At 43.7% G+C, this 57,671-nt stretch carries 33 protein-coding genes and 1 riboswitch; of the genes, 15 read left to right on the forward strand and 18 right to left on the reverse strand.

The annotated features are described in order from the left end of the window. Nucleotides 1–161: 161 nt before the first annotated feature. The 5 genes from Q0C11_RS01875 to epsL form a co-directional block, all read right to left on the reverse strand. Entirely contained in the window at nucleotides 162–3,647 is a 3,486-nt protein-coding gene (locus Q0C11_RS01875; RefSeq protein WP_293005239.1) for a UvrD-helicase domain-containing protein, read from the reverse strand. Next, a complete protein-coding gene (locus tag Q0C11_RS01880; RefSeq protein ID WP_293005241.1) occupies nucleotides 3,640–6,408 on the reverse strand; it encodes a PD-(D/E)XK nuclease family protein in 2,769 nt (922 codons plus the stop codon). Before Q0C11_RS01880 ends, Q0C11_RS01875 begins: the two co-directional genes overlap by 8 nt. A gap of 28 nt (nucleotides 6,409–6,436) precedes the next feature. Beyond that, complete coding sequence (gene fdxA / locus Q0C11_RS01885) at nucleotides 6,437–6,760, reverse strand: ferredoxin FdxA (protein WP_293005243.1); 324 nt, start codon at nucleotides 6,758–6,760, stop codon at nucleotides 6,437–6,439. Nucleotides 6,761–6,982: 222 nt separating this feature from the next. After that, nucleotides 6,983–8,404, reverse strand: a complete 1,422-nt coding sequence (locus Q0C11_RS01890) for an undecaprenyl-phosphate glucose phosphotransferase (RefSeq protein WP_293005245.1) — start codon at nucleotides 8,402–8,404, stop codon at nucleotides 6,983–6,985. Then, nucleotides 8,401–9,642, reverse strand: a complete 1,242-nt coding sequence (gene epsL, locus Q0C11_RS01895) for an XrtB/PEP-CTERM-associated polysaccharide biosynthesis outer membrane protein EpsL (RefSeq protein ID WP_293005247.1) — start codon at nucleotides 9,640–9,642, stop codon at nucleotides 8,401–8,403. The genes Q0C11_RS01890 and epsL overlap by 4 nt, the downstream gene beginning before the upstream one ends. Nucleotides 9,643–10,201: 559 nt before the next feature. On the opposite strand from epsL, the gene Q0C11_RS01900 reads away from it, so the two are divergent. The 3 genes from Q0C11_RS01900 (at nucleotide 10,202) to Q0C11_RS01910 (ending at nucleotide 16,012) form a co-directional block, all read left to right on the forward strand. Next, complete coding sequence (locus Q0C11_RS01900; protein ID WP_293005249.1) at nucleotides 10,202–13,915, forward strand: ATP-binding protein; 3,714 nt, start codon at nucleotides 10,202–10,204, stop codon at nucleotides 13,913–13,915. A 186-nt stretch (nucleotides 13,916–14,101) separates the two neighbouring features. Beyond that, nucleotides 14,102–15,826: a dihydroxyacetone kinase family protein gene (locus Q0C11_RS01905; RefSeq protein WP_293005250.1), complete on the forward strand. Its 1,725-nt coding sequence runs from the start codon at nucleotides 14,102–14,104 to the stop codon at nucleotides 15,824–15,826. A gap of 57 nt (nucleotides 15,827–15,883) precedes the next feature. After that, nucleotides 15,884–16,012 carry a hypothetical protein gene (locus Q0C11_RS01910; RefSeq protein WP_293005252.1) on the forward strand — a complete coding sequence of 43 codons (129 nt, stop codon included), beginning with the start codon at nucleotides 15,884–15,886 and terminating at the stop codon, nucleotides 16,010–16,012. A 122-nt stretch (nucleotides 16,013–16,134) separates the two neighbouring features. Here the strand turns inward: Q0C11_RS01910 and Q0C11_RS01915 are convergent, their stop codons facing one another. Together Q0C11_RS01915 and Q0C11_RS01920 are read right to left on the reverse strand one after the other, a co-directional pair. Further along, a complete protein-coding gene (locus Q0C11_RS01915; RefSeq protein ID WP_293005254.1) occupies nucleotides 16,135–24,807 on the reverse strand; it encodes a glucoamylase family protein in 8,673 nt (2,890 codons plus the stop codon). Between the two features lie 739 nt (nucleotides 24,808–25,546). Next, the gene (locus Q0C11_RS01920; protein ID WP_293005256.1) at nucleotides 25,547–25,756 is read right to left on the reverse strand and encodes a hypothetical protein; all 210 of its coding nucleotides are present in this window, start codon (nucleotides 25,754–25,756) and stop codon (nucleotides 25,547–25,549) included. 322 nt (nucleotides 25,757–26,078) lie between these two features. On the opposite strand from Q0C11_RS01920, the gene Q0C11_RS01925 reads away from it, so the two are divergent. The 4 genes from Q0C11_RS01925 to Q0C11_RS01940 all read left to right on the forward strand — a co-directional run bounded on the left by Q0C11_RS01925 (nucleotide 26,079) and on the right by Q0C11_RS01940 (nucleotide 33,349). Further along, complete coding sequence (locus tag Q0C11_RS01925) at nucleotides 26,079–26,990, forward strand: LysR family transcriptional regulator (protein ID WP_293005258.1); 912 nt, start codon at nucleotides 26,079–26,081, stop codon at nucleotides 26,988–26,990. Nucleotides 26,991–27,042: 52 nt separating this feature from the next. Next, on the forward strand, nucleotides 27,043–27,354 hold the full coding sequence (locus tag Q0C11_RS01930) for a BolA/IbaG family iron-sulfur metabolism protein (protein WP_293005260.1): 312 nt from the start codon (nucleotides 27,043–27,045) through the stop codon (nucleotides 27,352–27,354). 902 nt (nucleotides 27,355–28,256) lie between these two features. Beyond that, complete coding sequence (locus tag Q0C11_RS01935) at nucleotides 28,257–30,398, forward strand: hypothetical protein (RefSeq protein ID WP_293005261.1); 2,142 nt, start codon at nucleotides 28,257–28,259, stop codon at nucleotides 30,396–30,398. Between the two features lie 806 nt (nucleotides 30,399–31,204). Next, nucleotides 31,205–33,349, forward strand: a complete 2,145-nt coding sequence (locus tag Q0C11_RS01940; RefSeq protein ID WP_293005263.1) for a hypothetical protein — start codon at nucleotides 31,205–31,207, stop codon at nucleotides 33,347–33,349. A 102-nt stretch (nucleotides 33,350–33,451) separates the two neighbouring features. On the opposite strand, the gene Q0C11_RS01945 is transcribed toward Q0C11_RS01940, so the two are convergent. Both Q0C11_RS01945 and Q0C11_RS01950 read right to left on the reverse strand, forming a co-directional pair. Beyond that, a complete protein-coding gene (locus Q0C11_RS01945) occupies nucleotides 33,452–35,653 on the reverse strand; it encodes a UvrD-helicase domain-containing protein (RefSeq protein ID WP_293005265.1) in 2,202 nt (733 codons plus the stop codon). Between the two features lie 147 nt (nucleotides 35,654–35,800). After that, on the reverse strand, nucleotides 35,801–36,670 hold the full coding sequence (locus Q0C11_RS01950) for a phosphoribulokinase (RefSeq protein WP_293005267.1): 870 nt from the start codon (nucleotides 36,668–36,670) through the stop codon (nucleotides 35,801–35,803). Between the two features lie 548 nt (nucleotides 36,671–37,218). Between Q0C11_RS01950 and Q0C11_RS01955 the strand changes: the two genes are divergently transcribed. Together Q0C11_RS01955 and Q0C11_RS01960 are read left to right on the forward strand one after the other, a co-directional pair. Beyond that, a complete protein-coding gene (locus Q0C11_RS01955; RefSeq protein ID WP_293005268.1) occupies nucleotides 37,219–37,743 on the forward strand; it encodes a hypothetical protein in 525 nt (174 codons plus the stop codon). A gap of 64 nt (nucleotides 37,744–37,807) precedes the next feature. After that, on the forward strand, nucleotides 37,808–38,170 hold the full coding sequence (locus tag Q0C11_RS01960) for an exosortase system-associated protein, TIGR04073 family (RefSeq protein ID WP_293005270.1): 363 nt from the start codon (nucleotides 37,808–37,810) through the stop codon (nucleotides 38,168–38,170). 313 nt (nucleotides 38,171–38,483) lie between these two features. On the opposite strand, the gene Q0C11_RS01965 is transcribed toward Q0C11_RS01960, so the two are convergent. Together Q0C11_RS01965 and Q0C11_RS01970 are read right to left on the reverse strand one after the other, a co-directional pair. After that, the gene (locus Q0C11_RS01965; protein ID WP_293005272.1) at nucleotides 38,484–38,933 is read right to left on the reverse strand and encodes a hypothetical protein; all 450 of its coding nucleotides are present in this window, start codon (nucleotides 38,931–38,933) and stop codon (nucleotides 38,484–38,486) included. 288 nt (nucleotides 38,934–39,221) lie between these two features. Beyond that, a complete protein-coding gene (locus tag Q0C11_RS01970) occupies nucleotides 39,222–39,656 on the reverse strand; it encodes a protein YgfX (RefSeq protein ID WP_367273722.1) in 435 nt (144 codons plus the stop codon). A gap of 117 nt (nucleotides 39,657–39,773) precedes the next feature. On the opposite strand from Q0C11_RS01970, the gene Q0C11_RS01975 reads away from it, so the two are divergent. Continuing rightward, nucleotides 39,774–40,814, forward strand: a complete 1,041-nt coding sequence (locus tag Q0C11_RS01975) for a folate-binding protein (protein WP_293005275.1) — start codon at nucleotides 39,774–39,776, stop codon at nucleotides 40,812–40,814. Between the two features lie 30 nt (nucleotides 40,815–40,844). Here Q0C11_RS01975 and Q0C11_RS01980 read toward each other — a convergent pair whose 3' ends face one another. Continuing rightward, complete coding sequence (locus Q0C11_RS01980) at nucleotides 40,845–41,543, reverse strand: DUF502 domain-containing protein (RefSeq protein ID WP_293005277.1); 699 nt, start codon at nucleotides 41,541–41,543, stop codon at nucleotides 40,845–40,847. A gap of 494 nt (nucleotides 41,544–42,037) precedes the next feature. On the opposite strand from Q0C11_RS01980, the gene Q0C11_RS01985 reads away from it, so the two are divergent. From Q0C11_RS01985 to pnp, 3 genes are all read left to right on the forward strand, one after another. Next, nucleotides 42,038–43,501, forward strand: coding sequence for a dynamin family protein (locus tag Q0C11_RS01985; protein ID WP_293005279.1), 1,464 nt, complete (start codon nucleotides 42,038–42,040; stop codon nucleotides 43,499–43,501). Between the two features lie 398 nt (nucleotides 43,502–43,899). Continuing rightward, nucleotides 43,900–44,169 (forward strand): 30S ribosomal protein S15, encoded by a 270-nt coding sequence (gene rpsO, locus Q0C11_RS01990; RefSeq protein WP_293005281.1) that lies wholly within the window; start codon nucleotides 43,900–43,902, stop codon nucleotides 44,167–44,169. A gap of 134 nt (nucleotides 44,170–44,303) precedes the next feature. Next, entirely contained in the window at nucleotides 44,304–46,433 is a 2,130-nt protein-coding gene (gene pnp, locus Q0C11_RS01995) for a polyribonucleotide nucleotidyltransferase (protein ID WP_293005283.1), read from the forward strand. A 97-nt stretch (nucleotides 46,434–46,530) separates the two neighbouring features. Here pnp and dksA read toward each other — a convergent pair whose 3' ends face one another. The 5 genes from dksA to purB all read right to left on the reverse strand — a co-directional run bounded on the left by dksA (nucleotide 46,531) and on the right by purB (nucleotide 52,554). Then, a complete protein-coding gene (dksA, locus tag Q0C11_RS02000) occupies nucleotides 46,531–46,956 on the reverse strand; it encodes an RNA polymerase-binding protein DksA (RefSeq protein ID WP_293005285.1) in 426 nt (141 codons plus the stop codon). Nucleotides 46,957–47,181: 225 nt separating this feature from the next. Then, on the reverse strand, nucleotides 47,182–48,291 hold the full coding sequence (gene dnaJ / locus Q0C11_RS02005) for a molecular chaperone DnaJ (RefSeq protein ID WP_293005287.1): 1,110 nt from the start codon (nucleotides 48,289–48,291) through the stop codon (nucleotides 47,182–47,184). A 148-nt stretch (nucleotides 48,292–48,439) separates the two neighbouring features. Further along, entirely contained in the window at nucleotides 48,440–50,374 is a 1,935-nt protein-coding gene (gene dnaK / locus Q0C11_RS02010; RefSeq protein ID WP_293005288.1) for a molecular chaperone DnaK, read from the reverse strand. A gap of 69 nt (nucleotides 50,375–50,443) precedes the next feature. Next, nucleotides 50,444–51,037 carry a nucleotide exchange factor GrpE gene (gene grpE / locus Q0C11_RS02015; RefSeq protein ID WP_293005290.1) on the reverse strand — a complete coding sequence of 198 codons (594 nt, stop codon included), beginning with the start codon at nucleotides 51,035–51,037 and terminating at the stop codon, nucleotides 50,444–50,446. 140 nt (nucleotides 51,038–51,177) lie between these two features. Beyond that, nucleotides 51,178–52,554, reverse strand: a complete 1,377-nt coding sequence (gene purB, locus Q0C11_RS02020) for an adenylosuccinate lyase (RefSeq protein WP_293005292.1) — start codon at nucleotides 52,552–52,554, stop codon at nucleotides 51,178–51,180. Nucleotides 52,555–52,734: 180 nt separating this feature from the next. Beyond that, nucleotides 52,735–52,814, forward strand: a riboswitch (cyclic di-GMP riboswitch). Between the two features lie 142 nt (nucleotides 52,815–52,956). Between purB and Q0C11_RS02025 the strand changes: the two genes are divergently transcribed. Together Q0C11_RS02025 and Q0C11_RS02030 are read left to right on the forward strand one after the other, a co-directional pair. After that, nucleotides 52,957–53,796, forward strand: coding sequence for an FxDxF family PEP-CTERM protein (locus Q0C11_RS02025; RefSeq protein ID WP_293005294.1), 840 nt, complete (start codon nucleotides 52,957–52,959; stop codon nucleotides 53,794–53,796). Nucleotides 53,797–54,016: 220 nt separating this feature from the next. After that, complete coding sequence (locus Q0C11_RS02030) at nucleotides 54,017–56,218, forward strand: cytochrome c peroxidase (RefSeq protein ID WP_293005296.1); 2,202 nt, start codon at nucleotides 54,017–54,019, stop codon at nucleotides 56,216–56,218. Between the two features lie 23 nt (nucleotides 56,219–56,241). On the opposite strand, the gene Q0C11_RS02035 is transcribed toward Q0C11_RS02030, so the two are convergent. Then, nucleotides 56,242–57,576, reverse strand: a complete 1,335-nt coding sequence (locus Q0C11_RS02035; RefSeq protein ID WP_293005298.1) for a DUF3422 family protein — start codon at nucleotides 57,574–57,576, stop codon at nucleotides 56,242–56,244. Nucleotides 57,577–57,671: the final 95 nt, after the last annotated feature.

Genomic DNA, 57,671 nt, shown 5'->3' on the forward strand with positions numbered 1-57,671 from the left:
TCGACCTTGGGGTTCAAAGTCAAGTCATTTGTCATAAAATTACCTTCCAAAACCCATGGCCTCTCCTCCCCTTTTCACCCTTTTCCCCTTTACTCACAATAGCTAAAGGGGTAATCAATGCTTCTCCAAATTTCTTGGAAATATTTCTGAACTCCACACAATTACTCCCACTCACGCCAACCTTTAATAAGCGGAAGATAAATTCCTAATTTAATTGGTCGCGAATCAATTTGTCGCATCATTTTTGCATAACAATTCAATTGTTCCTGATAACGAATCTGTTCACAATTTAGAAAATTTTGAATATCTGATCCCTCATGACTACTAGTTTTGTAATCAATTATCCACCTAATTCCCGTAGAATCATTGAACGTTCTGTCAATCACGCAACTCATGAGCTTATTATCAACAATTCCAACAATCTTCAATTCATTTTTTGCATCCTGCTGATCCCTCAAAATCCACTGTCCTCGTTCATCACTGATTGCATTGATTAATGCTAGAATCACGCGATCGATCGCGTTTTCCACTTCCTTATCGTCTCCGCTCATACCATCAGCAAGCAAATTTTGTTTAAAACAACTGCGCATCATCTGTATGCGAACAGCATCCCAGCCACGCAACTCATCTTCAGCAATTTTCCTTAACCAACGATGCACTACATTACCAACGTGACGAGCCATTTCTCCCGCCCATGAAAATTCAATCGCTTCCAGAATTTTTTTAGCTTCGTATACTTCCTTCCAAACCATCGATTTTGGAGCATCTGGTAGCGTCCATCCTTCCTTCAGCCTATATATGCCTTGATTGTTTATATCACCGACAATTACTTCAAAATCTTTGTTTTCAAGCTTAAGGTTATCATTTATCGAATTTTTTTCAGCTGCTTCATAATAAATTGATTGCACAGTAGGCCATAGCTTATTTAACAATGAACTCGCCGCTGGCTTTTTAGGTATATATTCCCTTTCTTCATTCTCGACTAAGCACACATCACCTAACAAATGCAAAAATTTCCTGGCACGTGTCGCAGCCACATATAGCAAACGATCCGCTTCATGCTGCTCTTTATCACACTCAATTTTCTCCATCCACCTATAAATCGGATCAGAACTTAATCCTGTTTCCTGGATGGGCGCGAGTAATAACTCTGGATTAACTAACTTGTGTCCGACTCCAATACAATCAAGTGGTTGCTCCATCCATCTCAACAATTGCTTATCACTTCTGCGCTGTTCCCGACCAAGCCCAGGTATAATGACTGTATCAAACTCAAGCCCTTTAGCTTTATGAATCGTCATAATCTGCAAGGAATCATCTACTATTAGATCGTGTGATGCATAGAGAGTATTTAATCCTTTCTCAAAGCTTGCCAGATCCCGAATCGTACCGACTTCTTCCTGTCTCTCTAGATAATTCAGAAAGATCATGGCATCGCCCCAGATTGTTGCAATTTCACTCTTATTTTTTCCAACGGGATTAATACACCCTGGTCCGCCCAAAACTTGCCAGACTGCTTCAACCGTCATACGTAGCGACTGACGTTGCCGATGAAATATACAAGGTATTAGAGTTTCGCGTAGTCTTTCTAATCGCATCTTTGCATCAGCTGAAATGTACCGCCAACAATTTTTGTCATAAATTAACTTCCATATGATTGTTTCTTTGGCAGTTGTATCACAATTTTTTCCTTTCTGTTCGTTGCCGGCTTTAAATAAAGCATCAATGTCTTTAAGCAAAAGCCCACACCACGGCGCACGTAATAACGCAGACCAAGCTATCTGATCCATCAAATTTATCAAGGCACGGGTAAGTATAAGCAAATCTTGAACTACTGGCTTGTAATGCAGCAACTCAATATCAATGGCACGGAACCGCAAGTCAGATTCTTTTAACTTCGGAACAATCGCTTGCAGATGACTGCGGTTACGCACCAAAATTGCGATGGTTCCTGACGGATAATCAAGGCGAGTTTGCTTAATAATTTCTACAATCTGTCTGGCCTCAGCAACCTGATTTCTATCAAACAGAGGATATACCCGTACTGCAGCCTCAGTAAGTTTAGGGTGTACCGCAGCTGAAGGTGTAAAAACCACTGCGCCGGATTGAATCTCTTCACAATCAGGCATAATTTGCGCAAAGGTTTCATTAACCCAATCAATAATGCCTTGTTGCGAACGGAAATTAGCACTGAGGGTGATCGGTTGCAGAATCAGTTGACCAATCCCAGAATTTCTAGCTTGTAAAAAAAGCCCTACTTCCGCTTCCCGAAAACGATAGATGGATTGCATCGGATCTCCCACAACGAATAGGCTACGTCCATCTCCTACTTCCCAGCCGGCAATAAGTTTTTCAATTAGCTTAAACTGACTGATCGAAGTATCCTGGAATTCATCGATTAGCAAATGTTGAATACGATAATCCAATGCCAACGCCAGGTCCGTAGGGAATTCGGAATCCCCCAATGCAAGCAATGCGCGCTGCGTAACCTCCGAGAAATCCACAAAACCACTGGCTTGAAAAATAATCTTAAGTTGTGCGACGGCATACGGTAATAATCTTGTTATTGCACCAAGAATCCTCCATTGTTGATCCGTATAGTTTACTGGTGGCAGTAGGCGTATATCTTGCAGCGCTTGTCGGAAAATTTCCTCTGAGCCAAGCGTAGTGATCAAAGTACTCCAACGGTTTTTCCAAACTCTTGCTACACTTTTCTCAATCTTGCTGTCGCCAGACGGAAAACCTTCGTTAACAGAGATTTTTTTTCTCCAAGAACCTTCTCGAGTAAGTAGCAATTCTGCAACTCCATGCCAATATTCAATATCAGCCGGAGTAATGTTATCCATTTGATTAAAAAATATTATGGGTGATTCTCTGTCATCAGAAATCAGATTTGCAGCAGCATAATGCAACAAATCCAGTAGCTCGTTTTCTAATAAGTTTGGAAATTGCAATGAAACATATTGCAATGCACGATAGCGCAATTTTTGTAAAGATTTTTCTAGCTCTTGTCGGGTTCTACCATGTATATGGCGTAGCCAGTGATCACGACGTGCCAGCATCTCGGTAAGTAAAGATTCGAGACGCCCCACGTCGTTATCCAAATGCTCAAGCAACTGCTCCACATCATCAGCAATTGCATGGTCTTGCTGCATCGATTCTAGGGTAGCTCGTACCGCTTTCAAATAAAAATTGGTAGCGTCCTCAATCGTCTCAGGCTGCGCCCCGAATTCTGACAGCAAAGGCATCTGTCGTGTCAAGGAAGCGCACAATGAATCAATTGTCTGTATCTGCAATCGCTCGGGGTGCTCAGAAAGATGCCAACCAGCCTGCTGATCACGCAATAAAACAGCCGCTGCCAACTCCTGATTCAGTTTTTCATAAGAAGTTCGAACTTCTTTAGTTGGATTGCATGCAATTTCAAACTCGGCTAGAACCCGAGTACGCATTTCTGCTGCAGCTTTGCGCGTAAAGGTAATAGCCACAACCTCTTCAGGCATATCGACACAAGCAAGTAATTTGAGATAGCGCTGGATAAGTAGCGCCGTTTTGCCCGACCCGGCCGGTGCCTGAACGATGAATGACTGAGCTGGGTCAAGTGCTTGATAGCGTTGCTCTGCATCAGGAGTCAACTTAAAATCAGTCACTTTCCTTGCTCAGCTCGGTAATACCATCATCAATCCGCTCACGAATTCGACAAAATAACTGCATGTCACAATACTTACACGTTACAGGAAAATTTTTGGGATTTACTTTGGCATCGCCATTGCAAAAACCTGTTGCAAGATTTGTCAAATGCTGTCGCCAGGCTTCAATCAAATCCTCCCACGTATCAAACCGCTTGCATCTATCTAATTGCGAAAAAGCTTTTATGCCTGGCAATAGATCCGACTCCCGCAAAATCGCAGCAAACCCCATTTCACCTCGCTTTATAACAGCAAATGCGGCACCTGCAGCTTGTTGTCCAATTTCAGTCATTACCAGATATAAAGGTAGTTGCGGCTCATCTAGACGCTCTCCTATCATCGATTGAATAGAATTTTTACTTGTTTTGTAATCAATAACAATACGTTGCCCACCCTCCAACTCATCGACTCGATCTAAGCGTGCGCTCAAGATCAAATCGCCTACTTGGATGGTTCGCTTTTGTTCAACAGCAATTACCTTAAAATAACCACGCTTTTTCTCTTCCATCAGCCATTCAAGCGCCAAACGAAATAAACGTCGTTGTTCAATTTGTGCAAAACGCCCCGAAAGTACTGTAGATCTAAATTGCTGTATTTCTGAAATGGCGCTGTTTATAATATCTTTCAACATACGGCCAAGATTGTGATCATCGATGCCATCAAGCGCCTCCTTGGTTTTCAATTGTTGCCATAACTGGGCTAATACCTGATGCACCAACGAGCCTCTTTCTACTGCATTTAGGCCTGTATGCGGCACATCCAAACTTGTGATAGACAATCGATGCTTAGCCCAAGCACGAAATGGGCATGCAGCATAATCCTTGATTACCGATGTGCCTCCCTTTATGCCTTGCTTGACGATTTCTTTATCCAGTGGTGGCGATTCACAATCTACTATGTATTCCATTTTGCACGATTGAATAATCCGGTCATGATGCTGTTCCATATCGGGAAATACCGGCGGTCTACTGAGTGGTATCGATTGAATCAATGGGCTGGGCTTTAATTCATGCCCATCACGATCATCACTATATTGAGGATGACTTAAAACAATATCTCTGGCACTAGAAAACCACTTCTGCGTCAGTCGTTGGCAGTAGGCAGATGACTCCAGTGTTGATCCCAAGGGCAATTTTGCTTTGCGTTGCATCTCTAACGGCAAAAAAGGATTCGGACGGGATCGCAAAGGCCATTGCTCATCAGATAACCCCATGATCCATAGGTGATCAAACTCCATTCCGATCGCTTCGAATACACCGATAATTTGCACAGGCACATTAGGTGTTTCAGGCTGAAACAACGTATTGTCAGCCATTTGACTCAGCCGATTGATGGCTCCATGGTAACTGGTATTTGCATTGACTTGATCGAACGCTGCAAAATTTGCGACAAGTGTCTGCCACTTTTTAAGTGTCTGATACTCATTGGAATCCAAAGTACGCTCTCCAGGGAAACCCAAAATTTGCAATACCTCGGACATAATTCTGGCGTATACAGTATGACTGGTCGATTCCGGAAGCTTAGTTTGACGAAATATCCTTAACACTGACAAACACTGCAGCAAAATTGGGCATTTTTTTTGCCCACCTGCTTGCAATACGAGTGCGAGTAATCGCTCTAAAGAGATCTCAGGTTCAGTATAACGGCGTATTTGTGCATCTAGAAGCGCGCGTTGATCCATTTCAGTTTCGCTTCCTGCAAGAAACGGCGAACACAACCAATGACTAATACGATTAAATTCCATTTTTTGATCCAGTAATGCCAAGCTTACAAAAGCTGCATCAATCAATGGGTAAGTTGTTAGTGCCAAACCCAACGAAACATTAAACGGGACAATACTATTTTTTGCTCCCGGTAGCGCAAATCGGATATCTGGTTCCATCACCTCATTAAAAACACGAATCAGCTCATTGCGATAGTTGGGCAGCGCCGGCACCACGATACCCACACGCACACCATAACTTGCTGTTTCAATTCTGGACCGCGCCCATATTGCCGCTTGACGAATTTCCTCTTGACTATTCACATATTCAAACCGCTGAATGTTCGCCAGCGATTGCTGGTATTGTGTAGCTGGATTAGCCATCACCACTTCACAACCGCAATCGCTCATTTTCTTTAAGAAGGTGATTTGCTGTGGTGTAATAACATCGAAGCCATAACAAACCATTAAAGATGGTTTATCTATACCAAGAAATTCATATTGTTCTGTAATCAGATCACAAATACGCGCTTGATCTGTTTGCCGGTTAAATGCCGTTATATCTTGATAAGTTTTTGCCCAACCTAGAAACACTTTAACATCTTCGTTTGGTACAAAATCGCCTAAACCATGGATCAATCGCCAAGCGTGTGCGAGATGCCATGCTTCACTGACTGAACGTGCTGTTTGTGAAACTCTCAATAATACTTTTCCATCTTTTGAGGATAGAATAATTGATTCCCAAAGCATTTGCTCCTGATACACCGACAATAGCGAAGGTAATATAGCTGCTGCTTTAGCATATAATGATTCGAGATGAATTCGCTCAATTAGCGATGAAAATGGCAGGATATCTGCCGGATACCACGCAGCTTTTTTCTGGTTGATTTGTTCTTGATTAAATTTTTCATTAAGCGCCAATGCAAGCCTCCGGTTAGGTGTAACCACCAAACTGCTAGCATTTATGCGCTTAGAAATTTCATCAAAGGGAATCTGTGGGAATTGTGAAGAATCAAGCATGCGGTATCTGAATTACCGCCATTTCAACTTAGCGTTGCAGTTGATCCAACTTGCCTTTAACACTAGCCCAGTCATCTGCATCAGGCAATGCATCTTTTTTCTCAATAATCGGACGCCATGTTTTAGATAATTCGGCATTCAGCGGAATAAAGTCCGCCTGGTCATCGGGTACATCATCCTCAGCGTAAATAGCCTCCACCGGACATTCTGCAACACATAATGTACAATCAATACACTCATCCGGATCTATCACTAAAAAATTAGGGCCTTCACGAAAACAATCTACCGGACACACATCCACACAATCCGTATACTTACATTTAATACAATTTTCAGTTACAACATAAGTCATGACAACTTCCTTGCTTAACACTTTTATAGAATAGTATATTTTAGCAGAATTCCAAACAGTAACGCCATCATCAAAACTACTAGAAACTCATATTTTAGTAGTGATACGCGAATAAACCTTTTCTTTTGCTTGATAGATTAAGAAACTAAGAAACTGTCAAACTACCCCGGCGTTCATCTTGATTACCTATTGGCTATCGCTTGCGCACCCAAATCCACGTAATCAATATGCATTATCTTTACGCAAGACGATCAAGACGGTCTTAAGAATGATCCAAAGGTCGAGCCAGATGGACCAGTGCTTGAGGTAATATAAATCGTGTTCAATACGCGCTTGCATTTTTTCCAACACTTCGGTCTCGCCACGCCACCCATTAACCTGAGCCCACCCGGTAATACCGGGTTTGGCTTTATGTCGTAGCATATAGCCTTTGATTAATTTGCGATAGAGCTCATTATGTGCAACTGCATGAGGTCGCGGGCCTACGATGCTCATGCGTCCTTGCAACACATTAAAAAACTGAGGCAACTCATCCAATGATGTGCGACGCAGGAATCCACCAATTTTTGTGAAACGTTGATCGTTTTCTTGTGCCTGTTGAATATTTACGCCGTCTTCAATAACCGTCATGGAGCGGAATTTATAAACAGTGATTTCTTCACCGTTAAGACCGTAACGTCGCTGTTTAAAGATAATTGGGCCTGGTGAAGTAAATTTAACTGCTAATGCAATACATGCCATCAAAGGAAACAGCAAAATAAGGATGAGAAACGCAAGCACAAAATCGCTGATAGATTTAACTACACCATCGATACCGGTAAAGGGTGATTCATTCATGGCGACTACGGGAATATCACCAATATATTCAAACCGCGCCTGCATCAAATCAAAGATATAAATATCCGGAAGAAAATATATAGAAGTTGTTGTATCCGGCAATTCATCCATCAATTTCTGAATTCGTGGCTGTGATGACATTGGCAAGCTGATAAAAACCATATCAATGCTATGCTTTTGAACATAAGGCACGACACCCTCCAATCCTCCCAAACGCGAGCCAAAGTTGACTGGTTGGGTAACCGAATCCATTGCATGAGATTGAAAGTTATCCGGGATTCGTGTGCTACCACGTTCATCGAAAAAACCTTGAAAATTGATTAGAAAAAAAGGATGCTCCGCAATATGTTTGATGAAGTGTAAACTGTTCTCGTTGATACCAATAACTATCGCCGAACGCAACTTGCCTTTGTGATACAGATTGGCGACGATGCGATGCACAGTAAAATGACTTGCTATCAGCATCAAAGGCGTGACAATAAACCAAGTCAGCAACACTTCCCCAGAAAATTGGTTATGAAATTTAGTGGCATAACCCAGAAATATCAGGATAGTGACAATAATTAGCCAACCCATCACGGTATCTCGCATATAAGCAAGCAAGCGGCCCTTGCGCCAGTTGCGGTAAACGAGGATACGCTCAAAAATGTAAGAAGAAATAAAAAAAGTAATAATGACTAGTATCAAATAGTAACTGGTGAAATCTTCTTGATAGAACCAGGTTGTCAGTATCAGCATGCTCCATATAATGAATGGATCAAGCAGATGCTTGAAAAAGGCTACTATGGGCAAATCATTAACTGTCATCGCTGTCCGTAAGTATATTGCAGATTGACATTGGCGCCATTGGCGTTAAAGCCACCAAAAAAAGCATCTGATTTTAAATCAGCATGATAAGCTGAGGCACTAAGCTCGAGACCAAGATAAGGGTTATATACGAATCTGACAGTAGCATTGCGGATTCTATTGTGCACACCTATAGCATTGGATAAATCAGGATCAGTAAGGAATGGGTTTATACGGTTACCAAAATTGCGTGTTTCATATGAGAAATCTCCCTCCATGCGTACTTTTTCTGTGATATTCCAGAAGGGAATTAAGCTTACGCCAGTATTTAGACTGAAGCTTGCGGTCAGATTTTGCCTAGCCGAGGTTTCGCGCCAGCCACTAACAGTCAATCCCGTTTTATCTGTAGGGCGCCATTGAAAGATGCCACGCGCATTGAATCCGCTAAAGTCGCGCTGTGCAAAGCTGGCATTTTGGCGATCTACCCACCCTCCACGCACTTGGAAACTGGTTTTACTGGTTACATCCCAGTTAATTCTGGCCATAACCTCTTTTTGATTGTAATCATTATTGACAAATGCTGATGAAGGCTCAAAAGGAAAATTACCATCTATGTAGCGAAAAAGCACGCCGATCGTATTTCTACCAACTGTTCCGCGCGAAGAAACATAGTCAACTCCCCCTTCAAACTGATTTTCAGTACGTTCAAGGAATCTTAAACGCGGAACATCAGGGGGAGCTTTAATACCAAGATCATAGCGCGTAAATTCACCATTCAATCGCCACCTTGGATGAAATCGCCAAGCCCCGTTAATATATTCTATCAACTCGGTGCGAATAGATTTAATACCCGGCTGAAACAAGAAAGGCGCCAGCGATTGTGTATAACTGGCACCCATATTACCTTCCAACTGATTGCCTAATAACCAGTTCCAGTTGCCGCTGAAGTTTTTCAGATTGTTGTCCATTATACTAAATCTGTCGAACTGGACGCGACTATAGTTAAAGTTAGCGCTTAACCGCTGCCGACTGATTTCCTTCTGAAAAATAACACCGCCAGTAAATCGATGTGACATATCAAAAAGATCTCTCTGAACAATTGCATTACGAATAGTTCCATCAGGGAGGTTGTCGGTCGGCTGCTTGTCCCTAATGCGCAATATATTGTCATCAGCGGTATAAGAATAGCTTCCGAAAGGCTGTATCACTTTGCCAAAGGTCTGCTGTGCATGAGTAGATGAGTTAAAAAAAACCAACATCACACATCCTGAAAAAAAAGACCCGAACCGAATGGATCGTAACAAGCCAATCACGCTGGACATATGACGACACTGACACATGTACGTAACGGTACTTTCACTAAACAGATATTTCATCAACTTCCAATTCTCAGAGTTCGCATTATCATTACCTGAATATCGCAGATATTTGACAGAATCGCCTTTCCTTTCCCATAGCATATTCTCATAAAATTATTTTTAACAACAATTTTTCTATAAGAAAAGTTGCCTTTTTGATCCATTCTTACCTAAGTGTCGCTATTTTTAACAATTAGGTTTAAATTAATGATACAAAATGTTCTATATGTGTTACAGAAATTTAAAGCAATAGAATTACGACACAATCTCCAATAACATTAGAACAGAATGAATAGATGTCAATCACAACAGAGAGGGGCGACAAATATAATGATGATGTCGAGGGAAGTGAAAATTTAATTTGAGTCTTGCAGACTTGATTATTGAATTGACTTCTCTGCTTGTTTGGTTGAAAAATCAGTTGGGTAACTCGACTGGCAATGATCACTAGGAGAAACTGATGAAATTCACTTCACTTACACAGCGTTTTGCTGTCTGGTTTACATTGGTTTCTTTACTACCAATATTGTTCATTGGCAACAGCTTACTGCATACATTTGAAGCCGAGATAAAGAAATCAGCTATTCAGAATGTCTCTGCTATCGCTGACAAGAAGGCCGAGCAAATCGACTATTACCTTCAAGAACGTTTGCTTGATGCTTATTTGGCAAGTGGCACAAGTACAACCCATGAGGCAATTGTTAAATTCTCCACAACTTTTGAACAACATGGAGTCGACTCCGATGAATATCACCAGCTGGATAAGATATATCGTGAAAGCTACAAACGCTTTTTGGACAATGCCAAATATTACGATCTATTTTTGATTTCAACTCAAGGGACAATCGTTTATTCTCAGGCACATGAATCTGACTTTGCAACTAATCTTCAGACTGGCCCCTATCGTAACACCGGTTTAGGTAAAGTCGCCCGACATGCGCTGGACAACTTAGAAAGTAGTATTTCAGACTTTGAATATTACGAACCATCCAAAGGCGCTATAGCCGCGTTCGTTGCGACACCTATTATTATTGAGGGTAAAATTAAAGGAGTGCTAGCGTTACAAATCTATAGTCAACTTGTGTTTTCAGTAATTTCAAATAACGTGGGTCTTAGAAATAGCGGAGAAACAGTCGTTGCACGACTTGAAGATGATCAAACCGCTTTAGTAATGGCTCCAATGAAATATGATCCTGATGCTGCATTAAAACGAAAAATACCTCTTGATAATCCACCATTGTCCACAGCAATCCAATATGCCCTAGATGGCGATTCTGGTGGCGCATTAACTGTTAATTACCGTGGCAAGGAAGTTGTGGCGGCATGGCGTTATTTGCCGCGCTTGAAGTGGGGTATGGTGGTAAATATTGACGCTGATGAGGCATTCGCTTCTGTTTATCATGTACATTTTATTGGTGTAGTGATTGTTATCCTAACCTTTCTTGCCGCTTTATTCGGGGCCTTTTTATTTAATCGCCGTGTTGTCGATCCTTTGAAGCACTTGAACCAGAGTGCACTGGAAATTTCGGCAGGTAACTTACATCAGCGTGCCGCGATTGAAGGCTGGGATGAAATGAGGCAACTTGCGCAAACATTTAATCTTATGGTGGAACGGCTAAACGCTAGTAACCTCGAGCTTGAAAATAGAGTTGCCGCACGCACAGACGATTTGCAACGGGCAAATTCTGCTTTAGCGATTAAAGAAGAAGAAATGCGTTCTATTGTTGAACACATGGTTGATTGCGTGGTAACCACCGATGAGATAGGCACAATTCTTTCCGTCAATCCAGTAATGGAAAAGCTATTCGGTTATAGCCATGATGAAATGATTGGGCAAAATGTATCGATCATCGTGCCTGAGCCTGATCGTAGCCGACATATCAGTTATATGGAAAATTATTGCCGCACTGGGCATGGCCAAGAATATGTCGGTCGCCCTTATTTGTCTGGATCGCATGGCATTGGGCGCGGACGTGAAGTAGAAGGCATTCGAAAGAATGGCGAACGAATTGAATTATATTTGGCGGTCAGTGAATATTTTGTGGGCGAAGAGCGACACTTTACCGGTGTGCTGCGGGATATCCGTGAGCATGTGCGCATTATGAATGACTTACGGCAAGCACGGACTGAGGCAGAGCAAGCTAATAAAGCTAAATCGGCTTTCTTAGCCGCTATGAGCCATGAAATCCGCACACCGATGAATGGTGTAATTGGCATGATTGACGTACTTAGGCAAACCAGTTTGACTGGTTATCAAATGGAAATGGCTAACTTGATACGCGATTCTGCTTATTCGCTGCTTTCCATCATTGAAGATATTCTTGATTTTTCTAAAATTGAGGCCGGTAAGCTGGAAATAGAAAAGATCCCAATGTCATTAGCAAGCATTGTAGAAAACGCTTGCGGTATGTTGGCACACGTCGCTCTCAGCAAGAAAGTAGAACTAACCTTGTTTATTGATCCAGAAATTCCAGAAAATATGCTAGGTGATCCCTTGCGACTCCGCCAAGTATTGGTAAATATTATCAATAACGCAATTAAATTTTCCAGTAAGCAGGAAAAGCAAGGCAAAGTATCGGTGCGAGTATTATTGACTGAATCTAATCCCGATCAAGTAGTGGTAACTTTCCAGATCACCGATAATGGTATCGGTATGAATAAAGAGACTCAGGAGAAATTGTTCAAATCCTTCTCTCAAGGTGATCCTTCTACCACACGGCGATTTGGTGGAACCGGACTCGGTTTGGCAATATCGCATCATCTGGCAGAATTGATGGATGCAGAAATTACGGTACAAAGCGAACCTCAGCATGGCTCCACTTTTATTATACAAATGCCTTTTAAGCCTTTAACCAAGATTTCATATGCCGATCACAAGATTGATGATCTCGAAGGCATGAACTGCTTGATATTAGGTGAAAATGATGGATTAAGTAGTGATCTGGCTGTTTATTTAAAAAGTGCAGGCGCCATGGTCGAGCAGGTATCCAATCTCACAAACATTGATCATGTTATTCAAAAGCTTGCTCCTGGTTTATGGCTTGTTGTTATAGATGCCGGAGAGCAAGTGCCTTCAATTGAAACATTACGCGCTGCGTTTAACGCCCGCTCTGAGGTTATAAAAAAAGACGCTGATACAGGCTTGTACCAACCGCAACCTTATATAGAGCCTCGATTTATTGTGATTAAGCGAGGTCGCCGGCGGCAAGCGCGTATCGAAGATATCGACATTATTACGTTGGATGGCGATGTCATGTACCGTCAATCGTTATTTCGCGCGATGGAGATCGCTGCCGGAAGAATAGAAGCAGAAACAGAAGAAGCGCCTCCTCTGAACATCATCACATCAGCGCCTAAGCCCATTTCACGTGAAGAAGCCTTAAAGCAGCGCATGTTAATTCTGGTAGCAGAAGATAACGATATTAACCAGAAAGTAATTCGCCAGCAACTCAATCTGCTGGGATATGCGGCAGACATTGCCAGCGATGGTAGAGAAGCATTGAAACGTTGGCAAAGTGGCGATTATAATTTGTTATTGACTGATTTACATATGCCTGAAATGGATGGATTCGAGCTGACAAAAGATATTAGAGCAGTAGAGACTAATCAGAAACATATTCCTATTGTTGCCTTGACAGCGAATGCGCTAAAAGGTGAAAAGGAACGTTGCCTGCAAGCTGGAATGGATGATTATCTGAGCAAACCGGTTCAGCTTGACGATCTGCGTTCGATACTTGAAAAATATCTACCCAATCAGCAATCAATTGAAGCTATCAAATCTGCCTCTCGACCTGATTTATCCAACAGCAAAGCTAAATCCGAGTTAGCCGAAACACCGCTCAATATCCATGTTCTCGAAGAACTGGTTGGAGATGATCCAGTAATGATTAAGGAAATGTTGCTGGAATTTCGCGTCAGCGCGGAAAAAATTGCGTCGGAGCTCCATGCCGCTTATCAAGCTGGCCAATTAACAACAGTCGGTTCATTGGCGCACAAACTCAAATCGTCGGCACGTTCTGTCGGTGCACTTGCACTAGGTGAATTATGCGCACAAATGGAGCAAGCAGGTAAAAACAGCGATGCAGAAACACTAGCTGTATTCCTTACAGCATTTGATGCGCAATTGACAAGTATCAAAACTTATCTGAGTACTTTATATGCGAAAGATGAGTGAGGTCGTCGGCAGCAATTTTTTCGTTGTTAAAGCAAGACGATTAGGCGGATTCTGTATCTGTATAAATCATGCTGCGAATCTGTGTTTGGAATAGAGAAGCAGACAATGGGATATAGTGGAAATAATTAAACACCATGCATACTTGCCGAGATAAATCTAGAATCAGCAGTAGATTACTACCAAACTATGACTTATCTGTTCAATAATCCAGAAAATTTTGCAGACGAGCTGATTAATGGATATGTTGCGGCACACCGCAATCTAATACACCTGGTTGATGGTGGCGTGATTCGGAAGCATAAGGCTCAACCAGGTCAAGTCGTACTTGTTATTGGCGGCGGTTCTGGACATTATCCGGCGTTTGGTGGGTTTGTTGGCTCGGGATTGGCACACGGCGCAGCCATGGGGAACGTCTTTGCAGCGCCATCGGCACAACAGATTTGCAATGTGGCACAGGCTGTGGATGCAGGTGGCGGCATTTTATTTTGCTACGGCAATTATGCTGGAGATGTACTTAATTTCAATCAAGCGCAGGAACAGCTTTGCGCGATAGGTATTGACGTCCGGACAGTCATCGTAACCGATGACATTGCTTCTGCACCTTTGACTGAAAAACATAAACGCCGCGGTATTGCCGGCACTTTCCCGGTTTTCAAGGCTGCTGCTGTTGCCGCAGATTCTGGGAAATCGCTTGATGATGTTTTTCGCATCGCAACTGATGCCAATGATCGCGTACGAACACTCGGCGTGGCATTTTCTGGTTGCACTCTGCCTGGTGCCAATAAGCCACTGTTCGAAGTTGCAAATGGAAAGATGGAAGTTGGTATGGGGATTCATGGTGAACCCGGTCTCTATCGTATCGATGCGCCAACTGCCGATGGTCTGGCAGAAATGTTGGTCGACAAGCTGCTCACTGAAACTCCTTCAACCATCGTCAATGGTGATAGCGCACGTATCGGCGTGATACTTAACGGCCTTGGTTCTGTGAAATACGAAGAATTATTTGTGGTCTATCGCCGGGTTGATCGCTTGCTATTCGAGCGCGGATTGACCATCATTGATCCCATAGTGGATGAATTAATCACAAGCTTTGACATGGCAGGCATCTCACTTACGTTATTCTGGATGAACGATGAGCTTGAGAAAACCTGGATTGCGGCAGCAGACACGCCCACATTCCATAAGGGTAATATCGTTCGTTCCAATATAGACACGCCCTCAGCCAGTCAAATCAAAGAAAAATCTCCATTAGAAATTGGCTCTATGGACTCACAATCCGCTGCAGCAATAGTTTTTGTGGCGCTTAAGGCCGCTTGCAAAGTGATTACCAAAAAGAGCGAGGAACTTGGAAGATTGGATGCTATTGCTGGAGATGGCGATCACGGCTTAGGTATGCAGCGTGGAATCACCGCAGCGGTTGTAGCGGCAAAAGAAGCGCTTGATGCCAAAGCAGGTGCTGGAACACTTCTTACAGTTGCTGGCGACGCTTGGTCGGATCGAGCTGGCGGCACATCTGGCGTCCTATGGGGTGTTATCCTCCGCAATCTAGGCAATGCTCTGGGTGATGAGGCCACACCCCAAGCATCAACAGTTGCTGTCGGCATTGCTTCGGCACTTCGCGATGTAACCAATCTTGGGAAAGCACAGTTAGGCGACAAGACGCTTGTTGATGTTCTATTTCCATTCTCATCAGCGCTTGCTGCAGCGGCATCACAAGGGCTTTCGATTGCCGATTCTTGGGCCGTTGCAGCCGATATTGCAAATGGAGCAGCTCAATCCACCAAGAATCTTCTACCTAAAATTGGCCGCGCGCGTCCTCATGCGGAGCAAAGTCTCGGCACACCCGATCCAGGTGCTATTTCGATGGCTCTGATCATTAGCGCGATTGGGAAAACCATTAACTTCTTGTAAAATGCATACAAGTATCCAATAAAAAACAATAATGCTATTTCCAGGATAACGGTGACTATGGCTGAAGCTGATGTCGTAATTGGTTTGCTTCCTTCTCGCGAAGAAACTCCATTGATTATTTCGAATGTCAACAGCGCTCAGTTAACACAAGATGAACAACTTATTTATTGGACAGGCAAGATTTAATTTATCGTCATGAGCGTTTTTTGATCATTCTATTTCAACACTTCCAATCAATTATCGCAATACTCTGGAAAGGGGCATTGTTGAACGCATACCAAAAAAGTAGAGAGGAATTCTATTGATCTTTAACTTAAGTGCGCCTCAACGTAGTGATCACGGTGATCGTCTGCAAGTGGAATCATACATTGTGATCGCCCTTTGTCATCGGTAACTAAGTTATTGATCGCGATGCCGTCTAATGTAACATGGATCTCATGACCTGGCTTCTCATCGTTGCATTTGACAGTGATGTGGTAGAAAGTCTCGCGGAAGCGATAGTGGATAATGTACCCGCTCCAATGAGTCGGGATACACGGCGTTATGCGTAGATGGTCTGCTTCCAGCTGTAGACCCAGAATCGTTTCCACGGTTAGTCGATACATCCAACCCGCTGCCCCAGTATACCAGGTCCAACCACCTTGACCAATGTGTGGCGCTACACCATAGATATCCGCACACATGACGTATGGCTCAACCTTATAGCGCTCGACTTCCTCGGGTGTTCGACCGTGATTGATAGGATTGAGCATGGTAAACAATTCCCAGGTACGCTTCCGGTCACCTAACATGGCAAACGCCATTGCGGACCAAATAGCAGCATGGGTATATTGGCCGCCGTTCTCACGAATGCCTGGTACGTAGCCTTTAATATATCCGGGCTCAAGTTTTGATTTATCGAAGGGTGGATCGAACAATTGGATCAACTGCGTATCGCGCCGTATCAAGTATTTGTCTACCGCAGCCATCGCTTGGCTTGCGCGTGCAGGATCTCCACCCCCGGAAATGACTGACCAACTCTGGCTGATCGAATCAATTTTACACTCATCATTACTGGACGAACCCAAAGGTGTGCCGTCATCGAAATAGGCCCGCCGATACCATTTGCCGTCCCAGGCATGGGCTTCGATATGCTCGCACAACCGTGCAGCCTGTTGCTCACAAATATTGGCAAAAGCTTCGTCTCCCCGGCTCTGTGCCAAGTTGGCAAACATTTGAAGGTTCGCGTACAAAAACCATGCTAGCCAAACGCTCTCGCCCTTGCCGTTACGGCCGACAAGATTCATGCCATCGTTCCAATCGCCACACCCCATCAACGGCAAATGATGATCGCCAAAGCGCAAACTATGTTTAACGGCACGGACGCAATGTTCATAGAGACTTGCCTCTTCCAGGGAGCGTTGCGGCTGGTCGTAGTAAGCTTCCTCTTCCGAATATAACTCGCGCCCTTCCAGGAAGTGAATCGACTCATCAAGCACGCCGATATCGCCAGTCGCCAGCACATAACGGCAGGTAGCATATGGCAGCCACAGATAGTCATCGGAAAAATGAGTACGCACACCTTGTCCGTTAGGTGGATGCCACCAGTGTTGCACGTCACCTTGGAGAAATTGCCGTTCGGCGCAGCGGATTATTTGCTCACGAGCTAACCAAGGTGTCGCATGGATTAGTGCCATGGTGTCTTGCAATTGGTCACGGAAACCGTAGGCACCACCGGACTGATAATATCCGCTACGACCCCAGAATCGGCAAGATAGTGTTTGATAGATAAGCCAACCATTGGTTAATACGTTCAAAGCGGGATCTGGTGTTTCCACATACACCGCGCCCAATGTGTGGTTCCAATACCCCCATACCGCTTCCAATGCTTGCCGGGCGCCTGAGAGTCCACCGTATTGCTGAATAAACTGATGCGCTTCATCGACACTGTGAGCTGCGCCGAATATAAATAAGATTTCGCGATCTTGTCCTCCAGCCAGTTCGAGATGTGTTTGGATAGCTGCGCACGGATCGAGGCCAGCCCCGATCTTTCCTGACAAGCGCTTGCGCCGCATCGATGCTGGGTTGGATAGTGAGCCATTGCGACCGATGAACTCGGTACGATTCCCAGTTACTGAACGCTCTTGTTCGCTCACTTTTACAAAGACGACTCGCTTGGCGTATTCGCGACCATAAGCATTGCGAGCAAACAGCGCTCCACTGTGTGGATCCATCTCAGTCACTATGTGCATCTGATTGGTGTGACGCCATTCACCAAGCACCAATTCCCAGTAGCCGGTCAATGACAATCGCCTTGTGTGCTTGGAATGGTTGTGCAGCTTGATCAGCACGAATTTCACTGGCGCGTCCATGGCTACGTAGGTATGCAGTTCCGAAGAGATTCCAGCCTGGTAATGTTCGAACACGCTATACCCAAACCCATGGCGGCACACATATCCGGATTGACCACGGGTTGGCAATGGTGTTGGCGACCAGAAAATTCCTGTATCTTCATCACGGATGTAGAACATCTCACCACTACTGTCACTCAATGGATCATTATGCCAAGTAGTCAATCGGAATTCATGCGCATTGTCCACCCAGGTATACGCACTACCACACTCACTAACAACCGTGCCGATATGCGGACTGGCGATTACATTGGCCCACGGCGCAGGCGTATTTTTGCCTGGCTCTAGAGTAATGACATACTCGCGCCCATCGGGCGTAAATCCTCCCAAGCCGTTGTAGAAAATCCGCTCACGCGTTGCTAATGGACTGACTAGTTCAGAGACCGGCAGCAGCAACCGGGGTTCAAGGAGATCAGAACTACGTTCAGACGATGTGCGACGTTCCAATGGCTCGATCAATGTTTCGGCTGTATCGCTAAACACGATGCGCGCGACCGTTTGGAGCAAGACCCTCTCATCTTCGGAAAGTTCTTCGACACGCCGTACAAAAACGCCTCCTGGCTTCTCGATTATTTGCGCGTCAGCCCCTGCATTAATCAATCCTATGATCTGATCATGCAAATCTGCCCTATAGCCTGAGAAATCTTCGTTTACGATTACCAGATCAGCAGACAACCCCTTCATTCGCCAATAGGCATGGGCCTGAATCGCTTGTTTTATCAGATCGATACGATTCAGGTTTCCGATTCGTATCAGTATAATTGGCAAATCACCCGAGATGGCAAAACGCCAAAGTCCGGATTGACCCAGTTGGTTGCGCACAATGACACTAGGAGCAGCGCGACGCAAAGCGTTGCTGAATATGACGGAACTGGCAAGACGACCATAGATTTGAGCATCGGCTTCGGTGATATTGAGATGACGTAGCACTTCCTGACTTTGAAACCACGCCATTTCAAAGGCACGTTCCACAAAGTGCCGGTCACAATAGTTTTCCAACAACCCCAAGGCCGCTTCGCGCGTGCTGGCGATTCCGGAGATGATTTGCACCGTGGCTGATTCATCTGGCAATAATGTGATAGTGCGACGGATTGCCACGATCGGATCAAGCACCGAACCATCCGTGTTCGACAAAGTTGATATATGATTTCCGGTATCTAACATCACAGGATTTGCCGGCGTTCGTCCCCGCCCGATGAATTGAACTCGATCCGTTTCATAGGACGGTTCATCAATCACTGCGCCCGGAGCCGCTAACAGATGAAACATCCATGGTGTCTGTTCTTCCATCGTGCGGCGACGCCGTGTGCAGAGGATCGCCTGCCGATCGTGAACAATTTCCGTTTGCACGAACAAATTACTGAAACTACGATGAGCCAAGTCGGAATTCAACGGCGCCAAAACCACTTCTGCATAACTGGTTACTTCAATATGACGGATGCGGGGAGACTGGTTAGTGAGTGTAACACGGCGAATCTCGACATTGTCTTCAGGTGAAACACAGATCTCGGTGTGCGTTTCTATCGACCGATCGCGGCGACGGTATTCCGCACGTGCTTGGACAAAAATCGCCTCATAGTGATCGGCCTTGCACAGAGTAGGTTGATATGAGGTGGACCAATAATGCCCGGAATCACGGTCTCGCAAATAAATAAAGGTGCCCCAACCATCAGAGGTGGCATCTTCGCGCCAGCGGGTGACAGCAAAATCGCGCCAGCGACTGTAACCGCCTCCGGCATGAGTCGCCATCACGTGGTACTGTCCGTTGGATAGCAGATGCACTTCCGGTATCAGTGTGTTCGGATCGGTGAACACACGCATGATCTCGCCGGCTTCTGCGACTGCCGGGCGCGCAGCGGCATTGACTTCCGCCGCGTGCGGATGCAATGTTGCTCCTTTTTTCGGTATACGCTCCTGCAGCAACAATTTCGTCGCCTGAATAAGCGGGTCCGACATAAAACGACGCTGCATCGGTTGATTAAGCAATATATGCTCAAAAGCCAGCAGGCTCATCCCCTGATGATGCGCCATGAAGGTACGCACAATGACGCTGGACTTGCCACGCGGCACACGTGCTGGCGTATAATCGACAGCTTCATAGAACCCATACGCACCAAGCAAACCGTTGGCGACTAGTGTTTGTAAATTATGACATGATTCATGCGGCATCACCGTCAGCGCCAGTGCGCTGGCGTAGGGCGCAATAACCAGATCGTCTCCCAATCCACGCTTGAAACCGAGTCCTGGCACTCCGAATGCCCGGTATTGATAGATTTGGTTTATATCGGTGGCGTTATAACAGGATTCAGAAATACCCCAAGGAACATCGCGTTGCCGACCGTATTCGACCTGACGCAACACTGCAGCTTTGCATGTTTGCTCCAATAAGGTGTTTTCGTAACTTGGCATAATCAAGCGCGGCATGAGGTATTCGAACATCGAACCACTCCACGAAATCAGACTTACGTCTCCGCCATGGCTGGTCAAAAGCCGGCCAAGTGCAAACCAATGCTTTTGAGGAATTTTTCCCTGTGCAATCAGTAAAAAACTTGCCAGACGCGCTTCGGATGCCAGCAGATCATAGCATGACTGATCTCGGCGTCGCTCGCCTACGTCATAACCGATAGCCAGCAAATCACGCGCTGCATCGTAGAGAAATTCAAAATCCATTATTGCAAATTGGCGACAACGATTCACCAGAGCATTGATCGTTTTAATCCGCTCCTGCGCACTTCTAGTTGACACCCTCGTTTCCGTGCCTGCAGATGCCAATTCAGCGAGAGTCGGAATATTATTTAAGTGTTGTGGTTCGGATACCAGATATCTAAGGTCCTCTTGAAATGCGCTGATTTGCAGAACAAATGTCTGCGCCCAATAATACAGTTCGCCGTCGATATCGATATCTGTGGGCAGACAAGCAATCATCTCCTTACCAATACGCTGCAACTCAACCAGAAAACTATCGGCGATCACCAACGTTTGTACAGATTCGTCCAATGTGAGCATGTGCAGATTGTGTTCTAGATCCTTTATTTTCTTTGCCATATCCGAAGCAAGTAATTCGGGTACGTGTTCGGCAAGTACACGCAAAGTATCCTGCAATCCTTGAAAAGTATTGGTTGACAGAATCGATTGATCTTTCAATTCGATTAATCCAGCTTGTAAGGTGAGCAAGCTACCGGCAAGATTTCCACTGTCCACTGAAGATACGTATTGCGGGTGTAACGGTTTCAGTGTTCGCGTGTCGTACCAGTTGTAAAAGTGGCCAAGGTAGCGTTCCAGCTTTTCCATCGTGTCCAGTGTGTTTTGAATTCGACACAAAAACTCACCAGCGGAGATGTAACCAAAATCATAGGCAGCCAAATCAGCCAGCAAAGCCATACCAATATTCGTGGGTGATGTGCGTGTGGCAATGATTTCGGTCGGGTATTCCTGAAAATTGTCCGGCGGCAGCCAATTATCCTTTGGACCGACAAACTGCGCGAAGTAACGCCATGTTCGCCGCGCCGATTTACGCAGGAATACACGTTGATCCATCGTCAGTTGGGGTAACGGGGATACCAGTGGTTTACTGATCCACCAACCGACAACAGGGGACAAGAACCATACAAGCAATATAGGTGCACAAAACAGCAATTCCGATAATTGTTTACTTTCTAACAGCAGGATCAGCAACACTGACAAAACAGGTCCGATCCACATCTCCTTTACAAAATCGGCCAATGTGTGGCATGCATTGCGACGTGCATAGGATGGTAGATGCCACAGCATCAAGCTACGTCGCGTAAATAACATGCGAAAACCCGAGTACATAATGGCACTCAGGCTAATTAGCGCGTCATAGGGCAATAAAATCAACGTCAGTAACGACAGTGCAATATGGCGACCGGCTGACTTGCTGGTCAGACTAAAGTGCACCAGCCAGTCACGATCTTCCGGTTTACGGATTAATTCGATCACGCTTCCCACTAAACCGGGCAAGAACACCACGCTAACAACCAGCAAAATCCAGAACCAAGCTGGCCCTGGGCCGAATAACCACCCCCCCACCAATAATGCCAGTAGCGACAGCGCCACGAGGCTACGTCGAAGATTATCAAATATTTTCCACATTAACAAAGAATTGAGTGGATTTGGTCGCCGTTTTTCTTTCGATTCATTGGAATCAGGTGGTCCGGGAACACGCGGAAGCAACCAACTCGCAAGCTGCCAATCACCGCGTATCCAGCGGTGTCGTCGACTAGCCTCTATGGCGTAACTGGCTGGATGCTCTTCAATGAGGTCGACATCGGTCACCAGTGCACAACGCGCATATCCACTTTCCAGCAAATCGTGACTGAGAATAAGATTCTCGGGAAAACATCCATCAACAGCCTGACGAAAGGCATCTACATCGTAAATGCCCTTACCAATGAATGATCCTTCGCCAAAAATATCCTGATAGACATCGGATATTTCACGCGAATAGGGATCAATACCCGACTCGCCCGCGAATAATTTAGTAAATCGCGTTTGACTTGCACTGGTTAGGCTGATTGAGACGCGCGGCTGCAGAATTGCATAGCCTTCGACAATGCGGCGTTGGTCAGCATCGTATATCGGCCGATTGAGCGGATGGGCCATGTTACCGATCAAAGTACGCGCTGCATCGCGGGGAAGTTGTGTGTCGGTGTCAAGGGTTATGACATATTGGATGGACGAGAGAATAGACAGCTCTCCAACCATATCCGAGAACATTGTTTTTTCCCCGCCGCGCAGCAAGGCATTGAACTGTTCTAGTTTGCCGCGCTTGCGTTCGTATCCCATCCACACCTGTTCATGTGGATTCCATACGCGTGGCCGGTGAAACAAATAGAAAATGCATGACCGATCGTCTTGATAGGTAACGTTAAGCGCCTCGACCGCAGCCCGTGCATGAGCCAATAACGCATCATCCTCTGGTTGCGTACATTCCAGTGCATCACGAAAATCTGTTAGCAGAGCAAAGTACAAATTGGGATCACGATTACCAAGATAGCGGATCTCTAAAGCGCTAAGCAGCTCATCAACATCCTGCGGTTTACTCAGTAAAGTTGGAACCACAACCATGGTGCGGTGAACCGCCGGGATTCCCTGCGAGAAATCCAGTCGCGGTAAGATACGTGGAGGCAAGCACAACGTGACCAGCAGATTAATCAGTGAAACTGCCAACGCCGAGGCACCTATAACGCCAACAATCGCAAAAAACCAGAAGCGCCAATCACCCGGATTAAGGCTTTCGAATGATAAAAGAGCAACCGATGCCGCCAATGCGGTAAGCATCAGGATCGGGCCAAGATAAAGAATCAGGTTGAGATGCTGACTGGCGCGGCTGATTTTTAATTTCCACGGCATTTGGAAACCGACTTTACTTTCCAATATTGGCCGGCCCTGATCAATCAGATAATATCCAACATGCGCTGTACGATTGTGAACACCCAATTGTTCAGCTGCGGTCTGTGCCAAAGCAATGACTTCACGGGTCACCGCCAATTCACTATACGAACTTCTTCTCGCCACATCCTCAATGACATGCCGATAGCGATCGCGCGTGGCAAAATCTTGCAAAGCATGCATTCCCGCTGGATCTGCCCGCAAAGTTTCTTCGACAATACTCAGCGACTCGACGAAATTCCTCCAGTCCATGGTGCTGATAAAACGCAAACTCCCGATACTATTGGCAATGGAAATTTGATTGGCGGCACCAGTTCGACCAGATGCTTCTGACAATTGGGCTGCCGTTATTCCCTGCTCCAGCAATTTTTGCTCGACCCAAGTTTGAACGAATGCCATTGCTGATCCTTGAGCCTGCAGCCGGGCATAAAATTCCTCCACAAAAGGTGCAGTCAAAGGCACGTCGGCATTAGCAAACTCCGACAGCAGCTGAATAAGTTGTTTCGGTTCCCTTTCAGCGGCTGCAAGCATCCGATCTGCCCAGATGATGGCTGCATTGAGTTCTTCACGTCGACGGGCAATACGTAATGCAGCGCGGCGAATATTCTCTAATAACGCCAATTGCAACATGATCGGAAATGCCCATAACTCACCTAGCTTTAACGGCTCAACGGTCTGGTAGGCAGCGACAAACTGGATAAGGTTTTCCTTGTCGACGCGGCCATCCATGTGGGAAATGAGCTGCAAAGCCAAGTCATAAATGCGGGGGAAACCAGCTGATGAGCCATTCGCCAATCGTGGTAATTGACGGCTGTACCCGCGTGGTAAATGCCGACGTGCTTGATTGATCTGCTGTTCGATGAGATAAAAATTATCCAGCAACCAAGCCTCTGCTGGAATGATTCGTTGTCCCGGTGCTACTGCGACAGTCACAACGTCATAAGCCGCTATAAGCACGCGTTCATTATCTGCGAGCCGTGGTAATAACCGGTCCGGTCCGGGATGTGGGTCGATCTTGTACTGCCCTGCCAGCATCGCCCCTTGACGTTTCAATTGCTCAATGCTGAACAACTCGGAACGAAGTAATTCCGTATCACGGGCATTACGGAGTACATTCGACGTTTGCGCTGAGAATCCGAGTACCCTGATGTTGATAGCATTCTCCTTGTTCAAATTCATGGCAGTCAGCGTTACACCGATTTTTATGACCCTTGATTGCCAATAACTGTCTTGAGTCGGCTCGACTACTCCGGAGACTTATCAATTTGAGTCATGCTGTACCAGTTGACTCCTCCACTTGGTGATAATACGCTCTTTCAAATTCAATCGGAGAGAATATTCTTACAGCCTCCAGTAGCTGACGATTAATGAACCAGGTATCGGAAGTCCTTTTAGCTGAAAATGGAATGGATGTGACTGTGGCAAATCAAGTTTGTGCCAAAAAAATGTTAGAAAGTTGCGGCACCAACATCAGGGATAAGTGAATACACTCATCCTTGATAAAATATTTGTGATAACTCAAAGCAAACAAATGATTTAGGGGTGAGCGATGGGCCAGAACGGCAAAGTGGACGATATCTTGCTGCAGGCGACTCGAGATAACAAAGCACTACCAAGCAATACTTAAACAATTTCTCAAAAAATGTCGAAATGAGCCGAGGAAAATGCTCACTGATAAGTTGAGAAGTTAGGGTGTTGCTCTCTAAAAATTTAGCCCTGACTTTTTCACACCAACAGACGATAACTCCAATGTTGAGCACTTCTTGACAGTTAGCTTGACAGTACCTGCATAGCTTCATAACGCATTGTTTATTGTATTACGGAGCCGTATTTGTTCAAATGCCCCCGTTGAGAATTTTTATGTTCTCTCACCGTAAATTACTTGATTACAAACACGGGGGCGCGATCCATATCAGATTTAACCTGAACTACCATTTCTCACTACTTGAAGATTATTAAAGTTATTTGTTTCCATCTTGGCGATCTGATGCAAGGCTTGCGGGCTACTTATCGCATTACCAGTAGACGTCGTTACAACTGCCGCCAAGGTGAACGTGATTGCATAAAGGACAGTAATTGCATAAACCACAATTAATTGAGGTGCTTTTATTAACTCTGTAGTTTCCATTGATTTTACTCCTTTTATTGGTCATCTTTGCAAGTAGCATAAATGTCCGATTGTCTTGCAGAAATAACCTCATTAATAATACGCTCTTAATGGTTGACAATAAAATACTCGCTGGAGAACCAACAGCACATTACCTTAAGTGATCAAGAGCGAACTCATTAAGGCTCGATACCGATTGGTTATTTAATTACAATAACAAACCTAACCATTTCGTGGACGAATATAAATATCTCACCTTGGAACACATATTACAGAGTGGTAGCGGCTGAGAGAAGTCCCAAAAAACGAAACATTTTGTTTCCATATTGGATACAATAATATTATGCAAGATCTCAATCTTTTCGTAATCTTTGCTCGAGTTGCCGAAGCAGGAAGTTTTTCGGAAGCGGCGCGGCGTATGGATATCTCTCGTGCAGCGGTGAGTAAGGCCATTGCCAAACTTGAGAAAGATCTCAGCACCCGATTATTTCTCCGCAGCACTCGGCATCTTAGCTTGACCGAGACAGGTATCGCGCTTTCAGAGCATGCTACTCGCATCCTGGAGGAAGCCGAACATGCCGAACGAGTGGTCAATAGTCTTCATGCTGAGCCGCGCGGGACACTCAAAGTGAGTGTATCGAGCTCTTTCGGAACGCGTCATGTCGCTCCAGCACTCCCATGTTTTCTTGCTCGTTACCCTAAGATCAAAATTGACTTGACTATTACCGATCATCCAGGTGACCTGATTGAAGAAGGGTATGACGTACAAATTCGCGTGACAAACGAGCCTGATCAGAATCTGGTGGCTCGCAAGATTGCACCTGTGCGTCGCATATTGTGCGCGACCCCTCAGTACTTTCAACAATGGGGCATGCCAAAAACACCTGAAGATTTAGAGAAATATAATTGTCTTGATTGCGCACTCTCAGCCGAGCAAGGCTACTGGCGCTTAAACGGACCCGAGGGCAAAATCAAGGTTCCAATATCAGGAACCTTACGTATCAATGATAATGACGCGCTTGCACAGGCGGTTCTTCATGGATTAGGAATTGCTTTGCTACCCACTTATACAATTGGCCTGGAATTACAAAAGGGACGACTCCAAACGGTGCTGCCGGAATACCTATCGGTGGAGCGTCATATTTATGCCTGCTACCTCCCTAGCAGACATTTGCCCATAAAGATACGCCTTTTTATTAATTTCCTGTCAGAATACATTGGAGATACACCTTACTGGGATAAGTCTCTAAAATAGATCAACTACTGCCCAACCAACTCCATTTTTGACAGCACATGTCAGTTAAATTATGAATATAAAAAATTCAATCGAGATCAAGCTGCTATCATTGCAACCACGATTTCTAGAAGTGATCAATGAAAGTCACAAGCACAATGTGCCAGAAGGATCCGAATCTCATTTCAAGGTGACGATCGTTTCTGATGAATTTAATGGGAAAATACTTCTAGCTCGCCATCGAATGATCAGCAGCATTCTGGCTGATGAGCTTCATTCTATTCATGCACTTGCTATGCATACCATGACCACAGAAGAGTGGATTAAAAGAAGCGGGAAGTTAAACGAATCCCCTCCGTGCCTTGGCGGCTCAAAAATCGAATAACTTTGCAAAAACATTTTTTCTTACAATAAATAGTTAATCGATTCAGCAACCCAAGCTTCTAGCGTAGCTCGACAGAATATCTAAAGTTAATTGTTGACCGCTTCCTGAGATACACACCACCATTTAAAATGGTACATCAATAATTTATTCTGCAACCACCATCCCGACAAAAAAACATATGGATACATTTACATTTTCGATCAAAATGAGCATTAAAAAATCTGCTGTCTTCTTAAAATAAATTTGCTCCGCGCGCCCTGCATCTATCCCCGCGGCAAGACCACGGGGAATCGGAGTTCAAGCATATTTTCTTTTCCCGTGTCTGGATTCTCGCTTTTGCACTTGCCCTACTTTGCTTGAAACGAAAAGATTCGTTATCGGTTTCTAAGACGTGGCAATGATGACACGGGCCTCGAACTCATGAATTCCGAAAAACTAATGTAACAACAATGCCGCACCTGACAGGGAAAATGATAGAAAAAGTCCAGTTTACCTTGTCAATTGAAACGATCAATTCTGAAACATGCACAATTTAATCCTTAACTCGAAGTAAAAAGTTTTACGTGATGAAAAATATCGCTTTGCTTGTAAATATCAAATTGCTTGGAACCATCAATTCTTGCTAAAAAGCCGCTAATCCAACGTTGCCTGGAGGTTTTTTTGTTATCGTAGTAAAACTTTTGAGGTTGTGAAGATGTCCTATAGCGTGTATATTTATACAAAAATAATAATTATAACTTATTGTATAATTATACATTTACATTAATCTCAGCCTCTAGTTTTGATACCAATTAACTACACAGACACAGAGATTCAGTCTTTATCAATAAACTCGTAACAAAAGCTTCATTCATTCAATGAAGTCAATAAATAATAAGCAATTAAAGCTTGAGGGATTAAACATGTTAGTCAATATAAAAAAAATTCAAACTAGTTTCATTCGGCGAATTGCCGTAATTACTGCATTTTTCTTGGCAATTGCCGCCACCGGCATGAATACGCACGCACACACGCCTCATGATATGGTGCTTGCATTTGCTGCATCACCAGACTATGCCAGTGACAAAACGATGTTTCTAGTAACCGATGGCGCATACACTGGCTGGCGTTACGATGAAATTCTGCGCTCAACTGATGGGGGACTTAACTGGACCAATATTCCAAACGGAATGGATCATGCCTTCGAATATAGCGTTCTTCGCGTTTCACCAAAATTCAGTACCGACCAAACCGTATTTGCTGGTCTCAAAGGTAAAGGCGGCATTTATCGATCAACCAATCGCGGCGACTCTTGGGAGTCCTATAACACAGGACTCGCCGCTTCAAATTTGATTGTAAGAAAAATGGAAGTTGCTGAATCCAGCTCGGGTTATGTCCTTTTTTTCGCTGATGCCAACGGATCCCTTTTCCGCCGAACCAATACCAATGCAAATTGGGTTCAAGTACTCGATAAAACTAATAAAGTGACTGTCATTGCGATCTCACCGGACTACGCCACCGATAACACTTTGGTGGTTGCAAGCGATACTGGTTACTTACGAAAATCCACCAACGGAGGTAATGACTGGACCGAATTAGGGAATCCGACAGGAACCATCATATACGATATGGCCATCGCACCAGGAAGCGCCGCGGAAATGTTCCTGACCACCCCTAGCTTTGGGATTTTTTATAGCAGCGACGGTGGGAGCACCTTTATCAACAAAGGAAACAATTTACCTAACGAAGCGATCAATAATATAGCGATTTCACCGAACTACGCGATTGATCGCACTGTGTATTGCACCAGCTTAAGGCAATCGGTATTTAAATCCACGGATAAAGGCAATAACTGGACACTGTTTAATTCGGGAGCCAAGGTCACTCAACAAACTGGATTACTCAATGAAATGACGGATTTGCAAGTATCCCGAACATATGCAACCGATAAAACCGTTTTTTTACCGGTATTCGACGGACTATTTATCTCGAAAAACAGTGGCACTACCTGGCAGCAAAGACAAACGCGCATGGGCCTGATGACGGGACTTGCGTTATCCACTAGTTTCAACAGTGATCAAGATATGATTGCCACAACATATGTCGGCAGGGGAATAGCCATTTCTGCTAATGGCGGTACAACCTGGTCTACCAGTGGCTGGCCCAACCCATCGGGGCGGAAGATGAATTTTTTCGATTCACAGATCGTGAAAAATCCCAACGGTAGTCAAACTGTGGTTTCAGCAACCAATAGTTACGTAGGAAGTTCTTTAGATTTCGGAGCGAGCTGGACAGTCAAGTTTGTGCCTCGATTTCCTGCCATAAACCCAGACCTTGTTACTTTTACCAGTCTAGCCGCATCACCTAACTTTGCTAATGACAAAGAGATTTATCTTGGCTCGAGATTTCATGGCGTACTGCACACAAAAGACGCTGGAAAAACTTGGCAGCTGCAGCGTGGCGTACCACTGACTAATCCAGTTACAAACATAGGAGTGTCGCCTAATTACGCTAATGACCGCACTACATTTGTCGCCACACGTTCAGGTCAGGTATGGCGCACTCAGAATGGCGGAGATACTTTCTTGCGAGTAGGCACTAGCTCAATCATATCCACCGGATCGGTTGGACAAAGGTATACGTGGGTTGCAGTATCTCCGCAATTCGCGACTGATAATCTTGTTCTTGTTGGCACAAATAATGGTATTTACCGCTCAATTGATGGCGGCACCACCTGGACAAAAGAAATCCACGCTTCAGTTGGATCAAATGCTGTCGTTCAACAAGTGGAATTTTCGCCAAACTTTGGTACTGATCGAAAAGCCTTTATTAATGTCCGTGGTAAAGGTTTATTTCGCGTGAATTTGAATGGAGGTGGAGCAGTAGTATCTTCACTGAACACGACTTTATCGTTACTTACAAACGAAAATATTCAGTTTACTGAATTTCAGGTATCGCCCACTTATGCGGTGGATTCTACGATTGTAGGCGCTGCCAGAAAAAGTATCTATAAATCAACCAATGGTGGATCAACCTGGGCAGTAGCAGGATTTCCCGACAATTAATTGTAATTGACAATTACAAGAGTTCTAGACTAACAAAAGAAAGTTAGTCTAGAACTCTCAGTGAATCCCAAATTGTAAGCAGAGTAAACCCAATTATTATCCAATAAGGTCGCTTTGTAGCGCCTCCGAAAAAGCTGGCCGCTGAGTCATACGGTGATTTAAAAAGAAGATGACAATAATTATCCATCAAACCGTGTTATTGCACAGATTCTTAAAACTCTTAACTGCCTAATCTTCATAAATATTTACGCGGCAGTCTCCAAGTGATGTGATGTGATAAAGCGCATCTCCGGTGTAATCCGGAGGTTTATCCAGTTACCACAGTAAAACTTTTGAGGTTGCACGCAGGTCGTATGAGTTCAGGGATGAAATACAACACAACTAAATTGATGTGACCAATACGAATTGACGCGCTGATTTGCTGTGCACTCAGAATTTCTGAGAACTGCTTTCATATCTGGGAAGCTTACATCTTTTGGAAACGCGCATTCTCAGAATATACAATGAAAATTAAAAATACCTGTTTAGTTATTTGTAGTAATAGCTTCAGTAACAAATAAAGGCACGCAACGTATTGTATTTTATTTAACAATTCATCCAAAAGATCCTGTTGTTGGGATATATGTACTAGAAAAAAGGTCACAATGACCTATTGGTATATAGAAGCATTTCCACTACCCTTAATCTTCACCTTACGAGATTAATCTACTACGAAGAGATTCAGGGCTTATCAATTAATTCGTAGCAAAAACTTCATTTGATGGAGTCAATAATCAATGAGCAACCAAAACTTGAAGGATTAAACAATGCTATTTAAATTAAACAAAATTCAAATCAATGTCACGCGGCAAATTGCCGTGATTACCGCATTTTTCTTGTCAATTGGTATCATCGGCATGAATGCGCATGCGCACACGCCTCATGATATGGTATACGCATTTGCCGCATCACCTAATTATGCCAACGATGGAACGATGTTTCTTATAACCGATGGCGCATACACTGGCTGGCGTTACAATGAAATTCTGCGCTCAACTGACAGGGGACTTAGCTGGACCGATATTCCGAATGGAATGGATCATCCCTTCGAATATAGCGTTCTTCGCGTCTCACCGAAGTTTGCTAGCGATCAAACTGTTTTTGCGGGCCTCAAAGGCAAAGGCGGCATCTATCGATCAACAACACGGGGTGATTCCTGGGAGCCCTATAACACCGGACTTGCTGCTTGGAACATGATTGTAAGGCAAATGGAGGTTGCTGAATCCAGCTCGGGTTATGTGCTTTTTTTCGCTGATGCCAATGGAGCCCTTTTCCGCCGCGCCAACACCGATGCAAATTGGGTTCAGGTACTCGACAAAACCAATAAAGTAACTGTCATTGCGGTTTCACCGGACTATGCCACTGATAACACTTTAGTGATTGCAAGCAGTACGGGTTACTTACAAAAATCCACCAACGGAGGTAATGACTGGAGCGTGTTAGGGAACCCAACAGGATCCATCATCTACGATATGGTCATCGCACCAGGAAACGCTGCTGAAATATTCTTGGCTACTCCAAGCTTTGGGATTTTTTATAGCAGTGATGGAGGAAGTACATTCGTTAACAAAGGAACTAATCTCCCCAATGAAGCGATTAACAATATAGCGGTTTCACCAAACTACGCGATCGATCGCACAATATTTTGCACCAGCCTGACTCAATCGGTATTCAAATCCACAGACAGCGGCGATAATTGGACGCTGTTCAATTCTGGAGCCAAAATAACCAAACAGACATCATTACTCAATGAATTAACTGACTTGCAGGTATCTCGAACATACGCAACGGATAATACCATTTTTTTACCGGTATTCGATGGACTATTCTTATCGCAAAATGGTGGCAGCACATGGAAGCAAAGACAAAAAACACGAAGGGGCATATTGACTGGGCTTGCGTTATCTTCAAGTTTCAACAATGATCAAAAGATGATTGCCACAATGTATGTCGGAAGAAGCATAGCCATTTCTGGTGATGGCGGCACAATGTGGTCTACCAGTGGTTGGCCAAATCCAAAAGGACGGAAGATGAATTTTTTCGATTCTCAGATCGTAAAAAATCCCAACGGAACCCAAACAGTCATTTCTGCAACCGCTGGGCGTGTGGGGAACTCCACCAATTTTGGGGACAGTTGGACCGTTAAATTTGTGCCCCGATTTCCTGCCATAAATCCGGGTCTCGTCACTTTCACGACGCTGGCAGCATCACCGAACTTTGCTAACGATAAGGAGATTTATCTCGGCTCGAGATTTCATGGCGTACTGCAAACAAAAGACGCTGGAAAAACCTGGCGCTTGCAACATGGCGTTCCACTGAATCATCCAACTACAAGCGTGGCCGTATCACCCAATTATGCCAACGACCGCACTGCATTTGCCGCTACCCGCAGTGGACAAATATGGCGCACTCAGGATGGCGGAGATACGTTCTTACGCGTAGGCGCTAGTTCAATCATATCGACTGGATGGGTTGGGCAAAGATATACGTGGGTTGCAATATCTCCGCAGTTCGCAACCGATAATCTTGTACTTGTTGGTACAAATAATGGCATTTACCGCTCAATTGATGGCGGCACCACCTGGACAAAAGAAACCCATACTTCAGTTGGATCAAATGCCGTTATTCAACAAGTGGAATTTTCGCCAAACTTCGGCGCTGATCGAAAGGCCTTCGTTAATGTCCGTGGCAAAGGCCTATTTCGCGTGAACCTGAATGGTGCAGGAGCAGTAACTGCTTCTCTGAACACGACTTTATCACTACTTAAAAATGAGAATGTTCAATTCACCGAGTTCCAGATATCGCCCACCTACGCAGCGGATTCTACAATTCTAGGGGCGGCAAGAGAACGCATCTATAAGTCAACAGACGGTGGTTTAACTTGGGCAGTAGCAGGACTCCCGGATAATTGATAAGCTGATGATAAAACATAATCCCAAACGGTCTAGGCCGGGAGGGATTATCCGTAACTGAGTTTTTGTTGAAACTACACCTGCACAACAAGCGTTCCTTGTCTAAACTACCGTCAACTTTGCATATTCAAGCAATAACCATTTCATTCCAACGTGATCAAAATTTACCTGCACTCTCGCATCGCTGCCGCAACCTTCACAACTGACAATAACACCGACACCGAATTTCGCATGCATCACGTTCTGTCCGATTCTCCACGCGCTGCTAGCGGATCTTGATTGGATATTTGACGAAGCTCTTAATACGTTTGCAGCGGTTTGGTTGGCCGAATTTGAATAATAGGACGTATTCAGGCTCCTCGGTGTTGGCTGCAGCCACTTAAGGCAGCTTTGCGGAATTTCATCGAAAAAACGTGATGCAATGTTATATCGAGTTTGGCCATGTAACATTCGGCTTTGCGTAAAACTAAGATATAGCCGACGACGTGCGCGTGTCATGGCGACATACATTAAGCGCCTTTCCTCCGCGATACCATTACTTTCATTCAGGCTGTTTTCATGTGGGAAAAGCCCTTCCTCCATTCCACTCAGAAACACAGTGTGAAACTCCAGTCCTTTGGCTGCATGAACGGTCATCAGTTGCAGCGCATCCTGGCCGCTGCCGGCCTGATGCTCACCTGCTTCCAGCGAAGCATGCGCCAGAAACTCGGACAGACTGTCATTTTCAGCTTCATGCACAAAACTGGTTGCTGCGTTGATTAACTCATTTAAATTTTCTCGCCTTTCCTCACTTTCACGCTCTTTGGCGTAATGCAGCAATAACTCACTATGATTCAGCATCTGCTCCACAATCTGAGGCAACTGTAATTCGCCGCAGCTTTGACGCATCGTCACGATCAAAAATACAAACTTGGCAATGCCTTTTAAGGATTTCTGCGGTTCTTGCAGCAATGTCGTTTCACCACCACATTTTTGCAACGCCGCCGCCCACAGACTACTACTTCGGGCTTTGGCATCATCTTGTAATTGCTCCAGGCTACGGGCACCTATACCGCGCGCCGGAAAGTTAATGACGCGCAATAAAGCGCTATCATCATCAGGATTAGCAATTAAGCGTAAATAGGCTAATGCATGCTTGATTTCCTGGCGGTCAAAGAACCGCATGCCCCCATAGACACGATAGGGTATTGCAGCATTAAACAAGCTGTGTTCAAGCACCCGAGATTGCGCATTGGATCGGTACAGTAGCGCCATTTCTGATAAACCGATACCCTCCGCATGCAAGGTTTTGACTTCCTCAACAATAAATGCAGCTTCATCGAAATCATTTGACGCGTTGTAGACGCGCAACGGCTCGCCTCTTCCTTCTGCAGTCCAAAGATTTTTCCCCAGACGCTCACTATTATTTTCAATCAATGCATTAGCTGCATCCAAGATATTGCCATGTGAACGGTAATTTTGCTCCAGCTTGATAACTTTGGTGATACCGAAATCATGCTCAAACTCTTTCATGTTACCGCTGTACGCGCCGCGGAACGCATAAATACTTTGGTCATCGTCACCGACCGCAAAGACTGCTGCAGCATTCTTGGTTCCTGTTCCTGCCAGCAATTTCAGCCATTTATACTGCAATGGATTAGTATCCTGAAATTCATCCACCAAAATATGATTGAAACGCTCTCGGTAATGCTGGCATAAGATTTCATTGCGGCTCAGCAATTCATAACTGCGTAGCAGCAATTCGGCAAAATCCACAGCACCCTCTTTATGACATTGCTGCTCATATGCTTGATAAAATTCAAACATTTGGCGCGAGAAAACATCATCGATCGTGACATAGGCAGCCCGCAATCCAGATTCTTTGGCATTATTGATAAACCACTGTACTTGACGCGGCGGGAATTTCTTATCGTCAGCGGACAAACTTTTCAGAATACGCTTAATTGAAGCTAATTGATCAGCAGAATCCAGAATCTGAAACGCCTGAAGCAAACCTGCATCTTGATAATGGGTACGCAACATGCGGTGACACAGCCCATGAAATGTTCCGATCCACATTCCGCGCGGATTAATCGGCAGCATAGCTGTAATCCGCGCCAGCATCTCCTTGGCGGCTTTATTGGTAAACGTTACAGCTAGAATGCCATGCGGATTTACTTGCCCTGATTGGATCAAATGTGCGACGCGCGTTGTCAATACGCGTGTCTTGCCGCTACCAGCGCCAGCCAGAACCAATACAGACTGGTGCGGCAGCGTAATCGCCTCCAGTTGCTGCGGATTCAGGTCGGACAATAGAGAAGTCATGGACCAATAAAGTCTAGTATAGCCTGAGCATATTTGAAGACAACTGTATGAATTGAATTTCTAACACTTTGACTAATCCAGAATCCGATAAATGAATATCAACATATTATCGCGACTCATGAATTAATCGAAGTTGATCAAAAATTGTTAGGCTCTACTTTTAGCGACAATATTCAGAATTACTGGTGTCAGTATGAGTTCAATCGCCATACCCATTTTCCCACCGGGAACAACAATAGTATTCGGACGCGACATGAACGAGTCATGAATCATTCTCAACAAGAAAGGAAAATCCGCCATCCCTGGATTTCTAAAACGAATTACAACGAGACTTTCATCCAGCGTTGGAATTTCACGTGCAATAAACGGATTGGACGTATCAACCGTAGGTACACGTTGGAAGTTGATATGTGTTCGAGAAAATTGCGGTGTGATGTAATGCACGTAATCATGCATACGGCGCAGAATGGTGTGAGTTACTGCTTCCGTTGAATAACCTCGCGCACTGGTGTCGCGAAATATTTTCTGAATCCATTCCAGATTAACAATCGGAACCACGCCAACTAGCAAATCCACGTACTTGGCAACATCGGCCGAATCACTTTTAGCGCCACCGTGCAATCCCTCATAAAACAATAAGTCGGAGCCCGCTGGAATCGGTGACCATGGAGTAAACGTACCAGCTTTTTGCTGCCATGGACTGGCTTCTTCATCGTTATGTAAATATAGGCGCGTCTGGCCGCTGCCGTTATTGCTATATTCCTTAAATAACGCTTCCAACTTCTCAAATTCATTGGCTTCCGGGCCAAAATGACTGATCGGACGCCCATTATTTTTTTCTGATTCCGCCACAGCTAATTTCATCGCATCGCGATCATAGCGATGAAAGCTATCGCCTTCTACAATAACCGCTTTTAGTTTCTCGCGACGGAAAATATGTTCAAAACTGGATTTTACCGTTGAGGTGCCTGCACCTGACGATCCGGTAACGGCGATAACCGGGTGTTTTTGCGACATTCGAATTTTCTCCTAAAAAATACATTTATCGTACCAAGCAAGGTACAGGGTAATTCTATTTTGTGTATGATACTTCTTTCTCGTCTGATTTGGCAGCGAGGATTAAATTTTTTGATGCTATCAGTTCAAAGCAACCGCATTAAACTGGTAGCATTTTTATCAAGCTAGGTTAACTGTGCACTAATAACAAGTATATTGTATACCAAGAGTCCACAGTAATCGTCGTCTGCGGCCACTTATATTAGAAGGACATGTAAAGTATAGCGGCCGTTGATTATCATTTTATTCCCCTTTTTATAAGGAATCCGGTATCAATGATTTTGCATCGACTGAAACTTTTATATGATATCTGACATGAAGAAACCACAGCTTCAATGAACAGGATTATCAAACGAATAATAACTCAGTATCATTTTGAGCTAGAATATATAATCAGGCAGGACTATTGAATCGTCTTTCATCAAAAATCTTGCGCAAGACAACTGAAATTCAATTTTTTACAACAAGATACATAAACACACATTAAGATAAGAACATAGGAGTCAACTGTGCACTCGATTGTACCTATTACCATGGCACTTGGTGTCATTCTGTTTTCTGTAGGAATAATTGCTCAAACCTGGCTTGGTTTTCAACGAATTAATCGTATAAAACTGCTCGGAAAAGAATATCAGCGCTGGCGCTTTGTCTTAGCTACAGTGGGTTCCGGTGTAGCATTGATTATGCTATCAGTAATGCTACCTAAATACATTACCTACGAACCGATACAAGACGAAAAATCAATCCAGCCTGCATTATCTGGTAACCTGAAATTTGAATTGGAGTCCATTTTATTTAGTCTGAACCTTAATGAAGATGGCATACTGAAAGCCATTAATCGTTTCCAAACGGAATATCAGGAAGCGTCGCAGCGAAATGATAAAAGCACGATGGATCTCCTGATTCTAGAAATGGCTTATAGGATCAGAACAGAGCTACAAAAACGTGATTATCCGGAGCAACAGATCGAACGCGAAATTGAGAAAATTACAAACGTTCTGAAACAATCAACCAAAGTGGAAAACCGCAAATAGAAAACCTTTATTTCTGTACAATAAATGTTGCATATTCAAATAACTTTCTTAAGGAATCATTATCATGAAAAAAGTAATTCAGATGCTGATAATCACATTTGCGATTTCACTGACTGCAACTAATTCTGCGCTTGCTCATCAGTACCCTGATAAAGTAGTTGAAAAATTAGGCAATGGTCTTGCGAATGCTGTAACTGGCGTAGCTGAAATACCTAAGACTATTAGTATAGTTGGCAATAAAGATGGTGTCGTCCACGGCATGACAATTGGATTTATTACAGGCATCGCCAATGCAGTTGGTCGCTCACTCAGTGGTGCGTTCGATATTGCAACATTCCTGATCCCTACGACATCTTTTGTTAAGCCAGCGTATATTTGGGAGGATTTTAGCCGGGAAACGACTTTCGTTGAAGCAAAAATGCGCTAATGCAACTTTGTTCATCTATCATGGCTAACCAAAGTGGCAACTGGCCATGATAGAACATAGAAAACTAGGCACTTAGTCGCCGACTCAGATTTATTACCACTAAATTCAGAATTAATTAAGGTTAAGAATCATTGGTATTGAATTTTTCATAAAAAATACAAAAGCCGCAATTAAACATACGGATTGATCTATACTGAGCTACCAATAATTTGGAAAAATAGCAATTCGACTTGTGACTGTTGTAGATGTGCTTCCCAAGGCACAGTCAAATTTATTTTTTGTTCAGTAACAAGTATGCGCGCAGCGCAGAAATTCAGATCGAATCTCCAATAGTTGCCGGTGGTGAATCTGCAACAAGACATTCACTGAATTCATAACTACCCATCCCTTCAGCTAATCCATCACTTTCAACTAGAACAAAGCTTACACAATCTTTCTTTTTGGAAAAATACTGATACTTATCCGGGCGTCCTTCTTGCGGCAAAGCAACTTCATAAAAAAGGCCTCCCTTCACCCACCATCTACCTGATTCAGTAAAACTCTTTGTAGTGTCGTCTAGCTCGGTAAAACTGAAATCAATCGTATATGTACCATCAGCATTTCGTATTTGAGTCCATTTCTTTACAGTTCCACTTTCTTCCACATACTCACCTTCCCATACTCCAATCAGCTTGACATCAATAAATGAACGTTGATTTATAGCCGTGATGGCGTTACAACCAAGCAAACTTATTGTTAGAAGCATTAAAAAGAATCGTTTCATTACTGCGTATATTTTGAATTAAAAACCATTTGCCCTATCACCGTGACATTACTAGCAAGTTCGAATACTTAATCTACCAAGTATAGAAGGCTCTCTGTCGTCTTTTGTGTAGGATATCAAAAATGATTTTTAATAGTGCAAATAAATAGTAGTGAAACATCAGAAATCTTATGGATTGAACATAACATAATGTAGAACATAATAGCTTTGAGTGTTGTTCATCGATAAAAGACTGTACCATCCATTACGCTTCTGTTTGGGAAATACAATTACATTTAGAACATAATCTTATTTATCGTCTCGCCATTTCCAAAGAAGCCAGACTCTTAATTTTCTATGCATATCAACATCAATACCATCGGGTAATATCACAACACTACAGGGAAAAAATTCACCTTCAGGCTGAAGGTTTAACACCACTAAATAAGGCGCAACAAAAGTACTTCCCAGTACACCACAAGTAGTCGTTTTGCCGGACCGGGTGGTCAACGTACATCGCATCTTTTCAGATAGCGTAAAAGAAATTACAGCCTCATTGGCACAAAGCAAAGCATCACGGCACAAATAATAAGCCAGACTAATCACCAGTAAGATAACAATGAACATTTTGACTCCCAAGGAAAGTAGCAGCGGCCACAATAAAATAGCTGTTGCAATATGAGCCAGACTCAACATCGCTGCAAGCCAAAATGAGGATTTACGGTGAATAGTTAAAACCGCCATATTGATTACGTAACCCTCAATTATTGATGAGTAATAACAATTCCATTCGCTGCTTCTTGAATCAACCTGGGCACGATACCGTATAATCAAGCCTATATTTATTTTTGAACTATTGGTATGAATCCTGTTTGGCGAATTTATTTACATGATCAGCATGCTGTCATTGAGAATAATCACGTATTGCATTTTGGCGATATTGCTATTGAACTTAGCGATACGCAAAACAAAACGATTATGACAGATCTTTCACATCGCGGATTAATTCAATTCTCCGGAGATGATGCAAAAAATTTTTTACAAAGCCAGCTTAGTTGCGATATTCTGGAAGTCAGTGAAGAAATAGCGCAGTACGGAAGTTATTGCACCCCTAAAGGCCGAGTTTTGGCAAGCTTTTTACTTTGGCAAAAAAAACAAGATGTGCTTATGCAATTACCTGCTAACTTGGTTGCTGCCACGATAAAACGTTTATCTCCTTATATACTACGCTCAAAAGTACAGCTGACCGATATGAGCAATACCTGGATTCGAATTGGTATCGCTGGTCCCAATGCTTCTACATTAGCAACCGAACTTTCCCGATCTGCAAATAATTCGGATCAAATAATTGATGTCACACATACAAAAGAAATCAACTTGTTTCATGTTGCACATAACCGTATGGAACTGATCACATCGATTGAAAATGCACCTGCTGTTTGGGAGCGTCTTAGTCAAAATGCCAAACCTGTTGGCACAGCTTGCTGGGATTGGTTAGATATTCAGTCAGGTATTCCGGTTATTCTGCCAGAAACCCAAGAAGCATTCTTGCCGCAAATGATCAATCTGGATGCAATTGGTGGGGTCAGTTTTAAAAAGGGCTGTTATCCCGGGCAAGAAATTGTTGCACGAACACGGTATCTCGGCAAGCTTAAACGTCGTATGTTTCTAGTACATTTAGCCACTACGGAAACAATTAAGGCTGGCGATGCGCTCTATAGTGCAGACATGGCTGACCAGCCCTGCGGCAATATTGTCAATATCGCACCATCGCCGTGCGGAGGACATGATGCGTTGGCGGTCATCCAGCAAAATAGCGCGGATATCAGCAATATTCATTGGCAATCATTGCAAGGTCCGATACTAGAAATCAAATCACTGCCTTACACATTGCCAGCATAGAAGAGGGTGCCGAAATATTCGTGCTGTTTATTAAAGGTTGTCAGAGTGTTCGGATTGCTTTTTTTGAGAGAATCGTAAGCTTTCTGGTGCAGTGGTGCCTCCAGTGACAACAAAAGTCATAGCTTCTTCTGTTGTCCAGTCTGTCATTATGACATCCTCTACCGGCAAGATTTCAATATAGCCTGATGTGGGATTAGGTGAAGTCGGAACATAGACAATAGCTAATTTCTTATTGCTACCCTTATCCTGCATAATTTTGGTAATAAAACCAATCGCCTTCATTTCTGAAGATGGGAAATTAATTAATACAACGCGTTGCCCGGTAACAGCCGGTTGACTTATAGTATTTAAGAATCGCTTGGTGGCACCATAAATCGTTTGCACCAAAGGCAATCGCGCCAATATCTTTTCATAAATATCAATAACTTTCTTACCAAGAACAAAAGACGCTAACAATCCGATTCCATATAGACTGATTATTGTTAACAATGCGGCAACTGCATGCTGAAAATAGAAATCCAGCAACCAGCTAGCAGCAGTATCTGAAAATGGGCGTATAGCACGTGCCGTGGCTTTTAATAGAGGAGCTCCGATCTGCGCCAACAAATTCAATAAAAAATCAAACACCAACCAAGTAACCCACAACGGCGCCACTGTAAGGAAACCTATTAATATATAACGACCTAGATGTGCAGAGCGCACTTCACCTCGTTCGCGATTATTTTTCATCGCCATGTTTCAAAATTTCCCATAGTTGAAAAACAAGTTCTCCTAAAACTTTTTAACCTGTAATGCACCACAAATAACCAGAGCTCAATCGAATCCTGGAATCCTGGAATCCTGGAATCCTGGAATCCTGGAATCCTGGAATCCTGGAATCCTGGAATCCTTATTAGGTCATGAGATAATTTCAATTTCTAAAAATCAAGTATCAATATTAAGAATATGATTTACTGACAAGCTATCATTGTTCTTGATAGAATCACGAGGTCAGCCGTTTTCGATTAACATTAAGTCTGCATTAATGCGTTTAACTCAGTGCGATGTGAGTATCTTTTTACTGTGTGTATATAGAATAGTCCAGTGAACTTGCATTCCTCTTATAGAAGTTCAAATAACTCATTAGAAAAAGTTAATTACAGACAAGCAAAATGAATTTACTAAAATTCATCATCTATTACATGCTCAGAATACACTTTTTATAAAAACGAAAAGGGATTGTTATGTCACACAACTCGACCCAAATTAATAAGCACCTGAAAAGTCTACAAAAACACCTTGTCGATGAACACCCAGACAATCCGACTCTGGCCAATGCGGTAAAAAGTTTCAGGAAAATGGACTATGTAGGTCAAAGCATGGGGCTGATTAATAAAGATGAATCTTATGCGACATGTGTGACATGGTGGCCCATGATTGCAGTATTGGGTACATTTTCTGCGGGCAAATCAACCTATATTAATTCTTACTTGAATATGCCGCTGCAACGTACTGGCAATCAGGCTGTTGATGATAAATTCACAGTAATTTGCTTCAGCCGCCACAATGAAGCAAAAACTCTTCCTGGTATTGCACTTGATGCAGATCCACGATTCCCATTTTTTCAGATTAGCCGCAGTATTGATGAGATATCTGAAGCCGGGCAAGAACGTATCGATGCTTATTTACAATTAAAAACCTGTCCATCTGAAAACATACGCGGGAAAATTATCATTGATTCTCCAGGTTTTGATGCTGACAATCAGCGTGCGTCTACATTGCGCTTAACTCAGCACATCATCAATTTATCAGATCTTGTGTTGGTGTTTTTTGATGCACGCCACCCAGAACCCAAAGCCATGCAAGATACATTGGCTTACCTAGTATCTGCCAGTGTAAACCGGGCTGATGCTAATAAATTTCTATACATTCTGAATCAAATCGATGTTACCGCACAAGAAGATAATCCTGAAGAAGTTGTATCAGCTTGGCAACGCTCTCTCGCAGAAGTAGGGCTAATCAGTGGACGATTTTATCGTATTTATAATCCAAGCGCGGCTGTTCCAATCGCTAATCAGCATGTTCGAGAACGCTTTGAGAAAAAGCGTGAAGAAGATATGGCGGATATCGATGCACGGATGCACCAAATCGAAGTGGAACGTTCGTACCGAATCGTCGGAAAACTTGAACAAACCGCAAAAGATATAAAAAATAAAAAGGTTAATAAACTCTCTGAAATGTTAAAACAGTGGAAAGGTAAAGTCATCCTTTTTGATGGATTGGTATTCGGCACTCTGGCAATATTGGCAGGTACCGTCTTGACTATGAACGAATCTTGGAGTCTTCTCAAAACATTTCAGACTCAACTCATGCAAGGCGAAACCTCAGCAGTTGTTATTGCAGCATTTCTTTTGATTGGTATCATTTATGTACATTTTTCTATCCGACGTACTGTTGCCAATCGATTGCTGAAAAAACTGGGTAGAGAGTTGGGAAATGACCATGAAACATTTAAACAATATCTACATGCATTCAACAAAAGCACAGCAGCATATCGCCCAATGTTGCTAAAAAATCCTGCAGGTTGGAATGAAATTACACAACAAACAATTGATGAAGTTATTAACGAAGCTAACGATTACATTCAGGCGTTAAATGATCAGTTCACTAATCCCTCAGGTAATGGAGGTAAAAACTCACAAGCATAAAGATTTGTTGAATTCAGGATCATAGAGAATTTAATGACAGCTTATCTACATCAAGTTTAATTCCATCATCTTTTCTTTATTTATCCGACTAACAAACAAAAAAATGCTACCCATGTGTACCACGTATTTAATACCGTTGTTACTCAGAATTAGAATTTATTGCAGTGCGCTCCATATAAGTTCTGGAGTATTTTACGGCACAGTAATGTTCACTATAAAGTGAGTCAAGAATTATCACAACTTGTCGCTTACTCATGACCATATTTATTTTTGTAATCATCACCGCCAATTATTGTCTCGAAACTTAGTGCAATATACCTTATCTGGTTTGGACAAGCGCAATATTAAAGAGTAAAATTCGGGGCTTTTAAAGAAGGTAATTCCAATCGGAGAAATTTATGTCAGTTACAATCGACCAAAAAGCACAGGTAGTGCGAGACTATCAAAGAGCCGAAGGAGATACTGGCTCTCCAGAAGTTCAGGTTGCACTTTTAACAGCCAGAATCAATGACTTGATAGGGCACTTCAAGATTCATGTTAAGGATCACCACTCCCGCCGCGGCTTACTGCGCATGGTCGGTCGTCGTCGCAAGCTACTTGATTATTTAAAACAACGTAATACAGACACCTATCAAACATTGATAGAACGACTTGGTTTACGTAAATAAATGTATTTTCATATACTGGGTTGGCAGCTATCCGAACAAATCGCTCCCCATCTAAGCTGTCATGCAATCAATACGTTGGCTTGCAGGTAATTCAAAATTTGGAAAATTTACTCAAAAGGAAAAAGGATTATTAATTGAAATCTATAAAGAAGAGTGTTACCTACGGACGGCATCAACTTACACTGGAAACAGGTGAAATAGCTAGGCAAGCACATGGCGCCGTAGTGGTTACGATGGATGATACCGTAGTACTTGTCACCGTTGTGGGTGCAAAAAATGTAAAACCCGGTCAGGACTTTTTCCCACTTACCGTTGATTACCAAGAAAGATCTTATGCAGCTGGTAGAATACCAGGCAGTTTTTTTAAGCGTGAAGGCCGTCCATCCGAAAAGGAAACATTAACTTCGCGATTAATTGATCGCCCTATCCGTCCTCTTTTCCCCGAAGGCTTCTATAACGAGGTACAAATAGTAGCCACTGTCATGTCGGCTGACAATGAAATAGATCCTGATATTCCTGCGATTATTGGTACATCTGCTGCGCTAACTCTCTCCGGGATCCCCTTTGATGGACCTCTCGGTGCAGCGCGCATTGGCTACGTCAATAATGAGTATGTCTTAAACCCAACCACTTCAGAACTTAAAGATACACAATTAAATCTGGTCGTTGCAGGAACACAACATGCAGTTCTGATGGTTGAATCCGAAGCTGTAGAGCTGTCGGAAGATATTATGCTTGGCGCTGTAACGTATGGCCACGAGCAAATGCAAATTGTTATTAATGCAGTCAATGAATTTGCTGATGAAGCAGGAGTGACCGCATGGGATTGGGCACCACCAGAAAAAGACATCGCATTTGAAGAAAGAATTGCTAGTATGGCAGAAGCTGAATTACGACAAGCATACAAGATAAAACAAAAACAAGCCCGTTCTGAAGCAATCAAAGCAACTAGAGAACGTATATCGAATGAACTTGAGGTCGGCACAGAGAACGGGCCAGAATTACAAGTTTTTATGGAAGCATTTTTTTCACTGGAATCAAAAATCGTCCGCAATCAAATACTGGATGGCGAGCCTCGTATCGATGGTCGCGGTACCCGCACAGTCAGAGCTATAACGATTCGTAATGGTGTATTACCTCGAACACATGGTTCGGCACTCTTTACTCGTGGAGAAACGCAAGCACTGGCTATTGCTACTTTAGGCACCGCGCGTGACGAGCAAAAAATTGATTCACTACAAGGTGACTATAACGAACGATTCATGCTGCACTATAATATGCCTCCTTATGCCACAGGGGAAACAGGTCGCGTTGGCACACCCAAGCGCCGTGAGATCGGTCATGGACGCTTGGCTAAACGCGCTCTTGTCGCCGTTCTTCCCTCGCCTGAAGAGTTCGGTTATTCTTTACGAGTTGTATCTGAAATTACCGAGTCCAATGGCTCTAGCTCAATGGCTTCTGTTTGTGGCGGCTGTCTCGCACTGATGGATGCAGGTGTACCATTAAAAGCTCATGTCGCAGGTATTGCCATGGGATTAATTAAAGATGGAAACCGCTTTGCGGTCCTTACGGATATTCTCGGCGATGAAGATCATCTGGGTGATATGGATTTTAAAGTTGCCGGCACCGAAAAAGGTATTACCGCGTTACAAATGGATATTAAGATACAAGGCATAACCCAAGAAATCATGCATGCAGCATTGATACAAGCTCATGAAGGAAGGATGCATATTCTGCAAATTATGAAACAAGCATTACCTTCAACTCGTGAAGATATCTCGGTGCATGCGCCTCGTATCATTAGACTCAAAATCAATCCAGAAAAGATTCGTGACGTAATCGGTAAAGGCGGTGCTGTCATTCGTGCGCTTACAGAAGAAACAGGAACCACGATTGATATCACCGATGATGGCCAGGTAACAATTGCATGCGTCAATGCCGAAGGCGGTGAAATTGCAAAAAAACGTATTGAAGATATTACTGCAGAAGTTGAAGTTGGAAAAATTTATGATGGTGTAGTTTTAAAACTGCTTGACTTTGGAGCTATAGTGAGTGTCCTGCCTGGTAAAGATGGGTTACTTCATATTTCCCAGATTGCCAATGAACGAGTCAATAACGTTTCTGATCACCTTAACGAAGGCCAGCAGGTACGCGTTAAAGTTCTTGAGGCTGACGACAAAGGAAGGCTGCGATTAAGTATGAAAGCTGTATCTTCTGATGGAAATCAACCTGACTCTAATCCTGTTGCGGAAGAAGAGTCGTGAGATAAAATTTCTCACTTAAATATACCAAAAAACCCTGCATTCTTACAGGGTTTTCATTAACTTACAATGACTTAGCTTTATATTATTACTTATTACGCTATTTAGCTATCTGTCTCTCACGCATTTCATCCAATGTCTTGCAATCAATACAAAGCGTAGCTGTCGGCCTAGCTTCAAGTCTTTTTAATCCAATTTCTACACCGCAGCTCTCACAATAGCCATAATCCTCAGAATCAATCTTACCAATAATTTCATCTATCTTTTTAATGAGCTTGCGTTCACGGTCACGATTGCGCAACTCAAGCGTCATGTCAGACTCTTGACTTGCACGATCATTAGGATCAGCAAAAACTGTTGCTTCATCCTGCATAGTATGAACAGCACGATCAATCTCTTGACTAAGTTCAATTTTCATACCTTCCAGTATTTTGCGGAAATGCAACAACTGATCAGGACTCATATATTCTTCACCTGATTTTGGTTCATAGGGAGTCACTTGTTTACTTTGTAGTTCTTTTGGCATCTTTTAAGGCTCCTATCGCTTCCAGTAGTGGTAGTATAAAAATTTTGTACTAATATCAGAAAACACGTAATATAACAAGTCATTTATCTCTATTCTTCACAAATAATATTTCATCAGTAAAAAATTCAGACAATATGGTAGAAAATCAACACCATTACAGATACATCAATCAATTTCTCGGAGTATTTCACACATAGCGGATCTGAATAATTAGATCGCCTTGTGTTATTCCGAAAAAAATTCTCGCGCTTTATCCATCCATGATTTAGCACGAGGACTGTGGCGAGGCCCATCTTTTAGACTGATTGATTCCAGTTCTTCCAATAATTCTTTTTGACGCGCGGTCAACTTAACCGGAGTTTCTACGGCAACATGGCAAAGTAAATCCCCTTTATCATGGCTACGCACACCTTTGATCCCTTTACCACGCAAACGAAAAATTTTACCCGTCTGAGTTTCTTCCGGCACCTTAATCTTAGCGTGCCCATCAAGTGTAGGCACTTCAATTTCTCCTCCTAATGCGGCCACTGTATAACTGATTGGTATTTCACAGTGCAAATTATCCCCATCACGACGAAAAACAGAATGCGCCGATAGGTGAACCACTACATAGAGATCACCCGATGGACCACCATTCACACCAGCTTCCCCTTCTCCAGAAATACGGATGCGATCACCATCATCGACACCCACCGGTATTTTTACATTGAGTGTTTTTTGTTGTTTAATTCGTCCTACCCCATGACACGATGCACAAGGATTCGCTATTACTTTTCCGCTGCCATGACATTTAGGGCAAGTTTGCTGAATAGAGAAAAAACCCTGTTGCATTCTTACCTGTCCATGACCATTACAAGTAGAACAGGTTTTCGGCGAGCTCCCCGGCTTGGATCCGCTGCCATGGCAAGTATCACAATTTTCCATCGTCGGAATACGAATTTTCGTTTCAGTCCCATGTGCAGCCTGCTCCAAAGTAATTTCCAGGTTATAGCGTAAATCGGAACCACGATGCATATTTGAACGCGCGCTACGGCCACCAAAAATATCCCCGAAAATATCACTGAATGCATCACTGAAACCTTGTGCACCGCCTCCACCAGCTGCATTCGTATCGACACCCGCATGACCAAATTGATCATAAGCTGCGCGTTTATTCGAATCTGTCAATATTTCATAAGCTTCCTTGGCTTCTTTAAACATTTCTTCCGATTTAACATCGCCTGCATTCCGATCGGGATGATATTTCATTGCCAACTTACGATAAGCTTTTTTTATTGTATTTTCGTCGGCATCACGACTGACACCGAGAACATGATAGTAATCGCGCTTACTCATATTGATTTCCTGCCGCTGTAATTAATTTCATGGAGTTTGAGTTTATACGATGTTTCTAATTTCGCATCAAATACTAAAGCGCAGAACACGCAGAAGAGATTCAAAATTCTCATCATGCGCTTCTGCGCCCAGTATGTGTTAACAAAAATTATTTCTTATTCTTAACTTCTTCAAATTCTGCGTCTACCACTTCGCCTTCGACAGGCTTTTCGCTATGGCTAGAAGCAGATTCTGATCCAGCCTGCGCTTGTGGCTCCTGCTGATCTTTTTGCTGATACATCTTCTCAGCCAATTTATGCGCTGCTTCGGTCAAAGCTTGGGTTTTTGCATCAATTTCGTCTTTATCATCAGTCTTGAGCACATCTTCAGCATCTTTCAATGCAGTCTCAATTTTGGTTTTTTCATCACTACCTAACTGATCACCATACTCTTTCAAGGATTTCTTAACAGAATGGATCATCGCATCACACTGATTGCGACTGGAAATCAACTCTAATGCTTTGTGATCCTCTTCAGCATGCGCCTCTGCATCTTTTACCATCCGATCAATTTCTTCATCCGACAAGCCAGAACTTGCCTGAATTTTAATCTTATTTTCTTTACCGGTCGCTTTATCTTTAGCAGAGACGTGCAAAATACCATTGGCATCAATATCAAACGTCACTTCAATTTGCGGCATACCTCGTGGCGATGATGGAATATCACTCAAATTAAATTGCCCCAAGCTTTTATTGCCAGAAGCCATCTCACGTTCACCCTGTAATACATGAATCGTTACCGCAGTCTGATTATCTTCCGCGGTGGAAAATACCTGTTGCGCCTTAGTTGGAATAGTAGTGTTTTTCTGAATCAGCTTGGTCATTACACCACCCAATGTTTCGATACCCAGTGATAAAGGTGTCACATCAAGTAACAGAACATCCTTTACGTCCCCTTTCAACACGCCACCTTGAATGGCTGCACCCACAGCTACCGCTTCATCAGGATTAACATCCTTGCGTGGCTCTTTACCAAATATTTCCTTGACCTTATCCTGCACTTTTGGCATGCGCGTTTGTCCACCAACCAAAATCACATCGTCGATATCGGAGGCAGTCAGGCCAGCGTCTTTAATCGCCGTGCGACAAGGTCCAACGGTACGCTCTATCAAGTCTTCTACCAAGCTTTCCAATTTGGAACGAGTGATCTTAACGGCCAGATGTTTTGGCCCCGAAGCATCAGCAGTAATATAAGGCAAATTGACTTCGGTTTGCTGGCTGGATGACAATTCGATTTTGGTTTTCTCTGCAGCATCTTTCAAACGTTGCAATGCCAGCATGTCTTTCTTCAGATCAATACCACTTTCTTTCTTGAATTCATCCACCAGATATTCAATCACAAGCATATCAAAATCTTCACCACCTAGAAATGTATCACCATTGGTTGCCAGCACCTCAAACTGATGTTCGCCTTCAACTTCAGCGATTTCAATAATAGAAATATCAAAAGTACCACCACCCAAGTCGTACACTGCGATCTTACGATCACCTTCCTTCTTATCCAAACCAAATGCCAATGCTGCAGCCGTTGGCTCATTAATAATTCTCTTTACTTCCAAACCGGCAATTCTTCCCGCGTCTTTCGTTGCCTGACGTTGTGAGTCATTAAAATAAGCAGGTACCGTGATCACCGCCTCAGTCACCTCTTCACCCAGATAATCTTCGGCGGTTTTTTTCATTTTCATCAACACTTGCGCGGACACCTCTGGAGGCGCAATCTTCTTACCACGCACTTCTACCCATGCATCGTTGTTTTCGGCTTTGACAATGCTATATGGCACCATTTTGATATCCCGCTGCACCATATCTTCATCAAAACGTCGCCCAATAAGCCTCTTAACCGCAAATAAAGTATTTTTTGGATTGGTAATCGCCTGACGTTTAGCTGAAGCACCCACAAGCACTTCATTTTCTTCAGTGTAGGCGACAATAGAAGGCGTTGTCCGCGTACCTTCCGCATTTTCTATAACTTTAGGTTTGCCACTTTCCATCACAGCTACGCAAGAGTTGGTCGTACCTAAATCAATACCGATAATTTTTGCCATATTTAGATCCTTTTAAAGTGATTGTTCTGTCTGTCCATTGGTTTAGAAATGGAGATGCCTGATAAAAATTCAAGAACCTTGCGCTTTCGAAACCGAAACAAGTGCAGGACGAATAATACGATCATGCAACTTGTAGCCTTTCTGCATGACTTGGACGACCGTATTGGGAGCCGAATCCGAATCAACGATACACATTGCCTGGTGCTGATGGGGATCGAACTTTTCTCCAGCTGGATCAATCACCTTAATATTGAATTTTTCAAATACACTTATCAGCTGTTTTTGGGTTAAATCAATACCATTCTTGAAATTCTCTACACTGGCATTTTCAACTGCCAGTGCTGCTTCCAAGCTATCCATTACACCCAACAATTCTGTAGAAAAATTCTCGATGGCATATTTATGTGCATTTGTAATATCACTTTGTGAACGCTTGCGAATATTTTCCGTTTCCGCTTTTGCACGCATCCAAGCATCATGATGCTCGGCCGATTTGATCTCTGCTTCTTTCAACAACTGCTCGAGACTGGGTTGTGGGTCTTTAATTTCACCAGTTTGTATGGTTACATCGCTGGTTATTCCAGGAACATTGACTTCTTCTTTTACATCAGCTGTATCAGCTTGATTGCTTTCTGGGTTGTGTGTATTTTCTGGATTTTGCATCTTACCTCCAAATGAGTGTGCAGGCGATATTGGGATTACACAATAAAATTTCAAGCCCTAAATGGAAATTTTTTATGCTGCCAGCAAACTCGCTAGAAACAATTTACCAGCCTGCTTCAGGTTTCTATTCGAATTATGGATTAATTCTTTATTCTTAAGGCCAAAATATTTGCCTTACCGATATAATTCTGAGGAGTTAATGTCAACAAACGAGCTTTCTCAGCTTCTGGAATATTCAAAGCATTAATAAACTGATGCAATGTTTTTTGAGTAATTCCATTCTTACCTCGCGTCAAAGCTTTTAATTGTTCATAAGGATTAGCCACACCATAACGTCGCATTACAGTTTGAATCGGCTCCGCCAGAACCTCCCAGGTATCATTCAGATCAACCATTATTCCGGATGTATTAACTTCCAGTTTATTTAACCCTCTGATACAAGAATCATAGGCTAACAGAGTGTGCCCTAACGCTACGCCCATATTGCGAAGTACTGTGGAATCGGTTAAGTCTCTTTGCCAGCGCGATATTGGCAATTTTTCGCTCAAGTGACGCAATAGCGCATTAGCAATGCCCAGATTACCTTCCGAATTCTCAAAATCGATCGGGTTGACTTTATGTGGCATTGTTGAAGATCCGATTTCATCTGCTTTGGTTTTTTGTTTGAAATAACCGAGCGAAATATATCCCCAAATATCGCGATTTAAATCCAGCAAGATCGTATTAATCCTTGCATACGCATCAAACAATTCTGCCATCGTGTCATGGGGTTCAATCTGGGTCGTATAGGGATTAAATTCCAGCCCTAGCCTTTCAACAAATAATCGCGCAAATTTTTCCCAATCCAAGTCCGGATAAGCGGATAAATGTGCATTGTAATTACCTACCGCACCGTTAATCTTTCCGAGAATTACGACAGATTCAAGTTGTTTCCTTCCACGTTGCAGGCGATAAGCCGAATTGGCGATTTCTTTACCCAATGTGGTCGGCGTAGCGGGTTGTCCGTGAGTACGAGCCAACATTGGAATATCGGCAAATTGATGTGCCAGCTCGACTAACCGATCAATAACCCTATCGAGCGCGGGCAACATAACTTGCTGCAAACTGGTTTTGAGCATCAAGCCATGTGACAGGTTATTAATATCCTCAGAAGTGCAGGCAAAATGAATGAACTCACTGACTCTGGCCACCTCAGTATTGTTGGCCAATTTCTGCTTTAACCAATACTCGATCGCTTTTACATCATGATTAGTAGTCGCCTCAATGGTTTTAATCGCTTCGCCATCTGCCAGCGAGAAATTTTCCGCTAAATTATCCAGTTCACGATTAGTTTGATCCGAAAAGAACGGCACTTCGGCAATCCCAGTCTCGCTGCTTAATGCTTTAATCCATGCGATTTCAACGTGCACACGAAAACGAATCAAAGCAAACTCGCTGAAATAGGATCGCAAAGTTTCAACTTTGTTGTGGTAGCGGCCATCCAGGGGAGATAGCGCTGTAATAACTGGGAAGTTCATGATGTTTTAAATTCTTTTGAAGCCAGGATTTTAGCATGCCTGCTTTGAACAGAAGAAAATATTCAGACAATTCCAGCAAGTTCTCACCGGTAATATCCTGTCAATTCAAGGTGCGACAATTTGCCGCAGCGACAATTTGTCGCATTGTAATTTGATCAATATACAATAAAATTAATAAGCAATAGATATAGCCACCCTTGTCGCAAGGCAAGTTCGGAAAGCCTACAGATCTCCCCAAATGAGACGGCTGGGTTGCCTCCTTTGAATGATGGGGAGTCACTGAATCGAAAAGCAAGCAATCGACATCAGATCATCATTCGTCAATCAAATGCCAGAAGCCATCGTTCATTTATTGATCACATAGCCGACGGTGCAATGTAACTTATTATTGGAGACTCAAAAATGCAAAAAAAACATGCAAAAAAACCAAATATCCTGATTTCAGCAGCGATTATTTCTATTGCTGCACTGGCTACTGCAAATGCGCATGCTGCAGATGCCGTAGGATTTAAACCTTGGACTGGTAACATTAATGAGCTTAGCTCGGACGGCAGCATTTCTGCCACCGAGACCGGTCTACAAAGTGCTTATTCGGATAATCCTGCCTTAAATAATTCTGCCTGGGCGCATACCGGAGATTGGTATACTTTTAAGAATAGCAGTCTGGCAGATGTCACCGTAACAGTTACCGGAGATAGCGGTTTTGCTCCCGGCGTTACGGTGTGGGCCACTGGAAGTACTGAATTCGATGGTGGAACCACCAGTTTTGGTGGCGAACTCAGTTCGGCGGGATTTGGCACCCCACATTCATTTAATGCAACGGGAGCCATGGGCGATACCGGTACATTATGGATGGCTAACGGCAATGGAGGCAATGTACTAGAAACCCTGGGTTATGCAGTTTCCGGCCCTTCGCACACCACTGGAAACGGATGGGGTGAGACCATTCTCACGGGGGCAAATGACATAAGTTTAACAAGCACTTTTGAAAACGGCGTCAGTGGCAGCACTGGAGCTAATTTTGCATCTCTTGTGTTCGATGACTTAGCGCCAGGCTGGTATGCGATGTACATCGGCGGCACTAACAATGCCACTGCCGGCGGGGCATTTGGTTTAACTGTTGACTCGACTGTTAGTCCAGTACCTGAACCAGAAACTTACGCTATGTTGCTGGCAGGCTTGGGTCTCGTTGCCTGGCGCTTGAAAAGCCGGGAAAAAACGTTAGATAGCGCTGCAGCTTAAATACTAGTAAAACCATAACAGAACCGAAGCGTTTACCAAAATCTCTTCGGTTCTTATCAGGAAGAATACTTTATCTGAATACACAAGAATTCACACAAGATTGATGTGAATTGCACGTAATAAATAATTATCAAAACTACTATCAGCACGTACTCAATAAAACACGCACAAGCACCCTGAAGTTCCTTGACGTACATGCCTGACATTAAGGAATATGATCATGCTAAATATTATAAAAAAATTCATAAGCACACTAATCAAGATAGGCTGTCTCACTTTTTTTACAGGCTCACCCTTACAGGCTGACGGTTTCGGGCCTATTCCCATGACATTAAAAGGTGCACCGGTTCCGGATGTACCCGGTTTGGTCGGTGGCCCCGACCCTATCATCATTAACAAAAACAAAGCGATCCTGCTAGGCAAGGCCTTGTTCTGGGATATCAATGTCGGAAGCGATGGCGTGGCATGCGCCAGCTGTCATTTCCATGCAGGTGTGGATCGACGCACTAAAAACCAAATTTCACCGATAGGCAGAAATAGTGATTTGCCTAAGGAATTTGAACTTGCAAGCGACGGAACGCTACGTGGACCCAATGCAATTCTAAAAAGAAGTGATTTTCCTTTCTTTCAAACCGACAATCCGCTTAATCCCACTGGCATGCCTATTTATAACAGTGATGATGTGGCTTCTTCCTCGGGAAGCTTTGGCGGCGAATACCGCGATGCCAAATCGATTGCTGCGACAAACGATCAGTGTAATCGCAGCTCCGATCCGGTTTTTCATGTCGGCGCAAAAGGTACGCGCAAAGTTGAGCCACGAAATACGCCCACTGTCTTTAACGCCGTCTTTAATTTTCGTAATTTCTGGGACGGCCGCGCCAACAATATTTTTAACGGCAGTAGCCTTTGGGGAGATCGTGACCCCGATGCCGGCGTCTGGGTTAGAAATGGTGATGGTACTGTTGCCAAAGAGCGTTTGAGACTCATCAACTCTGCTCTGGCTTCTCAAGCTGTCGCCACGGCCTTGGATGACACCGAAATGAGTTGCCATGGACGCACTTTTTCTGACTTGGGTCGTAAGCTATTAGAGCGCAAACCACTTGAACATCAACGTGTGCACTGGAACGATAGTGTACTAGGTGGATTGGCACACAGCACACCCAATAATTTGCAGAAAGGGCTAAATACAAACTACTACCAATTGATTATGGAAGCATTCAATCCAAAATACTGGGATTATAACCATACTGGCCAATTTGGCGCTCCGCCGCCTAGCTCCGCAACGCACGGCATACCTTATCGCCAGGTAGAAGCTAATTTTTCTATGTTCTTTGCGCTTGCACTTCAACTGTACCAATCGACACTGATTTCCGACGATTCCCCATTTGACCGCAGCACTGTGGATGAACATGGCGTGCCGATTGGATTAAGCGCATCAGCACAACGTGGAATGGACATTTTCCGCGATTCGCACTGCGCGCTTTGTCATATTGGCCCTAACTTTACTTCATCAGCTGTGGTAACCAATGGTATTTTGCAAAAATTAAACCCGCATGCTTTCGGCAACTCTGCATTCCGCGTCAGCACGACAACTGTGTTGACCAGCCTATCTTTAACCGGTGGGATGATGTTTCAAGATACTGGCTTCTCCGGTACCGGGGTGACACCGGTAGAAAATGATATTGGTCTGGGTGGCACCGATCCCTTCGGCAACCCGCTTTCGTTTTCTGATCAGTATTTACAGCTTCTGGCGGGTAATGCATCTAAGGTTGTAGATCCTTATGTTGCAAACGTGAGGCCCTGTGATCTGGATACGCAGATTGCAATCGACAGTGACAACCCGCATGCGTTATTTTTCACGCGCGCGGACGGAATACAAAACCAGAAACAAAATACCGTCAATTGTTTCAATCCGGCAGGCATATTGATTCCAACAGCTAACGCAGCGTTAGCAGAATTGAAGAAACCCAATAGAAGAAAGTTTTTAAGTGCAGCCAAAGGCTCATACAAAATCCCCAGTTTAAGAAATATCGAACTGACCGGCCCCTACATGCACAACGGCGGCATGGCAACATTGGATGAAGTATTGGAGTTTTATACACGAGGTGGTAATTTTGCAACGCCACCAAAAGAATTTGGCAAAATTTTCGCGCTGGTTGACTTACGACTCGCACCGCAAAAACGTAAAGACTTGCTTAATTTTCTAAAAAGTTTGACGGATGATCGCGTGCGCTATGAAAGAGCGCCCTTTGATCACCCCGAAATACGGATAACGCACGGTCACGTTGGAGACAATTCGTCAATCACCAAGTCCAGCCCAATGAATGCGGCGCTTGCAGCCGATCAGTTTCTGTTTATTCCGGCTGTCGGCGCTGAGGGAAGAGCAAAACCGCTGCAACCATTTGACCGTTTTTTGCAATAATACTGTGAGAAACGGATTAACGCTTAAGGGAGCTTAAAAAACTTATCATGAATGCGTCGTGTGGTACGCCAGACTAGCCACACGACGACAGGAATCATCAATCCAGCCACGAGCTCAGGCTGTATCGGTAAGTTAGCCGCTTTGCCTGCCTTAGCCAGATACAGCAACAAACTGATGACATAATACGAAATCGCCGCGATCGATAAACCTTCCACTGTGCTTTGTAAGCGCAATTGTAATTCCTGGCCCCGGGTAAGTTTTTCCAATAACTGTTGATTCTGAGTTTCTGTTTGGATATCAACGCGTGTGCGCAACAAAGCACTGGCCCGTGATACGCGCGCGGAAAGATAGCTCATGCGTTGCTCGGTCGCATCCACGGTTGCTATCGCCGGAGAAAGTCGCCGTTGCATGAATTCTCCAATGGTTGGCGTACCGGGTATAGCCTGCTCTCTAAGTTCTCTAATACGTTGTATCACCAGCTTATTATAAGCTTGTGTCGCTGCAAAACGATAACCATGCTCAACCGTAGCGCGCTCAATGCGTGCAGCTAAATAGATCAACGTATCGAGCAATTCCTGATCCGAACTTGCCTTATTTTCGAGCTGTGCTGTGATATCAGATAATTGCTGCTCGGCGCTCGTTAATTCAGGAATAACTCGCTTGGCAAACGGCAATCCTTTCAACGCCATTAACCGATACGTTTCAATTTCCAGCAGACGCTGTGCAACACGCCCAGCACGTGTCTCGGATACATCAGCCGACATAATCACCAGCATGCGTTCAAAACCGCTTGAGCGCAACCTAAAATCCGTGACTGCAAGCGAGTGTCCATCTCTGCCCATCAGTGACGCTACCACGCGATTATCGCCAAACCAGTTGCGCGCTTGCTCAAGCGTTTTGTCCGCTTGACTTATTTCACCCTCCATCATCGCCAATTCGATAGCCGCAAAGGTTCTTCCAGGAATTCCGGCCAACCATCCTTGCGGTAACACAATATAAAACAGTAATTCGGGATCTGATGCACCTAATTGCACAGTTTCAGGCAAGTGCTGTAATAATGAATAACGTGTAAACTCCGAGTGGCGCTCCCATCTCACGACATAATCCTGCAAATACAATTGCAAAAAATTATTTTGTAATTGCTCAGGCATCAAAACCTGTTGTCCAGGGAGACGGCGCAAATGCTCACATTCTTGTTCGCGCGTAATACCCGCATTGATTACAACAACGTTGATCACCAACGCGGGCAACTGGATGCGCTGACTCGGACGGGCATGTACTTCATTATGCAGCAACTCACGTTGCGGATCGTTGCCGGGCAACAAATTGGATGAATGTGTATTAATTTCTGGATCCATAGCTGCGGGAAACGTCGAATTTTATTGGAAAGCCTGAATGTACCAAGGATCCAGCACAAGGTCAAAAATACAGAAAAACAGCGGCTCATAGTCTA

The sequence above is a fragment of the Nitrosomonas sp. genome (genome assembly GCF_022842015.1).
Taxonomy (GTDB): Bacteria; Pseudomonadota; Gammaproteobacteria; order Burkholderiales; family Nitrosomonadaceae; genus Nitrosomonas.

What these genes read in the sequence shown, in the direction of transcription:
- Q0C11_RS01940 (WP_293005263.1), top strand. Translation starts at nt 31,205, where the DNA reads ATGCTATTTAAATTAAACAAAATTCAAATCAATGTCACGCGGCAAATT.
- Q0C11_RS01905 (WP_293005250.1), top strand. Translation starts at nt 14,102, where the DNA reads ATGACTTATCTGTTCAATAATCCAGAAAATTTTGCAGACGAGCTGATT.
- Q0C11_RS01970 (WP_367273722.1), bottom strand. Translation starts at nt 39,656, where the DNA reads ATGGCGGTTTTAACTATTCACCGTAAATCCTCATTTTGGCTTGCAGCG.
- Q0C11_RS01960 (WP_293005270.1), top strand. Translation starts at nt 37,808, where the DNA reads ATGAAAAAAGTAATTCAGATGCTGATAATCACATTTGCGATTTCACTG.
- epsL (WP_293005247.1), bottom strand. Translation starts at nt 9,642, where the DNA reads ATGTTGGTTTTTTTTAACTCATCTACTCATGCACAGCAGACCTTTGGC.
- Q0C11_RS01890 (WP_293005245.1), bottom strand. Translation starts at nt 8,404, where the DNA reads ATGACAGTTAATGATTTGCCCATAGTAGCCTTTTTCAAGCATCTGCTT.
- Q0C11_RS01930 (WP_293005260.1), top strand. Translation starts at nt 27,043, where the DNA reads ATGAATATAAAAAATTCAATCGAGATCAAGCTGCTATCATTGCAACCA.
- fdxA (WP_293005243.1), bottom strand. Translation starts at nt 6,760, where the DNA reads ATGACTTATGTTGTAACTGAAAATTGTATTAAATGTAAGTATACGGAT.
- grpE (WP_293005290.1), bottom strand. Translation starts at nt 51,037, where the DNA reads ATGCAAAATCCAGAAAATACACACAACCCAGAAAGCAATCAAGCTGAT.
- Q0C11_RS01925 (WP_293005258.1), top strand. Translation starts at nt 26,079, where the DNA reads ATGCAAGATCTCAATCTTTTCGTAATCTTTGCTCGAGTTGCCGAAGCA.
- Q0C11_RS02035 (WP_293005298.1), bottom strand. Translation starts at nt 57,576, where the DNA reads ATGGATCCAGAAATTAATACACATTCATCCAATTTGTTGCCCGGCAAC.
- Q0C11_RS01920 (WP_293005256.1), bottom strand. Translation starts at nt 25,756, where the DNA reads ATGGAAACTACAGAGTTAATAAAAGCACCTCAATTAATTGTGGTTTAT.
- Q0C11_RS01910 (WP_293005252.1), top strand. Translation starts at nt 15,884, where the DNA reads ATGGCTGAAGCTGATGTCGTAATTGGTTTGCTTCCTTCTCGCGAAGAA.
- Q0C11_RS01900 (WP_293005249.1), top strand. Translation starts at nt 10,202, where the DNA reads ATGAAATTCACTTCACTTACACAGCGTTTTGCTGTCTGGTTTACATTG.
- rpsO (WP_293005281.1), top strand. Translation starts at nt 43,900, where the DNA reads ATGTCAGTTACAATCGACCAAAAAGCACAGGTAGTGCGAGACTATCAA.
- purB (WP_293005292.1), bottom strand. Translation starts at nt 52,554, where the DNA reads ATGAACTTCCCAGTTATTACAGCGCTATCTCCCCTGGATGGCCGCTAC.
- Q0C11_RS01945 (WP_293005265.1), bottom strand. Translation starts at nt 35,653, where the DNA reads ATGACTTCTCTATTGTCCGACCTGAATCCGCAGCAACTGGAGGCGATT.
- Q0C11_RS01975 (WP_293005275.1), top strand. Translation starts at nt 39,774, where the DNA reads ATGAATCCTGTTTGGCGAATTTATTTACATGATCAGCATGCTGTCATT.
- Q0C11_RS01965 (WP_293005272.1), bottom strand. Translation starts at nt 38,933, where the DNA reads ATGAAACGATTCTTTTTAATGCTTCTAACAATAAGTTTGCTTGGTTGT.
- Q0C11_RS01950 (WP_293005267.1), bottom strand. Translation starts at nt 36,670, where the DNA reads ATGTCGCAAAAACACCCGGTTATCGCCGTTACCGGATCGTCAGGTGCA.
- Q0C11_RS02025 (WP_293005294.1), top strand. Translation starts at nt 52,957, where the DNA reads ATGCAAAAAAAACATGCAAAAAAACCAAATATCCTGATTTCAGCAGCG.
- Q0C11_RS01935 (WP_293005261.1), top strand. Translation starts at nt 28,257, where the DNA reads ATGTTAGTCAATATAAAAAAAATTCAAACTAGTTTCATTCGGCGAATT.
- dnaK (WP_293005288.1), bottom strand. Translation starts at nt 50,374, where the DNA reads ATGGCAAAAATTATCGGTATTGATTTAGGTACGACCAACTCTTGCGTA.
- Q0C11_RS01980 (WP_293005277.1), bottom strand. Translation starts at nt 41,543, where the DNA reads ATGAAAAATAATCGCGAACGAGGTGAAGTGCGCTCTGCACATCTAGGT.
- dksA (WP_293005285.1), bottom strand. Translation starts at nt 46,956, where the DNA reads ATGCCAAAAGAACTACAAAGTAAACAAGTGACTCCCTATGAACCAAAA.
- dnaJ (WP_293005287.1), bottom strand. Translation starts at nt 48,291, where the DNA reads ATGAGTAAGCGCGATTACTATCATGTTCTCGGTGTCAGTCGTGATGCC.
- Q0C11_RS01880 (WP_293005241.1), bottom strand. Translation starts at nt 6,408, where the DNA reads ATGCTTGATTCTTCACAATTCCCACAGATTCCCTTTGATGAAATTTCT.
- Q0C11_RS01985 (WP_293005279.1), top strand. Translation starts at nt 42,038, where the DNA reads ATGTCACACAACTCGACCCAAATTAATAAGCACCTGAAAAGTCTACAA.
- Q0C11_RS02030 (WP_293005296.1), top strand. Translation starts at nt 54,017, where the DNA reads ATGCTAAATATTATAAAAAAATTCATAAGCACACTAATCAAGATAGGC.
- Q0C11_RS01915 (WP_293005254.1), bottom strand. Translation starts at nt 24,807, where the DNA reads ATGAATTTGAACAAGGAGAATGCTATCAACATCAGGGTACTCGGATTC.